The 57,671-nt window shown below is 73.1% G+C and carries 48 protein-coding genes and 1 pseudogene (1 of these 49 only partly in view); 26 read left to right on the forward strand and 23 right to left on the reverse strand.

All coding sequences use genetic code 11. From position 1 onward, the window contains the following. The 8 genes in view from ABT158_RS19730 to ABT158_RS19765 are tightly spaced (at most 13 nt apart) and all read right to left on the reverse strand, a layout consistent with a single transcriptional unit that may run on beyond the window. Window positions 1–13, reverse strand: partial view of a DUF7336 domain-containing protein gene (locus ABT158_RS19730; protein ID WP_352355213.1) — the 5' portion only. 269 nt of this gene lie to the left of the window's left edge; only the first 13 of its 282 coding nucleotides appear in the window; it begins with the start codon at window positions 11–13; its stop codon lies off the left edge, out of view. A 13-nt stretch (window positions 14–26) separates the two neighbouring features. Beyond that, window positions 27–1,256 carry a carboxylesterase family protein gene (locus ABT158_RS19735; RefSeq protein WP_352355215.1) on the reverse strand — a complete coding sequence of 410 codons (1,230 nt, stop codon included), beginning with the start codon at window positions 1,254–1,256 and terminating at the stop codon, window positions 27–29. Then, a complete protein-coding gene (locus tag ABT158_RS19740) occupies window positions 1,253–2,230 on the reverse strand; it encodes an amidohydrolase family protein (protein WP_352355308.1) in 978 nt (325 codons plus the stop codon). Before ABT158_RS19740 ends, ABT158_RS19735 begins: the two co-directional genes overlap by 4 nt. A gap of 2 nt (window positions 2,231–2,232) precedes the next feature. Continuing rightward, on the reverse strand, window positions 2,233–2,775 hold the full coding sequence (locus tag ABT158_RS19745; protein WP_352355217.1) for a 3-hydroxyanthranilate 3,4-dioxygenase: 543 nt from the start codon (window positions 2,773–2,775) through the stop codon (window positions 2,233–2,235). After that, the gene (locus tag ABT158_RS19750) at window positions 2,772–3,197 is read right to left on the reverse strand and encodes a RidA family protein (RefSeq protein ID WP_352355219.1); all 426 of its coding nucleotides are present in this window, start codon (window positions 3,195–3,197) and stop codon (window positions 2,772–2,774) included. Before ABT158_RS19750 ends, ABT158_RS19745 begins: the two co-directional genes overlap by 4 nt. Further along, window positions 3,194–3,940 (reverse strand): 2-keto-4-pentenoate hydratase, encoded by a 747-nt coding sequence (locus ABT158_RS19755; protein WP_352355220.1) that lies wholly within the window; start codon window positions 3,938–3,940, stop codon window positions 3,194–3,196. The genes ABT158_RS19750 and ABT158_RS19755 overlap by 4 nt, the downstream gene beginning before the upstream one ends. Next, window positions 3,937–4,734 carry a 2-keto-4-pentenoate hydratase gene (locus ABT158_RS19760; RefSeq protein WP_352355222.1) on the reverse strand — a complete coding sequence of 266 codons (798 nt, stop codon included), beginning with the start codon at window positions 4,732–4,734 and terminating at the stop codon, window positions 3,937–3,939. The genes ABT158_RS19755 and ABT158_RS19760 overlap by 4 nt, the downstream gene beginning before the upstream one ends. Before the next feature lie 8 nt (window positions 4,735–4,742). Next, window positions 4,743–6,176 (reverse strand): 2-hydroxymuconic semialdehyde dehydrogenase, encoded by a 1,434-nt coding sequence (locus tag ABT158_RS19765; RefSeq protein WP_352355224.1) that lies wholly within the window; start codon window positions 6,174–6,176, stop codon window positions 4,743–4,745. Between the two features lie 173 nt (window positions 6,177–6,349). Between ABT158_RS19765 and ABT158_RS19770 the strand changes: the two genes are divergently transcribed. The 3 genes from ABT158_RS19770 to ABT158_RS19780 are packed head-to-tail and all read left to right on the forward strand — an operon-like array spanning window position 6,350 to window position 9,324. After that, a complete protein-coding gene (locus tag ABT158_RS19770; RefSeq protein WP_352355226.1) occupies window positions 6,350–7,660 on the forward strand; it encodes an MFS transporter in 1,311 nt (436 codons plus the stop codon). 31 nt (window positions 7,661–7,691) lie between these two features. Continuing rightward, window positions 7,692–8,660 carry a LysR substrate-binding domain-containing protein gene (locus tag ABT158_RS19775; RefSeq protein WP_352355228.1) on the forward strand — a complete coding sequence of 323 codons (969 nt, stop codon included), beginning with the start codon at window positions 7,692–7,694 and terminating at the stop codon, window positions 8,658–8,660. A 4-nt stretch (window positions 8,661–8,664) separates the two neighbouring features. After that, window positions 8,665–9,324 (forward strand): GntR family transcriptional regulator, encoded by a 660-nt coding sequence (locus ABT158_RS19780; RefSeq protein ID WP_352355230.1) that lies wholly within the window; start codon window positions 8,665–8,667, stop codon window positions 9,322–9,324. Window positions 9,325–9,379: 55 nt separating this feature from the next. Here ABT158_RS19780 and ABT158_RS19785 read toward each other — a convergent pair whose 3' ends face one another. Continuing rightward, the gene (locus ABT158_RS19785) at window positions 9,380–10,573 is read right to left on the reverse strand and encodes an amidohydrolase (RefSeq protein ID WP_352355232.1); all 1,194 of its coding nucleotides are present in this window, start codon (window positions 10,571–10,573) and stop codon (window positions 9,380–9,382) included. 142 nt (window positions 10,574–10,715) lie between these two features. Between ABT158_RS19785 and ABT158_RS19790 the strand changes: the two genes are divergently transcribed. The 10 genes from ABT158_RS19790 to ABT158_RS19835 all read left to right on the forward strand — a co-directional run bounded on the left by ABT158_RS19790 (window position 10,716) and on the right by ABT158_RS19835 (window position 23,280). Further along, window positions 10,716–11,672, forward strand: a complete 957-nt coding sequence (locus ABT158_RS19790) for a helix-turn-helix transcriptional regulator (RefSeq protein WP_352355234.1) — start codon at window positions 10,716–10,718, stop codon at window positions 11,670–11,672. Between the two features lie 374 nt (window positions 11,673–12,046). Continuing rightward, entirely contained in the window at window positions 12,047–12,421 is a 375-nt protein-coding gene (locus ABT158_RS19795; protein WP_352355236.1) for an STAS domain-containing protein, read from the forward strand. A gap of 180 nt (window positions 12,422–12,601) precedes the next feature. Then, entirely contained in the window at window positions 12,602–16,867 is a 4,266-nt protein-coding gene (locus ABT158_RS19800; RefSeq protein ID WP_352355238.1) for a HAMP domain-containing protein, read from the forward strand. 25 nt (window positions 16,868–16,892) lie between these two features. Continuing rightward, entirely contained in the window at window positions 16,893–19,241 is a 2,349-nt protein-coding gene (locus ABT158_RS19805; RefSeq protein WP_352355240.1) for a SpoIIE family protein phosphatase, read from the forward strand. Window positions 19,242–19,355: 114 nt separating this feature from the next. Beyond that, the gene (locus ABT158_RS19810; RefSeq protein WP_352355242.1) at window positions 19,356–19,862 is read left to right on the forward strand and encodes an ATP-binding protein; all 507 of its coding nucleotides are present in this window, start codon (window positions 19,356–19,358) and stop codon (window positions 19,860–19,862) included. Window positions 19,863–19,876: 14 nt separating this feature from the next. Next, window positions 19,877–20,221, forward strand: a complete 345-nt coding sequence (locus ABT158_RS19815) for a YciI family protein (protein ID WP_352355310.1) — start codon at window positions 19,877–19,879, stop codon at window positions 20,219–20,221. Next, window positions 20,218–21,444 (forward strand): RNA polymerase sigma factor, encoded by a 1,227-nt coding sequence (locus tag ABT158_RS19820; RefSeq protein WP_352355244.1) that lies wholly within the window; start codon window positions 20,218–20,220, stop codon window positions 21,442–21,444. Before ABT158_RS19815 ends, ABT158_RS19820 begins: the two co-directional genes overlap by 4 nt. Window positions 21,445–21,475: 31 nt before the next feature. After that, entirely contained in the window at window positions 21,476–22,063 is a 588-nt protein-coding gene (locus ABT158_RS19825; RefSeq protein ID WP_352329958.1) for an ArsR/SmtB family transcription factor, read from the forward strand. A gap of 1 nt (window position 22,064) precedes the next feature. Continuing rightward, window positions 22,065–22,790, forward strand: coding sequence for an SRPBCC family protein (locus tag ABT158_RS19830; protein WP_352355247.1), 726 nt, complete (start codon window positions 22,065–22,067; stop codon window positions 22,788–22,790). Between the two features lie 7 nt (window positions 22,791–22,797). Then, window positions 22,798–23,280: a metallophosphoesterase family protein gene (locus ABT158_RS19835; RefSeq protein ID WP_352355249.1), complete on the forward strand. Its 483-nt coding sequence runs from the start codon at window positions 22,798–22,800 to the stop codon at window positions 23,278–23,280. Here ABT158_RS19835 and ABT158_RS19840 read toward each other — a convergent pair. The 6 genes and pseudogenes from ABT158_RS19840 to ABT158_RS19865 all read right to left on the reverse strand — a co-directional run. Beyond that, entirely contained in the window at window positions 23,273–25,366 is a 2,094-nt protein-coding gene (locus ABT158_RS19840) for a molybdopterin-dependent oxidoreductase (protein ID WP_352355251.1), read from the reverse strand. The two genes, ABT158_RS19835 and ABT158_RS19840, sit on opposite strands and share 8 nt — an antisense overlap. A 93-nt stretch (window positions 25,367–25,459) precedes the next feature. Further along, entirely contained in the window at window positions 25,460–26,755 is a 1,296-nt protein-coding gene (locus ABT158_RS19845; protein WP_352355312.1) for a M1 family metallopeptidase, read from the reverse strand. Beyond that, window positions 26,752–30,594 carry a Pls/PosA family non-ribosomal peptide synthetase gene (locus ABT158_RS19850; protein ID WP_352355253.1) on the reverse strand — a complete coding sequence of 1,281 codons (3,843 nt, stop codon included), beginning with the start codon at window positions 30,592–30,594 and terminating at the stop codon, window positions 26,752–26,754. Before ABT158_RS19850 ends, ABT158_RS19845 begins: the two co-directional genes overlap by 4 nt. Before the next feature lie 157 nt (window positions 30,595–30,751). After that, window positions 30,752–31,690 carry an adenosine deaminase gene (gene add / locus ABT158_RS19855; RefSeq protein WP_352355255.1) on the reverse strand — a complete coding sequence of 313 codons (939 nt, stop codon included), beginning with the start codon at window positions 31,688–31,690 and terminating at the stop codon, window positions 30,752–30,754. Window positions 31,691–31,701: 11 nt separating this feature from the next. After that, the gene (locus ABT158_RS19860) at window positions 31,702–32,460 is read right to left on the reverse strand and encodes a class I SAM-dependent methyltransferase (RefSeq protein ID WP_352355256.1); all 759 of its coding nucleotides are present in this window, start codon (window positions 32,458–32,460) and stop codon (window positions 31,702–31,704) included. A gap of 348 nt (window positions 32,461–32,808) precedes the next feature. Beyond that, a pseudogene (locus ABT158_RS19865) lies at window positions 32,809–33,711 on the reverse strand (RNA polymerase sigma factor); the annotation flags it as partial. Window positions 33,712–34,219: 508 nt separating this feature from the next. Between ABT158_RS19865 and ABT158_RS19870 the strand changes: the two are divergent. The 4 genes from ABT158_RS19870 (at window position 34,220) to ABT158_RS19885 (ending at window position 39,674) form a co-directional block, all read left to right on the forward strand. Then, window positions 34,220–34,651 carry a hypothetical protein gene (locus ABT158_RS19870; RefSeq protein ID WP_352355258.1) on the forward strand — a complete coding sequence of 144 codons (432 nt, stop codon included), beginning with the start codon at window positions 34,220–34,222 and terminating at the stop codon, window positions 34,649–34,651. A 242-nt stretch (window positions 34,652–34,893) separates the two neighbouring features. Further along, a complete protein-coding gene (locus tag ABT158_RS19875; protein WP_352355260.1) occupies window positions 34,894–37,548 on the forward strand; it encodes an AfsR/SARP family transcriptional regulator in 2,655 nt (884 codons plus the stop codon). Between the two features lie 259 nt (window positions 37,549–37,807). Continuing rightward, window positions 37,808–38,632, forward strand: a complete 825-nt coding sequence (locus ABT158_RS19880; RefSeq protein ID WP_352355262.1) for a hypothetical protein — start codon at window positions 37,808–37,810, stop codon at window positions 38,630–38,632. A gap of 49 nt (window positions 38,633–38,681) precedes the next feature. After that, window positions 38,682–39,674, forward strand: a complete 993-nt coding sequence (locus ABT158_RS19885; RefSeq protein ID WP_352355264.1) for a hypothetical protein — start codon at window positions 38,682–38,684, stop codon at window positions 39,672–39,674. Window positions 39,675–39,951: 277 nt separating this feature from the next. On the opposite strand, the gene ABT158_RS19890 is transcribed toward ABT158_RS19885, so the two are convergent. The 4 genes from ABT158_RS19890 to ABT158_RS19905 form a co-directional block, all read right to left on the reverse strand. Further along, window positions 39,952–40,899, reverse strand: coding sequence for a DUF4291 family protein (locus ABT158_RS19890; protein ID WP_352355266.1), 948 nt, complete (start codon window positions 40,897–40,899; stop codon window positions 39,952–39,954). Window positions 40,900–41,045: 146 nt separating this feature from the next. Next, on the reverse strand, window positions 41,046–41,387 hold the full coding sequence (locus tag ABT158_RS19895) for a hypothetical protein (RefSeq protein WP_352355268.1): 342 nt from the start codon (window positions 41,385–41,387) through the stop codon (window positions 41,046–41,048). Window positions 41,388–41,500: 113 nt separating this feature from the next. After that, complete coding sequence (locus ABT158_RS19900) at window positions 41,501–42,076, reverse strand: 3'-5' exonuclease (protein WP_352355270.1); 576 nt, start codon at window positions 42,074–42,076, stop codon at window positions 41,501–41,503. Window positions 42,077–42,149: 73 nt separating this feature from the next. Beyond that, complete coding sequence (locus ABT158_RS19905; RefSeq protein WP_352355271.1) at window positions 42,150–43,205, reverse strand: winged helix DNA-binding domain-containing protein; 1,056 nt, start codon at window positions 43,203–43,205, stop codon at window positions 42,150–42,152. A 9-nt stretch (window positions 43,206–43,214) separates the two neighbouring features. Here ABT158_RS19905 and ABT158_RS19910 point away from each other — a divergent pair, with 9 nt between their 5' ends. After that, window positions 43,215–44,393, forward strand: coding sequence for a cysteine desulfurase-like protein (locus ABT158_RS19910; protein ID WP_352355273.1), 1,179 nt, complete (start codon window positions 43,215–43,217; stop codon window positions 44,391–44,393). Window positions 44,394–44,436: 43 nt separating this feature from the next. Next, window positions 44,437–45,033: an NUDIX hydrolase gene (locus tag ABT158_RS19915; protein WP_352355275.1), complete on the forward strand. Its 597-nt coding sequence runs from the start codon at window positions 44,437–44,439 to the stop codon at window positions 45,031–45,033. Window positions 45,034–45,052: 19 nt separating this feature from the next. Here the strand turns inward: ABT158_RS19915 and ABT158_RS19920 are convergent, their stop codons facing one another. The 3 genes from ABT158_RS19920 to ABT158_RS19930 form a co-directional block, all read right to left on the reverse strand. After that, window positions 45,053–46,732: an acetolactate synthase large subunit gene (locus tag ABT158_RS19920; protein ID WP_352355277.1), complete on the reverse strand. Its 1,680-nt coding sequence runs from the start codon at window positions 46,730–46,732 to the stop codon at window positions 45,053–45,055. Window positions 46,733–46,848: 116 nt separating this feature from the next. Then, on the reverse strand, window positions 46,849–47,160 hold the full coding sequence (locus ABT158_RS19925; protein ID WP_352355279.1) for a hypothetical protein: 312 nt from the start codon (window positions 47,158–47,160) through the stop codon (window positions 46,849–46,851). Window positions 47,161–47,244: 84 nt separating this feature from the next. Continuing rightward, entirely contained in the window at window positions 47,245–49,215 is a 1,971-nt protein-coding gene (locus tag ABT158_RS19930) for a HelD family protein (protein ID WP_352355281.1), read from the reverse strand. 66 nt (window positions 49,216–49,281) lie between these two features. Between ABT158_RS19930 and ABT158_RS19935 the strand changes: the two genes are divergently transcribed. The 5 genes from ABT158_RS19935 to ABT158_RS19955 all read left to right on the forward strand — a co-directional run bounded on the left by ABT158_RS19935 (window position 49,282) and on the right by ABT158_RS19955 (window position 53,654). After that, on the forward strand, window positions 49,282–49,896 hold the full coding sequence (locus tag ABT158_RS19935) for a TetR family transcriptional regulator (RefSeq protein ID WP_352355283.1): 615 nt from the start codon (window positions 49,282–49,284) through the stop codon (window positions 49,894–49,896). 239 nt (window positions 49,897–50,135) lie between these two features. Beyond that, on the forward strand, window positions 50,136–50,813 hold the full coding sequence (locus ABT158_RS19940; RefSeq protein WP_352355285.1) for a lysophospholipid acyltransferase family protein: 678 nt from the start codon (window positions 50,136–50,138) through the stop codon (window positions 50,811–50,813). A 79-nt stretch (window positions 50,814–50,892) separates the two neighbouring features. After that, the gene (locus ABT158_RS19945; RefSeq protein WP_352355287.1) at window positions 50,893–52,467 is read left to right on the forward strand and encodes a penicillin-binding transpeptidase domain-containing protein; all 1,575 of its coding nucleotides are present in this window, start codon (window positions 50,893–50,895) and stop codon (window positions 52,465–52,467) included. Between the two features lie 78 nt (window positions 52,468–52,545). Then, window positions 52,546–53,190 (forward strand): GntR family transcriptional regulator, encoded by a 645-nt coding sequence (locus ABT158_RS19950; protein WP_352355289.1) that lies wholly within the window; start codon window positions 52,546–52,548, stop codon window positions 53,188–53,190. Then, window positions 53,187–53,654 (forward strand): OsmC family protein, encoded by a 468-nt coding sequence (locus ABT158_RS19955; RefSeq protein ID WP_352355291.1) that lies wholly within the window; start codon window positions 53,187–53,189, stop codon window positions 53,652–53,654. Before ABT158_RS19950 ends, ABT158_RS19955 begins: the two co-directional genes overlap by 4 nt. A 24-nt stretch (window positions 53,655–53,678) precedes the next feature. Here ABT158_RS19955 and ABT158_RS19960 read toward each other — a convergent pair whose 3' ends face one another. Beyond that, complete coding sequence (locus ABT158_RS19960; protein ID WP_352328164.1) at window positions 53,679–53,957, reverse strand: DUF3040 domain-containing protein; 279 nt, start codon at window positions 53,955–53,957, stop codon at window positions 53,679–53,681. Between the two features lie 134 nt (window positions 53,958–54,091). Here ABT158_RS19960 and ABT158_RS19965 point away from each other — a divergent pair, with 134 nt between their 5' ends. Continuing rightward, a complete protein-coding gene (locus ABT158_RS19965; protein ID WP_352355294.1) occupies window positions 54,092–55,129 on the forward strand; it encodes an Rv2578c family radical SAM protein in 1,038 nt (345 codons plus the stop codon). A 148-nt stretch (window positions 55,130–55,277) separates the two neighbouring features. Then, window positions 55,278–57,668, forward strand: a complete 2,391-nt coding sequence (locus ABT158_RS19970; RefSeq protein ID WP_352355296.1) for a GTP-binding protein — start codon at window positions 55,278–55,280, stop codon at window positions 57,666–57,668. Window positions 57,669–57,671 lie beyond the last annotated feature (3 nt).

A 57,671-nucleotide genomic window follows, 5' to 3' on the forward strand; every position in this document is an offset into this window, starting at 1 on the left:
GCGAAGCGGGCATTTCGAGACCTCCGTCAGTGAGCGGGCCGACCTCGGAGACGAGTCGTCGACGAGGTGATCCACGGGCCTGTGCCGTCGTGGCAGAAGTGGGCGAAGGTGGTGCTCATCGCGTGGGACAGGGCGTCCACCTGGGGGCCCGTGCCGGTCAGGGGTGTTCCGTGGGTGCCGAGGTAGAGGGGGACGTCCGCCAGGTGGCAGGCGCCCAGGGCGATGCCGGCGTGGCTCATGGGCGAGCGGTGCCCGCAGACGTGGTGCCCGGCGGGGCCGTGATGGGCGTCGGCGAGCTCCTGGGCGGGCCCGGCGAAGAGCTCGCCGGTGTCCAGGCCGTCCTGGCCGATCGCGGTGAACAGGCGGGTCTCCTCGGCCGTCGTCGTTATCAGCAGCGGGACGCGCGCGGCGGCCCCCGTCCGGACGGCCTCCACCGGGTGGACGGCCAGCAGCTCGCCGTCCACGACGGGCGCGGCGGGCAGCAGCCCCGCGGCCGGGGCGCAGGCGCGTACGGCGGCCTCCTCGGCAGCCAGCAGCCCGGCGAGCGGCACGGCGTACGGGTCGCCGTCCAGGGCGGCACGTGCCGCCGAGGTCCAGTCGGCGGCCTCGGCGGGCGTGCGGAACCCGTACGGGACGGGGCTCATCGCCGCAGCCCGGGCGAACAGGCCGGGCGCGCACGTCATCAGGGCCAGCACGCAGGTGCCGCCCGCCGAGTGCCCGGCCAGGGTGACGTTCGCCGGGTCGCCGCCGAAGGCCGCGATGTTGCCGCGCACCCACTCCAGGGCGGCGATCTGGTCGCGCAGCGCCAGGTTGGCCGGCACGCCGTCGCCGTGCCAGAAGCCCGGCAGGCCGAGCCGGTAGTTGACGGTCACCACGACCAGGCCGTGGTCGCGGGCGAGCGCGGTGCCGTCGTACATCGCCTGGGCGCCGGAGCCGAAGACGAACGCGCCGCCGTGCAGGAACACCAGCACCGGGCGGCGCCCCTCGGCGGAGGGCGTCCAGACGTTGAGGAACAGGCAGTCCTCGGCCGACGTGGCCGGGTCGATCTCCAGGCCCGGCACCCAGGCCATGCGGCCGGGCCGCTGCGGGGCGGGCGGGCCGGGGGTGCGGGCGTCCGCGACGCCCCGCCAGGGGCGCGCGGGCTCCGGCGCGGCCAGGCGGCGGGCGGGCGCGGCGTAGCGCACGCCCTTGAACGTGCTCACGCCGCCGGCCCGGACGCCGCGCAACGCCCCGAGCGGCGTCTCGGCGACCGTCATCCCCCGAGCCCCAGGAAGGCGGCGGCGTTGCCGCCCAGGACGGCGGCACGGCCCTGCTCGTCCAGCTCGGCGCAGGCGCGCACGACCGCGCCCGGCTCCTGCTCCCCCAGCGGGAACGGGAAGTCGGTGCCGAGCATGACGCGCTCGGCCCCCATCACCTCGACCAGCAGCCGCAGGGCGCGCGGGTCGAACACGGCGGAGTCCACGTAGAAGCGGTCGGTGTAGGCCGACGGCGGCCTGGGCGAGTGCTCGCGGACGATGTCGCGCTGGTGCCAGGCGTTGTCGGCCCGGCCCAGCAGGTAGGCGAAGCTGCCGCCGCCGTGGCAGAAGCACAGCCGCAGCGAGCCCGGCAGCCGCTCGAACGCCCCGGACAACATCAGCGACAGGATGCCGAGGTGGGTCTCGGCCGCCATGCCGACCAGCCACGGCAGCATGTGGCCGCGCATGCGGTCGGCGCCGAGCATGTCCCAGGGGTGGACGAGCACCGGCATGTCCTGCTCGGCGCAGTGCGCGAGGAAGGCGACGATGTCGGGGTCGTCCAGGTTGCGCGGGCCGACGTGGTTGCCGATGTGCACCCCGCGGTGACCGGCGGCCTTGGCCTCGGTGACGGTCTTCGCGGCCAGGGCGGCGTCCTGCAAGGGCACCTGGCACAGCGGCAGCAGCCGGTCGGGGGCCTGCGCGCAGTGGTCTAGCACGCGGTCGTTGACCATGGCGCACCAATCGGCGGCGCGGGCCGGGTCGGCCGCGTAGCCGAACAGCAGCGGGGTCGAGGAGACCGCCTGCACGGCCACCCCGGTGCGGTCCATGGCGGCCACGCGGGCGCCGGCGTCCCACAGCTCAGGCGTGACGGGGCGGTAGTCGTCCTCGCCGCTCATCATCATGCCGTCGCGCAGCCACGGCTCGCCGGCCCCGGCGAGCGTCCTGGCCTCCTCGCGGGAGATCCGCGGGAAGACGTGCGCGTGCACGTCGATCATGGTCACCGGACCACCGGCCGCAGATGGTCCGGCCAGTCCTTGCCGGGGTGCTCGGCGCCGCAGTGGGGGCAGGTGCGGTCGCCCTCGTGGAAGTCGCGGAAGACCGGCGGCAGGTCGTCCACGATCGACTGGAGCTGCACCTCGGCGCGGTGGACCAGGCGGTGGCAGTTGACGCAGTACCACTCGAAGGCGTCCAGCGCGCCCTGCGGGCGGGCGAACTCCACGACCAGGCCGATCGAGCCGGGCACCGGCCGCTGCGGCGAGTGCCGCACGTGCGGCGGCAGCAGGAAGACGTCGCCCTCGCCGATCTGCACGTCCACCGGCGGCTTGCCCTCCTCCTCCATGACCCGCAGCACCATGCCGCCCCGCAGCTGGTAGAAGAACTCCTCGATCGGGTCGTCGTGGAAGTCGGTGCGCTGGTTGGGGCCGCCCACGATCGTCACCATGAGGTCGGCGTCCTTCCAGATCTGCGCGTTGCCGACCGGCGGCTTGAGCAGGTCCTGGTGCTCGTCGATCCACTTGTTCAGGTTGAAGGGGGGGATCATGCCTGGCTCCTTTGCGGGACGAGGGCGATGCAGGAGATCTCGATCAGCAGGTGCGGGTGCGGGAGCTGGTGGACGGCGACCGTGGTGCGGGCGGGGCCGCTCTCGTCGAAGTACTCGCCGTAGACCTCGTTGTAGCCGCCGAAGTCGTTCATGCTGACCAGGTACGCGGTCACGTTCACGACGTCGTCCAGGCCGCCTCCGGCGGCGGCGAGCAGGTCGGCGATGTTCTCGATCACCGCCCTGGTCTGCTCGCGGATGTCGAGGCTGGTGGTGCCCAGCTCGTCCGCGCTCGCCCCGGCGAAGGAGCCGTCGGGGCGGCGGGAGCTGGTGCCCGACACGAACACGAAGTCGCCGGCCCGCTTGACGTGCGGGAACCGGCCGCGGGGCCGGGCCTTGCCCTCGACCAGCAGCGCGTCACTCATCGGGTGGTCACCTCCACGTGTCCGAGGCCGGCGGCGCCGACGCGTACGTGCGCCCCGGCGGGCAGCGGCACCGCCGCCGTGGCCGCGCCGGCCAGGACAATCCAGCCGGCCTCCATCTCGATCCCGGCGGCCCTGGTCAGCCGGGCGGCGGCGGTCAGCGCGCGCAGCGGGTGGCCGAGGATGGCCGCCGACGAGCCGCCGGCGACCTGGCGGCCGTCGATCTCCATGACCAGGCCGAGGTTGCCGATGTCGCCGGCGTCCCGCGGACGGCGCCAGGGGCCGACGCCGAAGCCGCTGGCCGAGGCGTTGTCGGCGATGACGTCGGGCAGGGTGAAGCTGAAGCCCTCGTAGCGGGAGTCGAGCACCTCGTACCCGACCGCGACGCCGCCGACGGCCGAGGCCACGTCGGCCGTGCCGCGCACCGGGCGGTCCAGCAGGAACGCGATCTCCGGCTCGATCCGCGGGTGGATCAGGCCGGAGGTGTCCAGCCGGGACTCCACCAGCATGGCGTCGGTGAGCAGGCCCCAGATGACGTCGTCCACGCCCATCTGGGCCATCTTGGCGCGGCTGGTGAAGCCCATCTTGACGCCGACGATCCGCTCGCCGCGGGCCAGCCGCCGCTCGATCAGGGCGCGCTGCACCTCGTAGGCGGCGGGCACGTCGAGGTCGGCCGTGTCGGTCAGGCGGGGGATGGCGCGGCCGGTCAGGGTGGCCTCGTCCAGGCGGTCGGCGAGCGCGTTCACCGCTCCTCCTTCTCGTCGTCGGCGGCGAAGGCGGCGCGGACGTCGCCCAGCCCGTCGATGCGGGCCTCCAGCACGTCGCCCGGACTCACCGGGACGACCGGGCCGAGCGCCCCGGTCAGCACGGTGTCGCCCGCCCGGAGCGGACGGCCGAGCGCGGCCAGCGTGTCGGCCAGCCAGACCGCGGCGTGCAGCGGGTGGCCCAGGCAGGCCGCGCCGACGCCGGTCGAGACCTGCTCGCCGCGCCGTTCGATGACCATCCCGGCCAGCCGCAGGTCCACGTCGCGCAGCGGGACCGGGCGGTTGCCGAGCACGTACAGGCCGGAGGAGGCGTTGTCGGCGACGGTGTCGGCCAGGGTGATGTCCCAGTCGCGGATGCGGCTGCCGACGACCTCGATCGCGGGCAGCGCGAACGCCGTCGCGGCGATCACGTCGGCGACCGTGTGGCGCTCGTGCGGCAGGTCGCGGTCGAGCACGAGCGCGACCTCGGCCTCGGCGCGCGGCTGGAGCACCGCGCCGGCCGGGATCTCCGCTCCGTCGGGCACCGCCATGTCGGCGAACAGCACGCCGAAGTCGGGCGAGCCGACGCCGAGCTGCCGCTGCACGGCCTCGCTGGTCAGCCCGACCTTCCGGCCGGTGATCCGCCTGCCCTCGCCGAGCCAGTGCTCGGTGAGCAGGCTCTGCACCGCGTAGGCCGCCTCCAGGCCGTCGACCAGGTCGCGGACCGGCTCGCACGGGCGGCCGGACGCGTACGCCTCCAGCAGCCGCGCGGCGGCGGCGCGATGGTTGTCTGTCACTTCTGTCCTCATATCTTGACGCACACGTTGACCGGCTCGGAGAAGAAGTCGAGCGAGTACTCGCCGCCCTCCCGCCCGATGCCGGAGGCCTTCACGCCGCCGAACGGGGTGCGCAGGTCGCGCAGGTTCCAGCAGTTGACCCAGACGATGCCGGCCTGGATCCGGGGTGCCACGCGGTGGGCGCGCGACAGGTCGGTGGTCCACACGGTGGCGGCCAGGCCGTACGGGCTGTCGTTGGCCAGCCGGACGGCCTCGTCCTCGTCGTCGAAGGGGGCGACGTGGCAGATGGGGCCGAAGACCTCCTCGCGCACGGTCCTGGCGTGCGGCGGCAGGCCGGTGATCACGGTGGGCTCGACGTGGAAGCCGCCGTCGCGGGCGTCGCCGAACTCCGGCACGCCTCCTCCGGCCAGCACCGTCGCGCCCTCCTCGACGGCGAGGCGGTAGTAGGACAGCACCTTGTCGCGGTGCTGGGCCGAGATCATCGGCCCGTAGCCGCGCAGGCCCCTGGCCCGCTCGGCCAGCGCCCGGGTGAACTCCTCGAAGATCGGGCGCTGGACGTAGACGCGCTCGGTGCACAGGCAGATCTGGCCGGAGTGGGTGAAGCTGGAGCGGATCGTGCCCTCGACGGCCTCCTCCAGGTCGGCGTCGGCGAAGACCAGGGCCGGGTTCTTGCCGCCGAGCTCGAAGGAGACCGGGGTGACGTGCGCGGCGGCGTTGCGCATGATGGCGCTGCCGGTGGCCGAGGCGCCGGTGAAGGCGATGGCGTCCACGCCGGGGTGCGCGGTCAGGTGCTCGCCGGCCGCCCCCGCGCCGTGGCCGTGGACCAGGTTGAACGCGCCGGCCGGCAGGCCCGCCGCGTCGATCACCTCGGCCAGCAGGGTGGCGGTGGAGGGGGTCTCCTCCGACGGCTTGGCCACGACGGCGTTGCCCGCGGCCAGGGCAGGCGCGACCTTCCAGGTGAGCAGCAGCAGCGGCAGGTTCCACGGCGAGATGACGGCGACCACGCCGAGCGGGCGGCGCACGGTGTAGTTGAGCGCCTGCCCGATGCCGCTCCAGGCCGGGACGCTGGTGTTGTAGGCCCGTTCGGGACGGCCGTAGGCGAGGTCGGCGTAGGCGCGGAAGTTGCCGGCGGCGCGCGGGATGTCCACCGTCGCGGCCAGCTCGCGCGGCTTGCCGGTGTCGGCGGCCTCGGCCTCGACGAACTCCTCGAACCTGGCCTCGATCCCGTCGGCGATCCGGCGCAGGTACGCGCACCGCTCCTCGGTGGAGGTGGCTCCCCAGGGGCCGTCGAGGGCGGCGCGGGCGGCCCGGACCGCCTCGTCGACGGTCTCGCGGGACGCCTCGGGGACGGCTCCGACGGTGCGGCCGTCGACGGGCGAGATGAGGGGGAAGTCCGTCCCCGCCGTCGTGAAGACGCCGTTGACGTAGTGCGCGGGCTTCATGGTCGACATTCTGCTGATCGCTCGACATAACAGTCCAATACCGAAATGTCGCCTGGCTATCCTTATTTCGTTATATGTCGGTTCTGCTATGCCTGCCGACCGAATCGGTATTCGTTCTGGCATACCACCAGCGTGCATCCTCTTCCGTACCCTCATTCGGAAGGCACAGAAAGATGGATACAGATCGCCGCCTGGCCGCCCGCCGCGTCTCGCGGGCCGCCTTCATCGGCACCGCCATCGAGTGGTACGACTTCTTCCTCTACGGCACCGCCGCGGCCCTCGTCTTCAACAAGCAGTTCTTCCCCGCCATGGACCCGGTCGCCGGCTCCATCGCCTCCTTCGGCACCATGACCGTGGGATTCCTGGCCCGCCCGCTCGGCGGCATCGTCTTCGGCCACTTCGGCGACCGGATCGGGCGGCGCAACACGCTCGTCGTCTCGCTGCTCATCATGGGGATCGGCACCACGCTGATCGGCGTGCTGCCGACGTACGACAGCCTGGGCGTGTGGGCGGCGGTGCTGCTCGTGGTGATGCGCATCGCCCAGGGCATCGGCCTGGGCGGCGAGCTCGGCGGCGCGGTGGTGCTGACGATGGAGCACGCGCCGAAGGGCCGGCGCGGCCTGTTCGGGGCGTTCCCCATGATGGGCACCCCGGCGGGCATGCTGTGCGCCAACGCCGTCTTCCTCGGCACGTCCTCGCTGCTGGGCGAGGAGAGCTTCATGGCCTGGGGCTGGCGGGTGCCGTTCCTGCTCAGCATCGTGCTGGTGGCGGTCGGCCTGTACCTGCGGCTGCGCATCGAGGAGAGCCCCGACTACGCCGACCTGGTCGAGCGGCGCAAGCCGGTCAAGCTGCCGATCGCGGTGGTGCTGCGCGACCACTGGCGCCAGGTGGTGCACACGATCGGCGTGATCATCGGCAACAGCGCGCTGGCCTACATCTTCATGGTCTACATCCTCGGCTACGGCGAGGCCGCGGCCGGCCTGTCGCGGACGTTCCTGCTGAGCTGCGTGATCGGCGGCGCCGCCGTGTGGCTGGTCACCGCGCCGCTGTGGGCCCACCTCGGCGACCGGCACGGCCTGCGTGCCGTCTTCACCTGGGGGTCGGTGGTGCTGCTGGCCGGCGCCCTGGCGATCCTGCCGGTCGTCAACACCGGCAACAAGCCGCTCATCGTGCTGTTCATGCTGGCGATGGGCGCGGTGCTGGCCATGACGCACGCGCCGCAGGGCACGCTGACCGCCAGCTTCTTCCCGGTCGCCATCCGGTACTCCGGCACGTCGGTGGCCTACCAGCTCGCCTCGCTGCTGGGCGGCGGCATCACGCCGCTGGTGGCCGCCTCGCTGTTCGCCTCGACCGGGACCTCGCTGTCGATCACCGTCTACCTGACCGTGGTGACGGTCATCAGCCTGGTCGCCGCCCTGGTGATCCCCCGCAACGACGCCGAGCGCCTGGGTGACCAGCCGGTTCCCGCCGACATAGCGAAATAGGGCAGGTACGCCCTGGTCATATGATGATTTCGTGATATCTCGTCCGCTGGACCTGCTGAGCGGCCGGCTCAAGCTGCGGCACCTCGTGCTCGTGACCACCATCGCCGAGCAGGGCGGCGTCCTGCGCGCCGCCGAGCACCTCCACCTGGCCCAGCCCGCCGTGACCCGGGGGCTGCGGGAGGTGGAGCAGATCCTCGGGGTGGAGCTGTTCACCCGCGGATCGCGCGGCGTCACCCCCACCCTCTTCGGCGAGGCGTTCATCGACCACGCCCGCGCCGTGCAGGCCGAGCTGCGCCGCGCGGGCGAGCGCATCGCCGGCCTGGCCGACGGCACGGCCGGCACGGTCACCGTCGGCACCCTCCTGGCCGCCACGAACGTGCTGCTCCCCCGCTCGATCGCGGCGCTCAAGGCCGAGCGTCCGGGCATCACCGTGATCGTCAAGGAGGGCACGTTCGACTCACTGGTCCCCCAGCTCACCGGCGGCGACCTCGACCTGATCCTCGGCCGGCTCAACCCGATCGAGGACCGCCCGGACCTGCGCCAGATCCCGCTCTACAACGAGCCCGTGCTGCTGGTCGCCCGCGCCGGGCACCCGGCGGCGCACGCCCGCGCGCTGGCCGGCCTGCTGGACTACCCGTGGATCCTGCCGCTGGAGCAGACCTCGCTGCGGCGGGAGCTGGAGCAGGTGTTCCACCGCAACGGGCTGCCGCTGCCGCCCGACCGCACCGAATGCAGCTCCATCCTGACGATCCGCTCCCTGCTGCTCGGCACGGACATGATCGCCGCGCTGCCCGCGCTCTTCGTCAGGACCGATCCCCAGCTCCTCGAACTCCAGGTGCCGCTGCCGTCGGTGCGCCGCTCGGTGGGCGCCACCCTGCCCGGGGCCCGCGCCCTGACGCCCGCGGGCAAGGTCATGCTCGCCCACCTCCAGCAGCAGGCGCGCCGCCTCGACACGGGGGACGCGGACAGCCCGTCCGGCCCGGCGCCGGTGGGAGACTGAGGGCATGGTGGCAGGAGCCGGGTTCGAGCCCGAGTCCGTACGCGTCATCCGGCGGCTGCGCGACGACATCCTCGACGGCGTCCGCCCGCCGGGCAGCAAGCTCGTCGAGCGCGACCTGGCCACCGAGCTCGGCGTGAGCCGGGTGCCGGTGCGCGACGCCCTGGCCACCCTGGCCGCCGAGGGGCTGGTGACGTTGCGGCCCCGCACCTGGGCCGTGGTGCGCGAGTTCACCGCCCGCGACGTCGCCGACCTGGTGGAGGTGCGTTCGGCGTTCGAGGCCGTCACCTTCCAGCTCGCCGCCCGGCGGCACGACGCGCAGGGCCTGCGGCGGCTGCGCGCCGACCTCGACGCGGAGCTGCGGGCGGCGCGCGCCGGCGACGCGATCCGCGCCCGGCGGGCCGCCGCCGACTTCCACGAGACGGCCACCGCCATCGCGGGCAACGACCTGCTGGTCGAGGTGGGGCAGGTCCTGCGCAGCCGGATGCGCTGGCTGCTCGGCCGGCACGACGACCTCCAGGTGGTCGCCGACGAGCACCGCGAGCTCTACGAGGCGATCGCCGCCCGCGACGTCACCCGCGTCGGCGAGCTGGTCGCCCGGCACGTGGCGACCAGCGGCCGGCTCATCGGCGAGCACGCCGACCGCCTGCGCTCCGGCGGCCCCTGACCCCGCGCGGGCGTCAGGCGAGCCCGCATGGGGTCAGGCGACACCAGCGTGGGTGTCAGGCGTCCAGGAGCACGTCGCCGTCGCGGGCGACCACCCGGCCGCCGGCGACCACGAGCGCCCGCGGCGGCACCCGCACGAGCGCGTCCGGCACGTTCTCGGCGTCCACGAGCACGACGTCGGCCCGCGCGCCCGCGACGAGGTCGTGCCGGTCGCGGTGCACGAACGGCGCCGCCTTGGTGGTGGCCAGCTCCACGGCGGCGGTGAGCTCGTCGTCGGAGCGCAGCCCGTGCAGCCGGGCGAAGCCGAGGGCGATGCGCAGCAGGTCGCCGTCGCCGAACGGCGACCACAGGTCCCTGATCCCGTCGGTGCCGAGGCCGAGGCCGATGCCGCGCTCGGCCATGCCCCGCCACGGGAGGGGCGCGGTGCGCACCGGCGCGACCGTCGCCCAGGAGATGCCCGCCGCGGCGAGGTCGTCGAGCAGGCCGCGCTGGCGGTCGGGGGCCAGGTCGCCGAGGGCGAAGCCGTGGGAGACGGTGACCTTGCTCTGCAGGCCGGTCCTGAGCGTGCGGTCGATGATCAGCTCGTACTGGAACGCGCCCAGTTCGCCGCCGTCGTGCAGGTGGATGTCCAGGCCGACGCCGCGGCGCTCGGCGATCTCGAACAGGCCGTCGAGCTGGGCGACCGGGTCCCGGTCGATGGTCGCGGGGTCGATGCCGCCGATGCTGGTGGCGCCCGCCCGCGCGGCCTGGTCGAGCAGGTCGAGCACGCCGGGCCGGCGGACGACGCCGTCCTGCGGGAAGGCCACGATCTCGACCTCGATCGCCCCGTCGAGCCGTGCCGCGGCCTCACGGACGGCCTCGATGCCGCGCAGCCCGACCCCGAGGTCGACGTCGACGTGGGTGCGGGTGGCCGTGGTGCCGTGCCGCAGGAACTCGCGCAGCACCGCCACCGTGCCGTCGACGCCCGGGATGCCGTACTTGTCGCGTTCGGCGCGCTCGTGCTCGATGCGGCCCTGCGTGGTCGCCACGCCGCCGTACGACACCCAGGGCCGGCCCCACCAGCTCTTGTCGACGTGAGCGTGGGCGTTGACGAATCCGGGCAGGGCCAGCAGGCCGCGGCCGTCGATGTGCTCGCCGGCGGGCGGGGTGGTCCCGGCCGGGAGCACGGCGGCGATCCGGGTACCGTCGATGGTCAGGTCCACGGGCGCGCCGCCCCAGGGGCGCACGTTGGAGATCGTCCAGGAAGTCACCCGAAAAATGGTATACCAAAAGCGGATCGTCCCTGGCAGAGGGCCCTGTGCCGTCGTCGGCCGGCCGTTGTCGTAGCCGTTTGGGAAAATCGGCAGGGGCCACGGCAGGCGCGGTCCCACCGACCGGAAAAGAGGTGGTCCGATGGGCCCAGAGGTCTTCGACAGCCGTGACATCGGCCAGACGGAGGAGTTCCTCAGCAAGGCATACGCGAAGATGCGCATCGGCTCCGACGTGAAGAACCCCCGCACCCAGATCTCCCGCCAGGTCATGGGCTCGGTCAGCATCGACCGGCTCAACCTCGAATACGCGATGAGCTACGACGTCAACCCGCTCGGCAAGGTGTGCCTGTGCGTGGTCGAGACCGGCACCATCGCCCAGCAGGTCGCCGGCGGGCCGGACGAGCTCTTCGGCCCCGGCGACACCGTGCTGTTCGCCCCGCACGACCTGCCCTACACCGGCGAGATCCGCCGCTCGCGCTACGACATCATCATGTTCGACCCCGCGCTGCTGCAGCAGGTGGCCGGCACGCTGCCCGGCCGCCGGGCCGAGCCGGTCCGGCTGGTCGGGCACCGCCCGGTCTCCGCCGTCGCCGGCCGCCATCTGCGGCGCACGCTCGCCTACCTGCGCGACGACGTCCTGGCCGCCCCCGAGCTGGCCGCCGAGCCGCTCGTCGTCTCCACCGCCGGGCAGCTCCTGGCCGCCAGCGTGCTCACCGCCCTGCCCACCGACGCCGCCGACGCCGTCCCCGGCTCCGCCCGTCCCGAGGCGTTGCGCCGGGCGACGGCCTTCATCGACGACCACGCCGACCTGCCCATCGGCATCGACGAGATCGCCACCGCCGCCCGGGTCAGCGCCCGCGCCCTCCAGTACGCCTTCCGCCGGCACCTCGGCACCACCCCGCTGGGCTACCTGCGCCAGGCCCGGCTGGCCCGCGCGCACGCCGAGCTGAAGGCCGGCGACCCCGACACCACGGTGACGGCCGTCGCCGCCCGCTGGGGCTTCTTCCACCCGGGGCGCTTCGCCCAGCTCCACCGGGCCGCCTTCGGCTGCTCGCCCGGCGACACCCTCCGCTCGGTGGCCGAGCCCCGCCACGACTGATCCATTGATGCCCGTTTCGTTCCGTGGACAGGTGTGAGCCGGATTCTTCGTCTGATGTGCTGACCCGCCACCGCCGAAGGCTCAAGGGTTGGAGGCGAGCACCGATCGCCGCGGCACGGAGGAGATGATCGCGATTGAGTCCCGGCCGTAGCGGCGACATGGCGCGTCCGCGGCGAGGGCGTAGCCGCAGGCCAGGCGATCGAGAGGCAGCACAGTCGGGGCGGCCGCGCCGTCCGGGCGACCGCGCCGGTCAGGTGACCCAGCCGATCCCGCCGCCGGCCTGTGATGCCTGACCTCCTTCGTCCGCCGTCACACCCGTCCGTCCTGCCTTCCGGCCGGACGGGCCTTCGTGCTGCCCGGCCTCCGGTGACGGCGTGACCCCTCTGAGCCTGAGCTGCCGCGACCTGCCCGGCGGCGTGCTGGTGACCGTGGTCGGCGAGCTCGACGCCTCCAACTCGACGCGGCTGGAGTCCGACACCGAGCGGCACCTGCGGCCCGGGGCGGGCATGGTGCTCGACCTGGGCGGGCTGAGCTTCATGGACAGCCGCGGCCTGCACGTGTTGTTACGCCTCAACGCCACGGTGCTCGAACACGGAGGCGTCCTGCGCCTGGCCGGCGTGCAGGAGCTGCCCGCGCGCGTCCTCCAGGTCACCGGCGTGTGGTCCTCGCTGACCGTCCACGCCGACGTGGACGACGCCGTGGCCGCGATGGGCGCGCAGCGCCCCGACGACCTCCGCGAGTCGTCGTGAGCGGCCCGCGCCGCACCTCGGCGTTCGGGGCTGAAGATCACGATTACCGGCTCTAGAATCCGGATGACCACCAACCACGACTGTTCCGTCGATGACCTCGATCATGGCCTCCTGATCAGGGATGTTCGCGAGGTCACCGGCAGGGCAGTCCCGACAACGTCGTAGGACAACGAGGGTGACATGAGCGAAGCGATGACCGGTGGCTCCCGTTCCGCGTCCGGGGGCGCCGAGGTCGGCGAGCTTCGGCTGCGTCAGCTGCTCGGCGGGCTGACGGCGGTCCGGGACGGCGATTTCCGCACCCGGCTGCCCGAGGACGCCGACGGGTTGCTGGGCGAGATCGCCTCGGTGTTCAACGGCATGGTCGACCAGCTGTCGTTGTTCACCTCCGAGGTGACCCGGGTGGCCCGCGAGGTGGGCACGGACGGGCGGCTGGGCGGTCAGGCCGATGTGCCGGCGGTGTCGGGCACGTGGAAGGACCTGACCGAGTCGGTGAACGCGATGGCGGGCAACCTGACCGACCAGGTGCGCAGCATCGCGCAGGTGACGACGGCGGTGGCGCGGGGCGACCTGTCGCAGAAGATCACCGTGCACGCGCGCGGGGAGATCCTGGAGCTGAAGAACACCGTCAACACGATGGTCGACCAGCTGTCGTCGTTCGCCGACGAGGTCACCCGGGTGGCCCGTGAGGTCGGCACCGAGGGCCAGCTCGGCGGTCAGGCCGAGGTCGAGGGGGTGGCGGGCACCTGGCGCGACCTGACCGACTCGGTGAACTTCATGGCGGGCAACCTGACCGACCAGGTGCGCAACATCTCGCAGGTGGCCACGGCGGTGGCGCGGGGTGACCTGTCCCAGCGCATCACGGTGTCGGCTCGCGGGGAGATCCTGGAGCTGAAGAACACCCTCAACACGATGGTCGACCAGCTGTCGTCGTTCGCCGACGAGGTCACCCGGGTGGCGCGCGAGGTGGGCACGGACGGGCGGCTGGGGGGCCAGGCCGACGTCAAGGGCGTGTCGGGCACGTGGAAGGCGTTGACGGAGTCGGTCAACGTGATGGCCGACAATCTGACGGCGCAGGTGCGCAGCATCGCCGAGGTGACCACGGCGGTGGCCAAGGGCGACCTGACGCAGAAGATCCGGGTCGACGCCCGGGGCGAGATCCTGGAGCTGAAGGAGACCATCAACACGATGGTCGACCAGCTGTCGGCCTTCGCCGACGAGGTGACCCGGGTGGCCCGCGAGGTGGGCACCGAGGGCAACCTGGGCGGCCAGGCCACGGTCCGGGGCGTGTCGGGCACCTGGAAGGACCTCACCGACAACGTCAACGTCATGGCGTCGAACCTGACGAGCCAGGTGCGCAGCATCGCCCAGGTGGCCACCGCCGTCGCCCGCGGCGACCTGTCGCAGAAGATCACCGTCGAGGCCAAGGGCGAGGTGGCGGCGCTCGCCCAGACGATCAACACCATGGTCGACACGCTGAGCGCGTTCGCCGACGAGGTCACCCGCGTGGCCCGCGAGGTCGGCACCGAGGGCCAGCTCGGCGGCCAGGCCCGCGTCCCGAACGTGGCCGGCACCTGGAAGGACCTCACCGACAACGTCAACTCGATGGCCGACAACCTGACCAACCAGGTGCGCAGCATCGCCCAGGTCACCACGGCGGTGGCCAGGGGCGACCTGACCAGGAAGATCGACGTCGACGCCCGCGGCGAGATCCTGGAGCTCAAGACCACCATCAACACGATGGTCGACCAGCTGTCCTCGTTCGCCGCCGAGGTCACCCGCGTGGCCCGCGAGGTCGGCAGCGAGGGACGGCTCGGCGGCCAGGCCGAGGTCGAGGGCGTCTCCGGCACCTGGAAGCGGCTGACGGAGAACGTCAACGAGCTGGCCGCCAACCTGACCCGGCAGGTGCGCGCCATCGCCGAGGTCACCAGCGCGGTCACCTCCGGCGACCTGACCCGCTCGATCACGGTCGACGCCGAGGGCGAGCTGGCCGACCTGAAGGACAACATCAACTCGATGGTCAAGTCGCTGCGCGAGACCACGACCGCCAACGAGCAGCAGGACTGGCTCAAGTCCAACCTCGCCCGCATGTCCGGGCTCATGCAGGGCCACCGCGACCTGGCGGCCGTCGCCGAACTGGTGATGAACGAGCTGGCCCCGCTGGTCAGCGCCCAGTACGGCGCGTTCTTCCTGGCCGAGGAGAACGAGCTCCAGCTCATCAGCGCCTACGGCTACCCGGCCGACCCCGGCAGGCCCACGAGGTTCCGGCTCGGGGAGGCGCTGGTCGGCCAGGCCGCCCGCAGCCGCCGGGTCATCGCCGTCGAGGACGTGCCCTCCGGCTCCGTCCGGATCTCGACCGGCCTCGGCACGATCGAGCCCGCCTCGGTGGTGGTGCTGCCGATCGTGGTCGAGGAGCAGGTGCTCGGCGTGATCGAGCTGGCCTCGGTGCAGGCGTTCACGCCGGTCCACCGGGCCTTCCTCGACCAGCTCATGGAGACGATCGGCGTCAACCTCAACACGATCGTGGCCAACGCCCGCACCGACGAGCTGCTGGCCGAGTCCCAGCGGCTCGCGGCCGAGCTGCAGGCCCGGTCGGAGGAGCTGCAGCAGCAGCAGGAGGAGCTGCAGCGCTCCAACGCCGAGCTGGAGGAGAAGGCCACGCTGCTGGCCCGCCAGAACCAGGACATCGAGACCAAGAACCTGGAGATCGAGCAGGCCAGGCAGGAGCTGGAGGACCGCGCCCACCAGCTCACGCTCGCCTCGACGTACAAGAGCGAGTTCCTGGCGAACATGAGCCACGAGCTGCGCACCCCGCTCAACTCGCTGCTCATCCTGGCCCAGCTGCTGGCCCAGAACCACACGCGCAACCTGACGCCCAAGCAGGTGGAGTACGCCGAGATCATCCACTCGGCCGGCTCCGACCTGCTCCAGCTGATCAACGACATCCTCGACCTGTCCAAGGTCGAGGCGGGCAAGATGGACATCAACCCGGAACGTGTGCCGTTGCGCCAGCTCCTGGACTACGTCGAGGCCACGTTCCGGCCGATGACGTCGCAGAAGAGCCTCGACTTCACGATCACCAACGCCCCCGGCGTCCCGGTGGAGGTCGTGACCGACGACTCGCGCCTGCGCCAGGTCCTGCGCAACCTGCTGTCGAACGCGGTCAAGTTCACCGAGACCGGCAGCGTCGAGCTGCGCATCGAACCGGCGGCCCAGGACGAGCTGCCCGCCTCGGTGCGCCAGCACGGCGCGGCCGTCGCCCTGCGGGTGGTCGACACCGGCATCGGCATCGCCGCCCAGCAGCTCGAAGCCATCTTCGGCGCGTTCCAGCAGGCCGACGGCACCACCAGCCGCAAGTACGGCGGCACCGGCCTCGGCCTGTCCATCAGCCGCGAGATCGCCCACCTGCTCGGCGGCGCGATCAACGCGCAGAGCACGCCGGGCCAGGGCAGCGTGTTCACCCTCTACCTGCCGATCGCCCGGCCGGACTTCATCGGGCTCTCCCCGAAGAAGGCCCTGGCCGACCCCTCGGTGATCGTCGAGGCCGCCCGCGTCACCACGCCCGAGCAGGAGGCGGCGGCGCCGGCCAGGTCCCACCAGCCGCAGCCGCGCCGGCTGCTGGTGATCGAGGAACGGCCGCAGGGCCTGCTCTCGCACGTGGCCGAGAGCGTGGTGACGGAGCTGGCGCCGAGCAAGGACGAGACGATCGAGATCGTCACGGCCGCCGGGGCGCAGGAGGCCGCGGCCACGCTCGCCGCCGACCCCTGCCACTGCATCGTGCTCGACCTCGACCTGCCCGACCAGAGCGCCTACCGCCTGCTGGAGGCCATGGACGGCGACCAGGCCCTGAACTCGGTGCCGGTCCTGGCCTACAACAACTGGCGGGCCAGCTCCCAGCAGGCGGTGCCGTTGCAGGCGCGCGAGGGCGGCCAGCCGCTGGAGCTGCTGTCCAGCCTCGACGAGCTGCGCGAGCGCATCGCCCTGCACCTGACCGCCGACCAGCCCGGCGACGTGCTGCCGCTGATCCGGGCCGGGAACGTCAACCAGCTCGCCGGGGCCGAGATCGACACCTCGCTGACGGGCCGGACGGTGCTGATCGTCGACGACGACGCCCGCAACCTGTTCGCGCTGACCAGCATGCTGGAGGTGCACGGCATCGACGTGCTGCACGCCGAGGACGGCCGCAAGGGCATCGACACGCTCGTCGCCCACCCGCAGATCGACCTGGTGCTGATGGACGTGATGATGCCCGAGATGGACGGCTACACCGCCACCGCCCGCATCCGCGCGATGGCCCAGTACGCCGACCTGCCCATCATCGCGGTCACGGCCAAGGCCATGCCGGGCGACCAGGAGAAGGCGCTGGCGGCCGGCGCGAGCGACTACGTGACCAAGCCCGTCGAGGCCGACCATCTGGTCGAACGCATCCGTCACTGGCTCGGCGCCTGACCCGTCCCCCTCAAGGAGCAACGCAGTGCACCACCCGCACGATCCGGCGGCCGCCGTGCCGCCGGAGCGTACCGAGCCGCCCAATCTCGGCCGCCTGGCCGCGACGGTCGACCGCCTGCACAACCAGATCCTGGAGGCCCAGCGGGCCGCCGAGGGCCGCGCCCTGGTCGAGGTGGCCAAGGGCGTGCTGGTCGAGCGCCTGCAGTGCAGCCTGGCCACCGCCGCCAGGCAGCTCGCCACCCTGGCCGACCAGGCGGGGGTGACGCAGCTCGAACTGGCCGCCGACATCATCAACCAGGCCGCCCACGACCGCATCAGCGAGGCCGCCCGCGACTTCCTGAGCTCGGCCCGCGCCGAGGAGTCGGCGGAGGTGGCGGTGCGGCTGCGCACCGCCGAGAACGGGGCGCTGACCGCCACCGACGCCCAGGCCGTGGCGCAGTCGCTGCTGGAGCAGGCCCTGTCCGCGCTCGGCGCGACGACGGTGGCCATCTGGGAGGCCGGGCCGGACGCGTCGCTCACCCTGGCCGGGTACGCGGGGCTGGCCGACGAGGAGGCCAGGCGCTGGCGTTACGTGCCGCCGGGCGTGGCCACGCCGGCCCGCCGCGCGCTGCTGGCCCGCGGCACGGTGTGGCTGGACGACCTGGCCGCCGTCGGCCTGCCCTCGATCGGGCAGCGCCAGACCCCCGGCGCGCGGGCGACCGCCCCGGCCGGGACGGGCGGCCGGATCCTGGGCGTGCTGGAGATCGGCTGGCCGCACGCGATGCCGCAGCCCGGCGCGCGGATCGTCAAGCAGATCGAGGTGCTGGCCGACCTGTGCGCCCACACCTTCGACACCACCGGCCAGGCCGTCCACGAGCCGCAGGTGCTGCCCGAGCTGATCGACCTGGCCGACGCGCTGCCGGACGCGGCGCTGGTGCTGCGCCCGCAGCTGGGCACCGAGGGCCGGCTGACCGACTTCCGTATCGTGCACGCCAACCCGCGCTTCCTCGACCCCGCCGGGCGGCCGCGCGGCGAGGTCGTCGGCAGCCTGTTCCTGGAGGCGTACCCGCTGGCGGCCGAGGAGGGCGCGCTGCTGGCCAGGATCGAGCACGTGCACGCCACGGGCGAGACCTTCAGGGCCGAGAAGATGACGATCACGGCCCTGGTGGACCAGATCCCGCTGCACACCGTCGCGGGCATCGCGATCATCCGGCTCGGCGACGGCGTGCTGCTCATCTGGCGGCTCCAGGACCAGGACGCCCAGCTCGCCAACCTGCTCCAGCACGCCCAGCGCCTGGGCCGCATCGGCGGCTTCGAGGAGAACCTGCTCACCGGCGAGATCGTCTGGAGCGCCCAGCTGCACGACCTGTACGGCATGTCCCCCGACGAGCCGCCCATCCCGCTGGAACGCCTGGCCACGCACGCCCACCCCGACGACGCCGTGGCCATCGGCCGGTTCGTCCGGGCCGTGCTGCACCACCGCCGTCCGGCCTCCACCGCCTACCGGCTGCAGCGGTCCGACGGCACCGTACGGCACATCAGGGTGGTCGCCGAGCCCGTCTTCGACGACAGCGGCCTGCTGCTGTCCATCCGGGGCGCCTACCAGGACATCTCCTCCCAGCACTGGACAGAGGTGGCGCTGGCCGCCACCCGCGACCAGCTCGCCCACACCGAGCAGCAGGCCGCCGAGCGCAACCGGCTGGCCCTGCAGCTCCAGCAGGCGATCATGCCGCCGAGCCGGGAGCCGCTGGAGGCGTTCGACCTGCAGATCGCCGTGCGCTACCGGCCGGCCGAGAAGGAACACCTGGTCGGCGGCGACTGGTACGACGCGGTCGTGCTGCCCACCAAGCAGATCCTGCTGTCGGTCGGCGACGTCGCCGGGCACGGCATCGAGGCGGCCACCGGCATGGTCGTGCTGCGCAACGCGCTGCGCGGCCTGGCCGCCACCGGCGCCGGGCCGGCCCAGCTGCTGACCTGGCTCAACCTGGTCGCCCACCACCTGACCGCGAACGTCACGGCCACCGCGATCTGCGGGCTGTTCGACCCCCGCACCCGCGTGCTGCGCTACGCCAGGGCCGGGCACCTGCCGCCCATCCTGGTCCGCGACGGCCAGGCCAGGGAGCTCGACCTGACCAAGGGCCTGCTGCTCGGGGCGGTCGCCGAGGCCGAGTACGAGGAGACGCACGTGCAGCTGGCCTCCGACGACATCCTGCTCATGTACACCGACGGCCTGATCGAGCGGCGGGACGTCAACCTGCACGAGTCCCAGCAGCGGCTCCTGGACCTCGCCCGGCACCCCGCGGCCACCCTGGAGCAGCGCCTCGACCACCTCCTGACGCACAGCAACGCCGACACCGACGACGACACGTGCATCATCGGCGCCCGCCTCCAGTAGCCGTCCGCGCCGCGGCCGGGCGGCACGGGCGTTTGCCGGGCCTGCGTCTGGTAAGCAACCAGATCCGGGTCCCCCGCCACGCCACACCCAGGCAGGACTGATCAGACCATGGGCATGGAACCGGAGCTACGCTGTCCCATCAGCACCGATCTCGACGCCATCCGCCGCCTGGTGCGCGACCACGCCGGCCGCGGCGGGCTGTCCGGTGAGCGCCTGGACAACTTCGTGCTGGCGGTCAACGAGGCGGTCACCAACGTCCTCGACCACGGCGGCGGCACCGGCACCGTGCTGGCCCGCACCGACTCCGGCGGCGTCACGGTGGAGATCGCGGACGAGGCCGGCCGGCTCAGCGCCGCCCACCTGGCCGCGGCCGAGCACGGCCGCGCCCACTCGGCGGGGTTCGGCTTCGGCCTGTGGCTGATCCAGCACCTGTGCGACCGCGTCGAGCTCGACCAGAGCCCGCTGGGCTCCCGGTTACGCCTGCACATGAGCGTGCGGACCGCCGCCGACCGGCCGCCCGGCACCCTCGTCCCGCAGGGCTGCGACCCGGCCGAGGCCGCCCTGCCACCGGCCGATCCGGGGCTGCAGGGCCCGGCCGGATTTCCCGGAACCCTAGGATGAGGCAGGTGAAATACATGCTGCTCATCTACAGCAACCCCGCCGCCCAGCAGGCCGTCGCCGACGGGTTCGACCAGGTCATGGCCGAGGTCGACGCGCTCATGGCCGAGCTGGAGGCCAACGGGGAGCTGGCCGGGGGCCAGGCGCTGGGCGACCCCGCCTCCTCCAGGACCGTGAAGGTGCGCGACGGCGTGCCCGCCGTCACCGACGGCCCCTTCCTGGAGGCCAAGGAGTACCTGGCGGGTTATCTGATCGTCGACTGCGCGAGCGTCGAGCGGGCCACCGAGATCGCCGCGCGCTGGCCGGACGCGCGTCTGTGCGCCATGGAGGTGCGGCCCGTCATCGACGAGGTGGCGGAGTGATCGAAGGGCTGCTGCGCGAGCTGGCGCCGCAGGTGCTCGGCGTGCTCGTCCGCCGTTACGAGCAGTTCGACGCCTGCGAGGACGCCGTCCAGGAGGCCCTGCTCGACGCCGCCGTGCAGTGGCCCGGCCAGGGCGTGCCGGACAACCCGCGAGCCTGGCTGATCACGGTCGCCTCCCGCCGGGTCATCGACCACTTCCGCAGCGAGAGCGCGCGCCGGCGGCGGGAGGAGAGCGCGGCGGTCGCCGTCCCGGCCGACGAGTTCGTCGAGCCGGCGCCGGGCGAGGAGCGCACGCCGTCCGGCGACGACACGCTGACGTTGCTGTTCCTGTGCTGCCACCCGTCACTCTCGGAGCCCTCGCAGCTCGCGCTCACGCTGCGGGCCGTGGGCGGCCTGACCACGGCGCAGATCGCGGCGGCGTTCCTGGTGCCGGAGGCGACGATGGCCCAGCGCATCAGCCGGGCCAAGCAGCGCATCAGGTCCACGGGGGTGCCGTTCGGGCCGCCGCCGGAGCCGGAGCGGGCCGAGCGGCTGCGCGTGGTGCTGCACGTGCTCTACCTGATCTTCAACGAGGGTTACACCGCCACCTCCGGGCCCGACCTCCAGCGGCCCGAGCTGACCGGCGAGGCGATCCGGCTGGCCCGGCTCGTCCACCGGCTGCTGCCCGGCGACGGCGAGGTCGCCGGGCTGCTGGCGCTCATGCTGCTGACCGAGGCGCGGCGGGCGGCGCGCACCGGGCCGGGCGGCTCGCTGGTGCCGCTGGCCGAGCAGGACCGCTCGTCGTGGGACCGGCGGCTGATCGAGGAGGGCGTCGAGCTGGTCAGCAAGGCGCTGGCCACCAGCGCGCTGGGCCCGTACCAGTTGCAGGCGGCGATCGCGGCCGTGCACGACGAGGCGCCCACCGCCGCCGAGACCGACTGGCCGCAGATCCTGGCGCTCTACGGCGTGCTGGCCGGGCTGGAGGACAACCCGGTGGTCCGGCTCAACCAGGCCGTGGCCGCCGCCATGGTGCACGGCCCGCGGGCCGGGCTCGACCTGCTCGACGGCCTGGCCGCCGACGACCGGCTGGCGGGCCACCACCGGCTGGCCGCGGTCCGCGCCCACCTGCTGGAGATGGAGGGCGACGCGGAGGGGGCGGCGCTGGCCTTCCGCGACGCGGCCCGGCGGACGCTCAGTCTTCCTGAGCAGCGCTATCTGGAGGGAAAGGCCGCCAGGTTGGCTTGACAACGTTTTTTTTCGGTGCGATCGTTCAAGCATGCATGAAGTGGCAGTGATCGAAGACGCGGCGGCCGCCGAGGCGTCGCTCGACCCGATGCGGTCGAAGTTGCTGGCGGAGCTGGTCGAGCCGGGCTCTGCCACGTCCCTGGCCGCCAAGGTGGGCCTGGCCAGGCAGAAGGTCAACTACCACCTGCGCACCCTCGAACGCCACGGGCTGGTCGAGCTGGTCGAGGAGCGCAGGAAGGGCAACGTCACCGAGCGCGTCATGCAGGCCGCGGCCGCCTCCTTCGTGATCTCCCCCACGGCTCTGGCCGCCGTGCAGCCCGATCCCGCCCGGTCCCCCGACCGGCTGTCGGCGCGCTGGCTGCTGGCCCTTGCGGCGCAGCTCGTCCGCGACGTCGGCACGCTGATCACCGGCGCGGCCAAGGCGCAGAAGAAGGTGGCCACGTTCGCCATCGACGGCGAGGTGCGCTTCGCCTCGGCCGCCGACCGGGCCGCGTTCGCCGAGGAGCTGACGCAATGCGTGACGTCGCTGGTCAGCAAATATCATGACGAGTCCGCGGAGGGCGGCCGGGATCATCGTCTGATCGTCGCCGTGCACCCGTCCGTGAAGAAGGGTTCCTGAGGTGGGGCACGAGTTCGAGATCCCCCTCGAGTCCATGGTCGAGGCGACGCCCGAGCAGGTGTGGGAGGCCATCACCACCGGGCCGGGCATCGACTCGTGGTTCATGGGCCACAACGAGGTCGAGGGCGGCGCGATCCGCACCGCCTTCGCCGGGGCCGAGCTGCCCGAGTCCAGGGTGACCGCCGAAGACCCGCTCAAGCGTTTCGCCCACTCCGGCGTCCCGGGCCCCGACGGCCGGTTCGTGGCCTACGAGTTCCTGCTGGAGGGCCGTGGCCAGGGCAGCACCCTGCTCCGCATGGTCACCAGTGGCTTCCTGCCCGGCGACGACTGGGAGCAGGAGTACGAGGCGATGTCCACGGGCCTGGCCCTGTTCTTCGCGACGCTGACGGAGTACCTCGGCCACTTCGCCGGGCGTACCGCGACCCCGCTCACCGAGTCGGGGCCGCCGGTGAGCGACTGGCCGCGCGCCTGGCGGGCCCTGTACGCCGCCCTCGGCGGCCGCCCCGAGCCCGGCGACACGGTCCGGCTCGCGCCGCCCGGCCTGCCCCCGGTCCAGGGCGTGGTCTACGTCCGCAACGCCCAGGCCGTCGGCGTCCGCACCCCCGACGCCCTCTACCGGTTCGTCCAGGGCATGGGCGGCGGCATGCTCGCCATGCACCTGCTGTTCGGCGACCCCGCGGGGCAGGCTCCGGCCTGGCGCGCCTGGCTGGAGGATCTGCGGGCATGACGTCCGGATGAACGTGGTGGCACTGTCCGACACCCACGCGCCCCGGCGGTGGCGCGCCTGCCCGCCCCGGGTGGCCGAGCACCTGCGCGGGGCGGACGTCATCCTGCACGCCGGCGACGTCTGCGTGCGCTCGGTGCTCGACGAGCTGGCCGCCTACGCCCCGGTGCACGTGGTGAAGGGCAACAACGACGGCCCCGACGTGGTGGCGCCGGAGACGCTGGAGCTGACCCTGGAGGGCCTGCGGATCGGGATGATCCACGACAGCGGGCCCGCCAAGGGCCGCCTGGCCCGCCTGCGCCGCCGCTTCCCCGGGGCCGCCCTGGTGGTCTTCGGCCACTCGCACATCCCGCTCGACGAGTCGGGCGAAGGGCTGCGCATCTTCAACCCGGGCTCCCCCACCGACCGCCGCCGCCAGCCGCACGGCACGATCGGGCTGCTGACCGTCGAGGACGGCGTCCTGACCCGCGCGGAGATCGTGCCCGTCACCTGAGCGGCTCGACGGTGACGGGCACGCCGTTGAGCGCCGCCGTGCCGGTGAGCTCGTCCAGCAGGCAGGGGTCGGTGAGGTCGTTGGCGCTGGCGCCTCCCAGCGTGGCCGCGACCGACAGCAGCACGCCCGGCCGGTCGTGGCCGTAGCCGTGGGGCAGGCTGACCACGCCGGGCATGACGTCCTCGCTCGCGCTGACCTCCACCGTCACCTCGCCGCTGCGGGAGCGCACCAGGACCGGCGCGCCGTCGGTGAGCCCGCGGGCGCGCAGGTCGCCGGGGTGCATGAGCAGGTGGTGCCGGGGGCGGCCCTTGGCCAGCCGGGCGGAGTTGTGCAGCCAGGAGTTGTCGTCGCGCAGGTGCCGGCGGCCGATCAGCAGCAGCCCGGCGGGGGCGGGGGCCAGCAGCTCGGCGCGGGCGCGGGCGAGCCCGTCGAGCAGGACGGGCGGCGCGGCCTGGACGCGGCGGCCCGGCGTGCGCAGCCGGCCCGGCAGGCTCGGCTTGAGCGGCCCCAGGTCCAGCCCGTGCGGGTGACGGCGCAGCCGCGCCACGCTCAGCCGGTACGGCCCCGCCCGCAGCCCGAGGTCCACGATCCGCTCCGGCGAGAGCCGCAGCATGAGCCGGTCGGACAGCGACCCGGCCCGGACCAGGCGGCGGTATCGCCGGGCCAGCTCGCGAAGGATCTCCCAGTCGTGCCGGGCGCCGGGCGTCCTGGGCAGCACGGCCGGGGTGTAGCGGGCGTGGTCGCGGACCGCGACCAGGTTGAAGACGAGGTCGTAGTGGTCGCGTTCGAGCAGGTCGGTGGGCGGCAGGATGACGTCGGCGTGCCGGGTGGTCTCGTTGACGTAGAAGTCGAGGCTGACCATGAAGTCGAGTCCGGAAAGGGCCCGCGACAGCTCGTGCCCGCCGGGGGCCGAGCGCACCGGGTTGCCGGCGATGGTCACCAGCGCCCGCACCTGCCCCGCGCCGGGCGTGTGGATCTCCTCGGCGAGCGCCGCGGCGGGCAGCTCGCCGCCGAACTCCGGCAGGCCGCGCACCCGGCTGCGCCACCTGCCCTCGTGGCCGGGGTCGATCAGGCGGTTGCGCACCGGGTCGACGGCCGGCCTGCTCAGCAGCGTGCCGCCGGGCCGGTCGAGGTTGCCGGTGACCAGGTTCAGCAGCTGGATCCCCCACTGGCACAGGGTGCCGAACCGCTGGGTGGACACGCCGATCCGGCCGTAGGCGGCGGCGCCGGGGGCGGCGGCGAACTCGGCCGCGATCCGGGTGATCACCTCGGCCGGCACGCCGGTGACGGCCGCGGCCCGCTCCGGCGTGAACGCCTCCAGCGCCGGGGCCAGCCGGTCGAGCCCGTCCACGTAGGGCGCGGGACGGGCGGCGCCGCCGGTGACGATCAGGCCGACCATGGCCAGGATGAGCGCGGCGTCGGTGCCGGGTCGGACGAAGTGGTGCTCGTCGGCGAGCCGGGCGGTCTCCGTGCGGCGCGGGTCGAACAGCACCATCCGGCCGCCGCGGGCGCGCAGGTCGCGGATGCGCCGGACGACGCCGGGCGCGCTCATCACGCTGCCGTTGGAGACGGCCGGGTTGGCGCCGAAGGCCAGGAAGTAGGCGGTGCGGTCGATGTCGGGCACGGGGAGCAGCCACTGGCTGCCGTACAGGTGGCGTGCGACGTACTGGTGCGGGAGCTGGTCGAGGGAGGCGGCGGAGTAGCGGTTGCGGGTGCCCAGCAGGCGGGCGAACGGCGGCGCGTGCGTCAGCGCGCCCAGGCTGTGGACCACCGGGTTGCCGAGGTAGACGGCCACGGCGTCGGGGCCGTGCACGATGCGCGTCCCGGCCAGCCGGGCGGCGACCCGGTCGAACGCGTCCGCCCAGGAGACCTCGCGCCAGCCGTCCGGGGTGCGGACCACGGGACGGCGCAGCCGGTCGGGGTCCTCGCGCACGTCCTGCAGGGCCACCGCCTTGGGGCACAGGTGCCCGGCCGACAGCGGGTCGTCCTCGTCGCCGCGGATGCCGGTGATCCGGTCGCCGTCCAGGTCGACGCGCAGGCCGCACATGGCCTCGCACAGGTTGCAGGTCGCGAGCCGGGTCACCATGCGACCAGGCTATGAGCGGACGCGCCGCTCCCCGAGCCGCCACCCCGGCGACCGTCCGACCAGGTCGGCGCGGGGTGCGCGGCTCGGGGCCGGTCAGGCGCCGCGGTCGCGGGTCAGGGCGCCGCCCGCCATCGGCGGCAGGGGCCGGTCGTGCAGCCACGCGGTCAGCAGCGCGCCGGCCGGGACGTGCCGCTCGGCGTGCGCGGCGAACTCCCGGGTGGTGACGCTGCCGTACCGGCGGCTGTCGGCCCAGGAGCGCAGGAGCGTGAAGAACGCCTGGTCGCCGGCCGCCCGGCGCAGGGCGTGCAGGGTCAGCGCGCCGCGTTTGTAGACGCGGTCGTCGAACAGCGCGGCCGGGCCGGGGTCGGCCAGCGTGAAGTCCTGCGGCAGCGCGGCGAGCCTGCGGTGCCAGCGCAGCGCGTGCTCGTCCGCGGGCGGGCCGCCCGAGCGCTCCGACCACAGCCACTCCGCGTACGTGGCGAACCCCTCCTGCAGCCAGATGTCGGCCCAGCCCGCCACGGTGAGGCTGTTGCCGAACCACTGGTGGGCCAGCTCGTGCGCGACCAGCCGCTCGCAGCCGCGCGCGCCGTCGACGTGGTTCCTGCCGAAGATCGACATGCCCTGCGCCTCGACCGGGATGTCCAGGTCGTCGTCGGCCACGACGACGGTGTAGCCGCGGAACGGGTAGGGCCCGAACAGCTCGCCGAACAGCGCCATCATCTCGCCCTGGCGGCCGAAGTCGTGCCGGGCGCGGGCGGCCAGCCGCGCGGGGTGGGCCAGGCGCGTGCCGCCCGCCTCCGACAGCTGGTAGCGCCCGATCTGCACGCTGGCCAGGTACGTCGCCATCGGCTCGGCCTGCTCGTAGACCCACGTCGTGGTCCCGGACGCCCGCCGCCGGGCGGTGAGCACGCCGTTGGCGATCACCTGGTACGCCGGCGCCGTCGTCACCGAGATCCGGTAGGACGCCTTGTCGTCCGGCCGGTCGTTGCACGGGAACCAGGAGGGCGCGCCGATCGGCTGACCGGCCACCAGCGCGCCGTCGGTCAGCTCCTCCCAGCCGAGCCCGCCCCACGGGCTGCGCACCGGGACGGGCGTGCCCGCGTACCGCACCTCGACGACGGCCCGCTGCCCGGCGGACGGCGGGCCGGGCAGGGGGATGCGCAGCTTGCCCTGGCCGTGCGTGTGGCGGACGGCCCGGCCGTCCACCGTGACGCCCTGGACGCGGAAGTGGCCGAGGTCGAGGCCGAGGTCGGCGAGCGGCTCGGCGGCGCGGACCGTCAGCCGGGCGGTGCCGTCGAGCCGGTTGGCCGCGACCCGGTAGTGCAGCGCCAGGTCGTAGTGCTCGACCGCGTACCGGTGGTCGCCGTGCCCGGGGAAGTACGCCGTCATCGCCACGCCGAGACGGGGTTGCCGAACCACCGGCTGCCGCCGGGCAGCGCCTCGCCGCGCATGACCAGGGACGCCGGCCCGACCGTCGTGCCCGCGCCCACCCGCGCGGCGGGCAGGACGACGCCGTGCGGGCCGAGCGTCGCGCCGGCCTCCAGCGTCACCGTGTCGATGCTCATGACCCGGTCGTGGAACAGGTGCGTCTGCAGCACGCAGCCCCGGTTGACGCACGCGCCGTCGCCGAGCGTCACCAGATCCGCCTCCGGCAGCCAGTACGTCTCGCAGGTGACCCCACGTCCGATGCGTGCCCCGAGGGAGCGCAGCCACACGCTCAGCGGGGCGGTGCCCAGCCACGGCTGGGCGAACCAGGGCGCGGCCAGTACCTCGACGAAGTTGTCCGCCAGCTCGTTGCGCCACACGAACGAGCTCCACAGCGGCCTGTTCCCGGCCTTGATCCGGCCGACCAGCGCCCATTTGGCGGCCGTCGCGACCGCCGCGGCGAGCACCCCGGCGGCCAGCACGACCAGCCCGCCCAGCGCGGCGGCCACGGCGAAGCCGTAACCGGCGGCCAGCCACTCGAACGCGGCCACCGCCAGCACGGCCAGCGCGACCACGCCCATCGCGGGCACCACCCGGCACACCTCGACCAGCGCCCGCGCCGCCCGGTACCGCGCGGGCGGGTCGTAGGTCCTGCTGCGGTCGGCCTCCTCGGCCGTGCGGCGCAGCTCCATGGGCGGCATGCCCACGTACGAGGAGCCCGACTTGGCCTTCTTGGGCGTCGCCGACAGCACGCCGACCAGGCCGTCCTTGGGCACCTTGCGGCCGGGGGCGGTCATCCCGGAGTTGCCGAGGAAGGCGCGCTTGCCGATCCGCGCCGAGGCCAGGCGCATCCAGCCGCCGTCCAGCTCGTACGGGGCCACCATGGTGTCGTCGGCCAGGAAGGCGCCGTCGCCGACGGAGGTCATCGTGGGCAGCGCGAGCACCGTGGACAGCTCGGCGCCGCGGCCCACCTTCATGCCGAGCGCCCGCAGCCAGACGGGCGTCAGGACGCTGGCGTACAGCGGGAACAGCCACACCCGGGCCGAGGCCATCAGCCGGCCGGTCACCCACGCCTGCCAGGCCGGACGGCTGTGCACCGGGTGGTGACCGGGGTGCAGCCCGAGGCCGAGCAGCCGCACGCCGGCCAGCGTGACCAGCGCGAACGCGGCCATGCCGGCGACCGTGGCCACCGGCACGGCGGGCAGGGCGGCGGCCAGCGCGCCGCCGAGCGTGGCCTCGTCCCCCGCGAAGGCGGCCAGGACGGCGAGCGCGACACCGGCCGCGGCCACCGGGAGCAGGCTGAGCACGATCGCGCTCACCCCGTACAGCGCGACCCACGGGCGGGAGCGGGCGGCGCGCTCCGCCGGCCGGGAACGGCGCGGCTTGCCCTGGCGGAAGGCCGGGACGCCGGCCCAGCGCTCGCCCGACGGGACCGTCCCGGCCACCGCGGAACCGGGGGCGACCTGCGCGTTCTTGCCGACACGCGCGCCGGGCAGCAGGGTCGAGCGGGAGCCGACCGTGGCGCCCGTGCCGATGCGGATCTCGCCGACGCGCAGCAGGTCGCCGTCGTACCAGTGGCCGGCGAGATCGACCTCCTGCTCGACGGAGGCGCCCCGGCCGAGCTTGAGCAGGCCGGTGATCGGCGGGGGCGAGTGCAGGTCGGCGTCCGGGCCGACGGTGGCGCCGAGCAGCCGGGCGTACCAGGCCATCCACGGCGCGCCGGCCAGGTCGGGCACGCCGAGCCGTTCGGCGAACCGCTCGGCGAACCACAACCGCAGGTGCACGCCGCCGCCGCGCGGGTGGGCGCCGGGGCGCACGCCGCGCAGCAGCAGCCGGGCGACCGCCGCCGACAGGCCCATGCGTCCCATGGGGGTGACGAACGCCAGCGCGCCGAGCGTCACCCACCACCACGACAGCCGCGGCGCCCACGGCGGGGCGAGCACGTTGCCGAGCGCGGCCAGCGGCACGACCCAGCGCAGCGCGCCCACGGTGAGCAGCGGGATCATCAGCGCGGTCTGCGCCAGCGCGGCGCGTCCCGGCATGGGGGCGGCCGCGGCGTGCGCGGGGGCCTGCGTCCCGCCCCTGGCGGCCAGCAGCTCGGCCAGCCCGGCGAGGGTCGGACGGGCGTAGACGTCGCCGACGGCCACGTCGGGGTGGGTGGCCCGGAGCACGGAGACCAGGCGGGCGGCGGCCAGGCTGGTGCCGCCGTCGGCGAAGAAGTCCGACCCGGGCCCTTCCGGGCGCACGCCGAGGATCTCGGTCCACTGCGCGGCCAGCAGCGCCTCGGCCGGGGTCAGGCCGGGGTCCGCGGCGGCCGGGCCGTCCAGCGGCCACGGGAGCGCGTCCCGGTCGATCTTGCCGGAGGTTCTGGTGGGCAGGGCGTCCACGGGGGCCAGGCGGGGCACGAGCGCGGCGGGCAGGGAGCCGGCCAGCAGCTCGCGGGCCCGTCCGGCGTCGAAGCCGGGCCCGGTGACGACGTAGCCGACGAGCACCTGGTGGCCGCCGCCCGCGGTGCGGACGGCCGCGGCCGCGCCGGTGATGCCGGGCAGCGCGTTCAGTGCGGCGTCCACCTCGCCGAGCTCGATCCGGCGTCCGCCCAGTTTCACCTGGTCGTCGGCGCGGCCGGCGAAGACGAGACCCTCGGGCTCGGCGCGGACGAGGTCGCCGCTGCGGTAGGCGCGCTCCCAGCCCAGGGACGGCAGCGGCGCGTACTTCTCGGCGTCCTTGGCCGGGTCGAGGTAGCGGGCCAGGCCCACGCCGCCGATGATCAGCTCGCCGGTCCCGCCCATGGCGACCGGCTCGCCCGCGCCGTCCACGACCGCCAGGTCCCAGCCGTCCAGGGGCAGGCCGATGCGTACGGGCCCCTCCCCCGTCAGGCGGGCGGCCGAGGCCACCACGGTCGCCTCGGTGGGCCCGTAGGTGTTCCAGACCTCCCGGCCGGGCACGGCCAGCCGTTCGGCGAGCTCGGGCGGGCAGGCCTCGCCGCCGAAGATGAGCAGCCGGATGCCGTCGAGGTGCGCGGCGGGCCAGAGCGCCGCCAGCGTCGGCACGGTCGAGACGGCGGTGACGCCCTGCCCGGCCAGCCAGGGGGCCAGGTCCATGCCGGTGCGCACGAGCGCTCTGGGCGCGGGCACCAGGCAGGCGCCGTGCCGCCAGGCCAGCCACATCTCCTCGCAGGAGGCGTCGAAGGCCACCGACAGCCCGGCCAGCACCCGGTCACCCGGACCGAGCGGCCGGTCCTGCAGGAAGAGCCCGGCCTCGGCGTCGGCGAACGCGGCGGCCGACCGGTGCGTCACCGCCACGCCCTTGGGCCTGCCGGTGGAGCCGGAGGTGAAGATGATCCAGGCGTCGTCGTCCGGGGTGGGCCGCTCGGGCGTGGCCGCCCGGCGGACCCGGGTGGCCGGGCCGCCGTAGAGCACGGCGTCCACGGCGGCCTCGGCGAAGACGAGTTCGGCGCGTTCGTCCGGGTCGTCGGCGTCCACGGGGACGTAGGCGGCGCCGGCCGCGAGCACGGCGAGGATGGAGACGTACAGCTCGGCGGTGCCGGAGGCGATGCGCACGCCCACCCGGGAACCGCGCCCGACGCCGGCCGCGGCCAGCTCGGCGGCGACCCGGCCGACCTCGGCGCGCAGCGACCGGTAGTCCAGGCACACGGCGCCGTCGTCCAGCGCGGGCGCGCCGGGGTGACGGCGGGTGGTCTCGTCGAGGATGTCGATCAGGGTGCGGGGCGGCGCGGCCAGCACGCCCGCCGGGTAGACCGCCGACGCGGTCCTGAGTCCTAAGTCTGCCGAGTCGGTGCGCAAACGCTGCTCCTTCGGTCGGGCGGTCGGCCCCGGCCCGTCAAGGCCGCGGGCTGCCACTGGCGTGGCGTTCGCGCCACCTCCGTTCGCAACGGTCGCCGATTCGCCCACTATTCCACGATGTGACGGAGATCGCCGTGCCCGGTGGGGGCCTGGCCGGTCAGCGGAGCCAGGCGTCGACGGCGGCCAGCAGGTCCGCCTTGAGGGCGTCCGGGGCGAAGGAGGCCCTGATCGAGGCGCGGGCCAGCTCGGCCAGGACGTCGTCGCCGTACCCGAAGACCTCGCGCAGCCGCAGGTACTCCTCGGCCAGCGCCGTCTCGCCGTCGGTGTTGACCGTGACCGCGAGCCCCGCCTCGCGCAGGCGCGGCAGCGGGTGCTCGGCCAGCGACGGCACCAGCCCGAGCAGGACGTTCGACGTGGGGCAGACCTCCAGCGGGACGCCGCGCTCGCGCACCTCGGCCACCAGCGCCGGGTCGTCCAGCACCCGGATGCCGTGGCCGAGCCGCTCGGTGCGGCCGAGGTCCAGCGCCTCGCGGATGCTCGCCGGCCCGGCCGCCTCGCCCGCGTGGTGCACCAGGTGCAGGCCCGCGTCGCCGGCCGCGGCGAACACCTCGGCGAAGGGGGCCAGCGGATGGGCCTCGTCGCCCGCGAGCCCGAGGCCGATCACCTCGTCGTAGCGGGTGGCCAGCTCGTACGTCCGCCACAGCCGTTCCAGGGGCCGCCGCCTGGAGTGGTCGAGCAGCACCCGGGCCTCGATGCCGTACCGCCTGCCCTCGGCCAGGCCGTCGAGCACCGCCTCCAGCGGCATCTCCGGGGCGCCCAGCCGTTCCCCGTGGGCGGCGGCGGTGAAGGTGACCTCGACGTAGCGGGTGCCCTGGGCGGCCTCGTCCGCGCAGAACTCCAGGGCGACGCGCCGGAAGTGCTCGGGGGTGCGCAGCAGGCCGCGCACCTTGGCCCGCTGGTCGGCGAACTCGCGGAAGCCGGCGAACGGGCCCTCGGGCTCGGGCGGGCCGCCCAGCTCGCGCACGGTCGCGGGCCGTACGGTGCTCTCCAGATGGACGTGCAGGTGGGCCTTGGGCAGCAGGCGGAGGTCTCTCACGCTCCGGGAGGTTATCGCCGGGTGATGCGGATTTTCGACTGCTTATGTGGGCCCTGCTCCCAGTCGTCCATGAACGTCGCTTTCAGCCCGTACTGGCGGGCCAGTTCGACCAGCGTCTCGGTGCGGTAGTAGAAGTCCTCGCGCAGGACGTGGTGCTCCTCGCCCTCGGTCCGGTCGAAGGTGAAGTCGAACCAGCCGTCCGGTTTCATGACCCGGCCCACGTTGGCGAAGCACTCCTCGATGACCTCGATCGGCGAGTGCGAGAAGACGCTGTGGGCGTGGACGACGTCGAAGTACTCGTCCGGCAGGAAGGCCAGCCGCAGGTCGCGCACCGGCGCCAGGTACGGCAGCTTGTCCTGCAGGGCGTGCTTCTCGATCGTGTCCTGGGCGGCCAGCAGGATGTCGGGCGAGATGTCGATGCCGTAGTAGTTGCCGGTGAACAGGTAGCCGATGAACAGGCGGCCGGCGCGCAGGTTCCCGCAGCCGATCTCCAGCATCCGGCAGTCGGGCTTGAGCCCGTGCTCCACCAGGTAGTCGAACTGCATGCGTCCCAGGGCGAGCCAGCGCCGGTGCCGGTGCGACCCCACGGCGCCCTCGGGGTCGCGGGCCGTGTCGGACCTCATGACGGCGCGGTAGTAGGTGACGTGGTCGTGGGTGCGGAGCCGGAACCAGGTGTCGCGGGCCAGCCGGCGCAGGTGGGGGGCGATCCTGTGGGGGTGCCGGAACGCGTAGGCGGCCTGGTGGACGAGGCTCGTACGGGAGCGTTTCACGTTGGGCAGAGTAGGTCCGGCCCACCCGGCCCGCTCCGGGCTCCACACACTCCAGAGCGCCCTTTTACCCGCCCTTTCCCACCCCTGGACCGCTCTTCCTCGTGGGCGACGGGCGCGTCGCCGTGGCAGGCGGCGCGCGGCACGCGGGTGCTCGGGTGGCCGTCGCCGGGGTGGACGGAGGTCGTGCCTGTCGCTGGTCGCGCCGGCGTCTGCGGCGGCTGGTTCGGTCGACGAGGCGGTGACGCTCCACGTCCACACGGCGAGCCCTGCTCGGCGTGTCGCGTGCGGCCGTTCCCGGGCGTGAACGATCGGCTCAGGCGGCGTGCTGCCGCTCCCGGGACCGGGCGGTCAGCTCAGGTAGTCGCGCAGCGCCATGGCCCGGGAGGGGTGACGCAGCTTGGACATGGTCTTGGCCTCGATCTGCCGGATGCGCTCACGGGTGACGCCGTAGACGCGGCCGATCTCGTCGAGGGTGCGCGGCTTGCCGTCGGCCAGGCCGTAGCGCATCGTGATCACGCCCGCCTCACGCTCGGAGAGCTGGTCGAGCAGGCTGTGCAACTGCTGCTGCAGCAGCGTGAACGAGACCGCGTCGGCCGGGGAGACGGCTTCGGTGTCCTCGATCAGGTCGCCGAACTCGCTGTCGCCCTCCTCGCCGAGCGGCGTGCTCAGCGAGATCGGCTCCCGGCCGTAGCCCTGCACCTCCGACACCCGCTCGACGTCGAGATCGGTCTCGGCGGCGATCTCCTCGGGGGTCGGCTCGCGGCCCAGGTCGGACTGCAGGCGGCGCTGCACGCGGGCCACCTTGTTGATCAGCTCGACCATGTGCACGGGGATGCGGATCGTCCGGGCCTGGTCGGCCATGGCACGGGTGATGGCCTGCTTGATCCACCAGGTGGCGTAGGTGGAGAACTTGTAGCCGAGCCGGTAGTCGAACTTCTCGATCGTCCGGATCAGGCCGAGGTTCCCCTCCTGGATCAGGTCGAGGAAGAGCATGCCGCGGCCGGTGTAACGCTTGGCGATGGAGACGACGAGCCGGAGGTTGGCCTCCAGCATGCGGCGCTTGGCACGAAGGCCGTCGTCGGCGATCCACTCCAGGTCGGCACGCAGCTCGGAGGGCAGGCCGGGCTCGCTGTCGAGCCGTTCCCTGGCGAACAGGCCGGCCTCGATGCGCTTGGCCAGCTCGATCTCCTGCTCGGCGGTGAGCAGCGGGACGCGCCCGATCTCCTTCAGATAGGTCTTGACCGAGTCGGCGCCGACGGCCGTGCCACCGTCGGCGATGGTGTCGTCCAGTTCGAGAACCTCTGCTGCTTGGGACAAAATTCTCTCCTCGCTCGCGTTGGGTGGACGCTCAGTGACTGAGCCGGCCTGCGGGCAGGGCCGGCGGGGAAACGTAGCGGGCCGATAGGCGTCGGGACCTTCAGGGCATGAGGGAACGGAAGAAGCGGGGCCTGGCAGGGCCGTCTCTGACCAGGCTACCCAACACTTCCTCGAACGTGGCTTCGACGAACACCCGATCACCGCTGACCCGCCGCCTCCATCCACCCCCTGACCAGCCCCCCGACCCGGTCACCTCGCCCCCACCCCCGCCGGCCGACGGCACGCCAGAAGACGCCCGCCCCTGTTTCATGGCGACGGCCCCAACAGGCAACCAACCCGCACCAAACAGGCCCCTTTTAGCTTGACGGCAGGCAACCGCGAAAGCGCTTGGCGGGCCGTTTCACCGCCTTGGCTTGCGCAGGCGAGACAACGAGGAGATTTCATGCTGAGAAAGTTCGTCCCGGCCGCTGTCGCTGCCGTCTCTCTGGCCGGGCTGGCGTTCGCGTCGCCAGCGGGCGCGGAAACCCTTTCCTCTTACAAGGCGTACGGCTGCGCGTCCGGAGACTTCTGCGTGTATTCGACAGAGGTCATCTCCGAGGCGACGAAGATCAGCATCGGCCGGGGCGAGAACTGGGGGCCGGTCAGCGTGGGCAGCAGCCCGTACAAGGGCGTCCGGTCCTTCTTCAACAACGGCAAGATCGACACCTACGACCACGTCTGGGTCTCGTACTACTACGGGGACGGGACCAAGGCGAGCAAGTGCATTCACCGCGCCGAGGACGGCGACCTCTCGGCGGGACACGAGTGGCCCGATCGCCGAATGCCCGTGACCGTCGTCCAGATCCAGTGGAAGAAGGAGAACTGCGCCGATTAGTGCGCACCGCCGATGATCTGGCGGACCGACCTCCCGGGCTGTGCGCCCGGGAGCGGATGACTCCGGGATCCAATTAGCAGCGCCGAGAACCCCGCCCCTTGAACCTGCGATTGAGGGGCGGGGGTTTCGGGGCGGGCATGCGCGGCGAGAAGCACCATGGCCGGACGGACCGGCCGCCCGCCTCTGACCAGCCTCGTCAAGACGGTATGACTTATCGGCTCGGCAACCCCATAATCAGCTCAGTGGAAATCGGGGTGCTCGGGGCAGTAACGGTCGACGGCGCGACAATTCCGGCAGGCAAGCAACTGACCCTCTTGGCGGTGCTGGTGTGCCACGCCAACCGGCCGGTGTCGGGCGACGTCCTGGCGCAGGCGGCATGGCCGTCCGCGGCGCCTTCGCCCAGCACCTTCCGCTGGCACCTGCACCGGCTGCGCGCCACGGTCGGAGACAGGCTGGTGCGCCGCGGCGACGGCCACATGCTGCGCGTCGCCGATGACGAGCTGGACGCGGTCCGGTTCACGCGATGGGTCCAGCGCGCCGCCGCCGAGCCGGCCGAGCGCGCCTTGGACCTCCTGGATCAGGCCCTGGCCCTGTGGCGAGGCGCGCCGTACGGCGGGCTGGACGACATGGAGGACATCAGGGTCGAGGCCGCCGCGCTGCAGGAGGCGCGGCTGGGGGCGATCGAGGCACGGGCGAAGGCTCTGATGTCGTTGGGGCGTTTCGCCGAATGCGCCAGTGACATGGCCACCGCGGTGGCCGGACAACCGCTGCGTGAATCGTTCGTGGAGCTGTGGCTGCGTGCCCTGGCCGCCGCCGGGCGTCCCGCTGAGGCGCTCCGGCTGTACGGGCGGACCCGCGCCAGGCTGGTGGAGGAACTCGGCGTCGAGCCGAGTGGCCCGCTGCGTCGCCTCCACGAGGAACTGCTCCGCCACGAGCCGGCCCCCCGGCTGCTGCCCCCCGACGTGTACGCCTTCACCGGCCGTACGCAGGAGCTGGGCGTGCTGGATCGGCTCCTGCACGGCCCGGCGGACGTGGCCGTCATCAGCGGAGTCGGCGGCGTCGGCAAATCCGGGTTGGCGCTGCACTGGGCCCATCGTTCCCGCGACCATTTCCCCGATGGGCAGCTCTATGCCGACCTCGGGCAGCACACCGCGGCCGACGTGTTGCCCCGCTTCCTCGCCGTACTCGGGGTCATCCTCGTCCCCGAGGACCACGACGCCCGCATCGCGCTGTACCGCCAGGTCCTGGCCGAGCGCCGGATGCTCATCGTCCTCGACAACGCCTCCGGGTCCGTGGACGTGGAGCCGCTGCTGCCCGGGACGGCGGGCTGCGTGACGGTGGTCACCGGGCGCAGCAGGTTCGAGAGGCTGGTCACCGCCTGCGGGGCGTCGCTGATCCAGCTCGACGTGCTGCCTCCCGCCGACGCCGCGCTGCTGCTGAGCCGCATCGCCCGCATCGAGCCGGGGCACGCCGTCCCGCTGGTCGAGCTGTGCGCCAGGCTGCCGCTCGCCCTTCGCGTGGCCGGCGCCCGGCTGGTGACCCGGCCTGGCTGGACCCCGGAGACCTTGGCCGCCAGGCTCACCGAGGAGCGGCGGCTGGATGAGCTGCGTGCGGGAGAGCTGGACGTGCGCGCCAGTCTGGAGGCCGGCTATCAGGAGCTGCCCGACGCCGAGCGGGTCCTGTTCGAGCGGCTCGGTCTGCTGCCGGCGCCCACCTTCACCGCCTGGATGGCCGCCGCCCTGCTGACGGTGCCTGTCAGCACAGGCGGGGACCTGCTGGAACGGCTGGCCGAACGGCAACTGCTCCAGCCTGAGGGCTTCGACGTCGCCGGCCAGGAGCGCTATCGCTTCCACGATCTGATCCGGCTGCTGGCCCGCGAGCGCGCCGGTACCGGGCCGGCGCAGGACAGTGTTCGTGACCGCTTCCTGTCCTGCCTGCTGGCGCTGGTCAAGGACGCCTGTGAGCGGGAATACGCGGGCGGGTTCCGGCTGCTGGACAGCGGCGCCCCGCATTGGCGGCCGCGGGGTCGGGTGCTGCCCGACGAGCCGATGAGGTGGATGGCGGCCGAGCGTGAGACCCTGCTCGCCGGCATTCATCACGCCGCCGAACACGGACACGCCGCCATGTGCTGGGACCTGGCGCTGGCCGGCGTTCGCCTGTTCGAGATCCACGGCCAGTTCGTGGACTGGGAGCAGACCTCGCGGCTGGCCTTACGGGTCTGCCGCGACCACGACGAGCTGCGGGGCGCGGGGGCGATGCTCGCCTCGCTGTCCGCGGTCGAGGGATTCCAGTACCGGCGCGAGAAGTCTCTCGCCCTGGCCAAGGAGGCGCTGCCGTTGCTGGACGAGAGCTCCGTCCAAGCGCTGACGCTGGCCAACCTCAGCGCCGCCGAGCAGAGCCTGGGGGACGCGAAGTCCGCTCTGGCGCACATCACCCAAGCCGTGACCATCGCCGCCAGGCTGGGTGACACCCTCAGCGAGGCCGTTCTGCTCGCGCGCCTGGCCCTGCTCGAAGGGGGCGCCCCGCGTCCGATGCTGGACAAGGCCATGAAGCTCGCGGCGGGCAACACGCGCGTCTCCTCGCTGATCGCGATGTCCGACCTGCTCGCTTCGGTGAGAGCCGGTCGCCACGCCTATGCGGAGACGCTGTCGATCAGGATCCTCGATGACGTCCGCCGCTATGGCGATCGGGTGATGGAACGCGAGGCACTGTGCCTGCGCGCCGACAGCCTCATCGCTCTGCGGCGCCCGGCCGAAGCGGCCGCCTGCCTGCGCCGCGCCCACGAGTTGGCCGTGATCCAGAACGTGCCGCTGGAGGTCCGGCGGATCACGGCCGTCCTCGAGACGCGGTGCCTGCCCACGGCCGAGAGCCCGGCCAGGCACGCGCCCCGGATGTGACGGCCGGAGCCGCACCCCCGGTTGCGTCGTCCGAAACGGCCTGTCCGGCTCGGTCACGCGCCACCCGTCCAACACAGCGACCCCACCCAGCGCCACGACGGCGCTGCCCAGGCCGGCGGTCAGACGTCGAAGCGGCATCTTGTTGATCACAGCTTGCCTCTCGCGGCTCGATGAGGAGGCACGCCCCAGTAGGCATGGTAGGCACAAGATTGTTGCGCCCTCCCACCATCTCCAGAGGAACGTGATGAAGCGGACTGTCATGGGTGTCATCCTGATCGCGGGCCTGGCACAGCTCGTCGCCGTCCCCGCCCAGGCGGAGTCCGCGAACGACCCGGTAGAAGTGCTCCGAGCCACATTGACCCGCGGTAAGGGCGTGAACATCGTGTCCACCGCGAAGGCGTACCACGGTCGCGGCGCGTCCTACACCCTGGCCATGGACGGCACGGTCGGGTTCGGGCCGGAAGGCGAGATCGCCTCTGACACGTCCCAGCGCGTGCGGTTCAGCAAGACGGTGATGAGCGGTCTGAGGAAACTCGGCATGGCCGAGGACGCCGCCGCTGAAGAGCTGCCCCTGAGGGTGATCTCGTCAGGCAGCGACGACTACGTCTCCGGCCCCCGATTCGCCGACGTACTGCCGCAGGGCACGAGCTGGGTGCGCTATCCGCACACCGATCTGCCGGCCAGCAACCCGCTGCTGGAGGTGCTGGAGCCCGCCACGCTCAAGGCGCTGCTGGCCCACCGCACGTCCTGGCGGGGCGGGGTGGTGAAGGGCATGATCAAGGCCGACAAGCTGGTCAAGGTGTCGCGTTCTTTCGCCTCGCGCTTTCGCGGCTACTCCTGGAGCGAGCCCGTCAGCACCATCTCCTACACCATCCGCCTGAGCACGGCTGGACTGGTGGAGCGAGTCACGGCCAAGGGGGTCATGCACCACTGGAAGGGGTCCGTGCTCCGGCTCACGGCGGACACCCGCTACTCCACCTGGGGACGGCAGGTCACCGTTGCGCTGCCTCTGCAGAGCGAGGTGCTCGATCAGGAGCAGCTCGAAGGCAAGGTGCCCTACGTGGTGCCTGGTGCCTGGAACTAGCCGCTTACCGCTGTTGCGACACCATGATCACGTGCGGTATTGATCACGGATGTCCTTGATACGGGTGATCACGGCCACGGCCGAGCTGCTCGACAAGACCTCGCGGATGCGTCCGGGCCTGTCGTGGGACGATCCCGCGCTGGAGCAGGCGCTGCGCCAGGTCCGGGCCGAACGGCTGGAGCCCGGCCTGGAGCTGGTCCGCCAGGCGCGCGACGACCACGAGGTGCGTGCGCTGCGCGTCGAGCAACTGGGGATCGCCGCCCGTACGCACACCGAGGCGCTGCTCCGGCTGGCCGGCGACGACCCCGACGCGTTGCTCTGGCTCGGCGCCGCCCGGATCGCGCAGGCATGGGCGATCCGCGGCGGCTCCTACGCCGCGTACGTGGGCGACCAGCGCTTCGCCCGCTTCCACGAGGTGCTCGCGGACGCCGCCGTCCCGCTGCGGCAGGCCGCCGAGGCCCGTCCGGACGATCCCGTTCCGTGGGAGCGGCTGCAGTGGCACGCGCTCGGCGCGCAGGCCGACCGGCAGGAGCTCGACCGCCTCTGGTCGGAGCTGACCGCCCGCGCTCCGCACCTGTACCTGGGCCACTACACCCGCGTCCAGGTGCTGTGCGGCAAGTGGTACGGCTCCGACGGCGAGGTGCTGGCCTTCGCCCGCCACGCGGCGGACGCGGCGCCGCCGGGCGACCCGGTGACGGCCGCGCTGGCGCTGGCCCACTTCGAAGTCGCGTGGGGCCGGATCGGCGAGTCGGAGCGTACGGCGCGGGAGGTCCTCCAAGGCTACTTCGGCGACCCTGAGGTGGCCGGCCCGCTGGTGGCGGCGGCCGACAAGTGGCGCGCGGGCGCCCGGCCGCATCCGCGGGCGCTGGACGCCGCGCACCTGTTCGGCGCGGCGCTCTACCACGGCGGCCACCTCACCGGCGCGCAGCGCCTGCTGGAGGGCGCGGGCAGGCGCATGCCGGAGAACCAGCCGTGGGCGGTCGGCAGCCTGCTGCCGGGCCGCCACTACGCCCGCGTGCGCCGGGATCTCGGCCTCTCCTGACCCGGCCCTGCGCGCCGGACCTCGTCCGCACGCCGGACGTCGGCAGGACGAGCGTGGGCGCGCGGTCGAGGTCAGCTCGCGATGCGCCGGTCCACGCGCAGCCGCCTCGCGCAGTCGTCCAGCATGGACCGCGACCGCGATCACACGTTCCGCGGCAGGTTGCCGAGGACGTCGTCCATCAGGTCGCCCGGCGTCTCGTGCACCGGTTCCGGGCCGGCGCCTGTGGCATCCCATGCGCTCTTGGCACGGTTCGTCCAGCTCTCTTGGCAGTGGGGCGTCATCCACCCGGGGAGAGGAGGCGTTCCAGTGTTGGCGGCAGGGGATACGCCCGCTCGGCGGGGAACAGCCGCTGGGCCTTGGTGGCGTGCCCGGTTTGTGCCAATGCCGTGGCCTTGCGGACCAGCGGGGTGAGGTCGGTGAGGCTGACGATCCAGTCGTCGGTGAAGGTGCGGATCAGGGTGCGGCCGATGCCGACCTGGATGCTGTAGTGGTTCAGCGCCGCTCCGCGCAACGAACGTTCCGGGTCCCACTGGACATGGACGGCTGCCTGGCTCACAGCTGCCGGATCCGCTGTCGTGAGCACGGCCTGGGACAGGGCCTCCTCCCAGCCCCGCCGGGTCATCCGCACTGCGAGAACGCGTTCCTGACCGGGTTTGCGCGCCCAGTTGCTGCGATGCATGAGCCACAGGAACGAGGGCTTGATCCAGGTCATCCGGTGGAACGAGAACGGCGCGACGAAGCGGCCCGCTCGCAGCGCCGCGTCGGCTATGGCAGGTGCGTACGCCTGGTAGACCACGATCGTGTCAGCGTCGTAGTCCGCGCGAATCTGGTACTGGGGTGCCATGCGCTGCACCCTGCCATCCGGCGCACTCACCTCGCGAAGCCTTTTTGCCTCCGGTCGCAGCGACTCGATCCAGGACGCGAAGTCCGCGGCCACGACGTCGAAGTACGCAGGCTCCAGATCGCCCAGATCGGAGGAGAACACGGCGGAGTCCGGGTCGTCGGCACGCAGGAGAAATCCGCGGCCACCGCTGTCATCGCCGACGAGAAGAAATCCCGGCGCATACCGCGCGACCTCGTAAGTGGCGTTGCGTTCACCGATGTCCCCCGCTGAGTACACCACGACACCGGACTCCGTGTGCAGGCCGTCCCGCGCACTCCACAGTGCCACCAGCGCAGCTGGAAGGCGCGTCGCCGCCGCCGGTCTCGAAACCGCCTCCGCCACCCTGCTTCCCTCCCGACAGACTCCGGCCCCAACATGATCACCGACGCGCCTGAGAGAAGACCGGCCAAGCCCCCACCCGCCACGAGGCGACCGCGCCGGTCGCCGTCATAAACGAGCGGCTGTGACCGGCACTCTCACGACAAGCCCTACCGGTCGGCTGATCGTGGCGAACCGAAGCCGGGGACGAATCTCGCCTTCCAGCGTTTCTGTTCTTCGAGCCAGTGCACGTAGCGCGGTGAGGCGTTACGCAGGTCGATGCTGAGGGGGTAGGGGTCGTGCTCGTCCAGGAGCAGCATGCGGAGGAATTCGACCATGCCACAGGGGAAGAGGGTGAAGTCCTGGCGGGTGTGCCGGCCGCAGACCAGGACAGGCCACCGGTCGGGGTCGGGGTCGGTGGTCAGCCAGCACAGGATGTCGGGGCCCGACGTGATGCCCCAGGCGAGGATGTGGTTCGGGTCGATGTCGAGGCCGTCTTGACCGCCCAGCATCTCCCAGGTGTCACGGGCGTTTCTCCGTCTCCTCCTCGAAGGTCCCGGGATCCCCTTCGACGACGTGGCCGGGGAGTCTACGAGGCCACACCGGCACAACACCGCCCCAGCCTCTAGAGGGCCGGCCACGCCCCGCGGTCCAACAGGTCGAGGACGAGTGCCGCGATGTTCCATGCGTCGTCCTCGCCGCGGTGGTGGCGTCCCTCCAGCGGCAGTCCGGCGATCTGCAGCGCGTGATCCATGCCGGGTTTCCTGCGCAGCCCGTACGCCGCCGCGAACACGGCCTTGGCGTTGGTGTGGGTGCGTTCCGCCGGATGGCCGAACGGGTAGGCCACCCCGTCGGCCCGACTCTGCCGAGCGAACTGCCGGCGGTCGTACTCGCCCCAGCTCGCCCAGGGACGCTCCCCGGCGTCGTACTCCCCGGCGAGGATCCGGCATGCCTCGGCGAAGGTGACGCCCTGGTCCACCTCGGCTTGCGTCAGGCCGGTCAGTTCCGTGCAGAAGTCACTCACCGCCGATCGGGCAGGGCGGACCAGGATGCGGTGCCGGGACACCCGGCGCCGTGCCGGCACGTCCACGACGGTGAGGCCGATCTCGATGATCTCGTTGACGGAGCCGGGCGGCGGCTGCCCGTCCCAGCAGGTGGCTTCCACGTCGATGACGTTCAACAGGGCGGATTCGTGGCGCATGGGCCGAGGGTAGGGATGCGCCCCCGGCTCCGGCATCCCGATTTCGCACGATCGTTCGTCGGGCGGGAGGCGGTCAGGTGGGTGGGGTGTGTTCGAGGGTGTGGGTGGTCGCGTCGGGTTCGGCGAAGGCGAGGAGCGCGAGCCCTTCCTCCTCCAGGACGTCCAGAGGCGTCGGGGCGGCGAAGGGGCTGATGAGGAGCTTGGCCTTCTTGCCGGACCGCTTGATCTGCCAGGTCCCCGCCGCGAACCCGTCCACCAGGTACGTGGCCTTGATCCGCAGGTTCTTGGTCGCGACCAGCGGCCTGAACTCGTCCGCCAGCACCCGCCTACGGTCGGCGTGCCCCAGGACGAGGTTGTCGAAGTCGGGCAGGAAGCGCACCGGCGCGGGCACGTCGCCGCCCGGCCGCGGCGCGCCGGGCAGGTCGAACAGTTCGCGTCCCGTCTCGTCGGCCAGCCTGTCCAGCTCCATCCCCTTCATGACGGCCCGCATCCCGCCCAGTCCCGACCAGGTCTGGACGTCGGCGGGCGTGGCCGGGCCGAACGCGGCGAGGTACCGCTCGACCAGGCGTTCCACGCTGGGCGCCGGGTCCGGTTCGACGCCGGGCAGCCCGAAGGCGGACTCGCGCGGGAAGCTCCACCGGTCCTGCGTGGGCACCATGACCAGCGGCGTCATCATGCGCACGGCGTAGCCGAGCACCCGCTCGTCCGCGCCGGGGAACTCCTTCAGCAGCAGGGGCCGCAGCTCGTTGAAGGTGAGCGGCCCGTCGGCGAGCAGCCGGTCGGCGACCACGGCGACGGCCTCGAAGTCGACGCCCTCGAACCGGCGCGCCGCGGCGGCCAGCATGGGACGCAACAGCGGCCGGAAGGACGCGTAGTCCGCCGCCGTCACCAGGTGCAGCGTGGCCCGCATCATCGTCGCCCGCACCAGGCCGCCGGCGTGCAGCGAGTCGTGCAGGTCGTCGCGCCGGAACCCGGCCAGCCGCGTCCACACCCCCAGGTAGGGCGGCCGCGGCTCCTGCGCCTGCAGCCCGGCCAGCCGGTGCACGATGTCGGCCGGGCGGCCCTCGTGCCGGGCGAGGAGGTGCTGCCGGGCCAAGGTGGCGCGGTTGAGGTCTCTGAGGGTGAGCATCTACTTATCATGCCTTTCCCCCTGGAGTCCGTACGTTCCTCCTATCCTGCGCTTTCCGATGGTTTCGCCTACCTTGACGGCGCGGCCGGCACCCAGACGCCCCAGCCGGTGATCGACGCCATCTCCGCCGCCTACCGGGCCGGGCTCGGCAACGTCGGCGGGGCCTTTCCCGCCAGCCGCCGGGCGGACGAGATCGTCGCCGCCTGCCGTGCCGCCGTCGCGGACCTGGTCGGCGGTCATCCCGACGGCGTGATCCTCGGCCCGAACATGACGACGCTGACGTACCGGCTGGCCAGGGCGCTGACCGGGCCCGGCGACGAGGTGGTGGTCTCCAGGCTGGACCACGACGCGAACGTGCGCCCCTGGACCCAGACGGGCGCCGCCGTCCGCTGGGCCGAGGTGGACGCGGTGACCGGCGAGCTCCCGGTCGACCAGTACGCCGACCTGATCGGCGAGCGGACCAAGGTCGTCGCGGTGACGGCGGCGAGCAACATCCTCGGCACCCGTCCCGACGTGGCCGCCATCGCCGAGCTGGCCCACCGCGCGGGCGCCCTGCTGTACGTGGACGGCGTGCACGCCACCCCGCACGGCCCGGTGGACATGCGGGCGCTGGGCGCCGACTTCTACGCCACCAGCGCCTACAAGTGGTCGGGGCCGCACGTGGGGGCCGTCGTCGCCGACCCGGCGCTGCTGGAGACGGTCCGCCCGGCCAAGTTGCGGCCCTCCCCCGACACCGTGCCGGAGAGGTTCGAGACGGGCACGTCCGCGTTCGCCGACCTGGCCGGGGTCACGGCGGCCGTGGACCATCTGGCCGCCATGGTCCCCGGCGCCGGCACCCGCCGCGAACGTCTCCTCGCCTCGATGGCCGCCGCCGAGGAGCACGAGCTGGAGCTGTTCGCCGCCCTGATCTCCGGCCTGGAGACGATGCCGCACGTCACCCTGCTCGGCAAGCCCGCCAGGCGCACCGCGACCGCCTACTTCACCGTCGCCGGGCACACCCCGCGCCAGGTCGCCGAGCATCTGGCCGGGCTGGGGGTGAACGTCTGGAACGGCCACAACTACGCCTGGGAGCTGACCGGCGCACTCGGCGTGCGCGACTCGGGCGGCGCCGTCCGCGCGGGCCTGGTCCACTACAACAACCGCTCGGACGTCGACCGCCTCCTGGAGGGAGTGGCCGCCCTCTCCTGACGGGCCGTCGGCCCGTACGGGCAGGGCGTGAGATCCTGAGGGGATGCTGCCCCCGATCGACGTGCTGCGCGAGCAGGTCACCGCTCGGCTCGCCGCCTTCGACCGCCGGGACGTGCCGCCCGTCCCGGGGGTGCGCCGGGCGGCCGTGACGGTGTGCGTGCTGGAGGACGCCGGGCGCGTCCCGTACACGGTGCTGATCCGCAGGGCGGCGCGGGGGCGCAACGCGGGGCAGTGGGCGCTGCCGGGCGGGCGGCTCGACGACGGCGAGCTGCCGGTGGAGGCGGCGCTGCGCGAGCTGGCCGAGGAGGTCGGGGTGACCGGCGTGGCGGTGGCCGGGCTGCTCGACGACTTCGTCGCCGACTCCGGGTTCGTGATCACTCCGGTGGTGGCGTTCGGGGGCCGTCAGGAGCCGGTGGGCGACGCCCATGAGGTGGCCTCGGTGCACGCGGTGCCGCTGGAGCGCTTCCTCGCGCCCGGCGTGCCGCGCTGGCAGGGCGAGCTGCTGCAGATGCCGCTCGGGCCGGACATCGTGATCCACGCGCCGACCGGGGCGATCCTGTGGCAGTTCGCCGAGGTGGCGCTGCGCGGGCGCGAACAGCGGGTGTTCGACGTCGCGCAGCCCCACTGGACGAGAACCTGACCCACCTGGGAACGGCTGGTCAGAAGGGGCCGGTGAGTTCGCCGAGCTTGCCGGTCAGCTCCAGGTTGGCCGCGTAGTCGACGGGCACCGCGATCACCGACACCGTCTCGTCGGCCAGCGCCTTGCGCAGCGTGGGCAGCAGCTCCCCGGCGCTGGTGATCCGGTAGCCGCGGGCGCCGAAGCTCTCGGCGTAGGCGACGAAGTCGGGGTTGCCGAAGCGGATGCCCGAGTGGCGGCCGAGCTCCAGGTCCATCTTCCACTCGATCAGCCCGTACGCGTCGTCGACCCACACCAGGACCGTGATCGGGATGCGCTCGCGGACGGCCGTCTCCAGCTCCTGGGAGTTCATCAGGAACGCCCCGTCGCCGGTGGCGGCCAGCACCTTGCGCTCGGGGAAGGCCAGCTTGGCGGCCAGCGCCCCGGGCACCGAGAACCCCATCGAGGACAGCCCGTTGGAGACCAGCATCGTGTTGGGCTCGTACGTCGGGTACATGCGGGCCATCCACATCTTCACCGCGCCGGTGTCGGCCAGCACGATGTCCTCGCGGCCCATGGCCTGCCTGATGTCGGCGACCACGCGCCGCGGCGACAGCGGGAAGCCGTCCTCCGAGCGGCCCTGCTCCAGTTCCTCGCGCATCAGGCGGCGGATCTTCTCGCCGGTGCCGTTGAGCTCGAAGCGGCGCGGGACGGCGTCGGCGAGCGCGTCCAGCGACCGGGAGATGTCGCCGTGCACCCCGACGGCCACCGGGTAGTGGTCGTCGACCTCGGCGGGGAACCGGTGGAGGTGGATGATCTCCTTGTCGCGGTTCGGGTTGATCTTGACGGGGTCGAACTCCTGCAGCTCGTAGCCGACGCTGATCAGCACGTCGGCCTCGTCGAAGCCGAAGTTGACGTAGTCGTGCCGCATGAAGCCGACCGCGCCCAGCGCGTGCGGGTGGTCGTCGGGGAAGACGCCCTTGCCGTTGAACGTGGTGGCCACCGGCAGCCCGAGCCGCTCGGAGAAGCGCACCAGCGCGGCGGCCGCCCCGGCCCGGCCGGCGCCGTGCCCGGCCAGCACGATCGGCCGGCGCGCGCGGGCCAGCACGTCGGCGGCGCGGGCGATCTGCGCGGCCGAGGGGTCTTGGGGGCGTACGACGTTGACCGGCAGCGGCCCGAGGTCGGCCGGCACGGGGGCCGACTCGACGTCTTCGGGGATGGCCAGGTAGACGGCGCCGGGCCGCTCGGTCTGGGCGGTCTTGAACGCTTTTCGGATCATCTCCGGCAGGGCCAGGGCCGTGGGGGCGAGGTCGGCCCACTTGGTGATCGGCCGGAACAGCGACACCAGGTCGACCACCTGGTGCGACTCCTTGTAGATGCGGTCGAGGCCGACCTGGGCGGTGATCGCCACGACGGGGGTGCTGTTGGTGGTGGCGTCGGCCACGCCGAGCTGCAGGTTGATCGCGCCGGGGCCGAGCGTGGCCGAGGCCACCCCCGCCTTGCCGGTGAGCCTGCCGTAGATCTCGGCCATGAACGCCGCGCCCTGCTCGTGCCGGACGAGGACGTAACGGATGGAGGAGTCGTTGAGCGCGTCGACGAAGTGGATGTTCTCCTCGCCGGGGATGCCGAAGACGTACTCGACGCCTTCCGCCTCCAGGGCTCGCACGATGAGATGGGCCGCGTCCGCCTGCGGGGACACCTGCGGGGACACCTGCGGGGACATGGTTAACGCCTTCTTCCATGAGCGACTGCGTCCCTGACAGCACCCGGGAGGCGCGCTTCATTCCGGGACGCGGCCCTGTGCCCGCGCGACGGCGGAGCTCACGCGGGCACAGCGGGTCAGGAGCCCAGCGCGCGCGTGGCCAGCGCGCCGAGGACCATGCCGACGACCATGCAGGCCGCGGCGGCGATGGCGGCCCACTTGCCCAGGGACTCGCCGCGGGTGTGGCCGACGATGCCCAGCACGATGCCGGCCAGGCCGAACAGGATCGGGATGAACAGGATGGCCACCGCGGCGCTGACGAACCCGATGATCGACAGGATCTGGGCGCCCTGCCGCTGCGGCGGCCGGGTGTAGGGCGGCGGCTGCGGCCGGCGCCCTTCACGTGTGTGCTCGTCGTCGCCCGGGGGCGGGTCTTGCGAAGCGGTCATTCTCCGGCTCCCTCGTGAAGTGAATCACATCACACACCAGAGCCGTGGGCCTGTCGAGCCGCCGAGTCCCGACATCTGCCCATTTCAGAAGGGTTTTGACGGGCGGGAAAACTGAGGGGGAAGGGGTTCGGCGTGGACGACGTCGAGCCGGGAGACCGCGCGGGTGACGGCGACGTACAGGCGGTTGAGTCCGCGCGGCTCGGCCGCGACGACGGCGGCCGGCTCGGCGAGCACCACGTGGTCGTACTCCAGGCCCTTGCACATCGAGGCGGGCATGACGCTCAGCCGCTCGCCGAGGTCCAGCCCCTCGTTCCAGAGCGCGCAGGTGATCGCCTCGACGTGGGCGTCGGCCGCGATCACCCCGATCGACCCCTCGAACCCGCCCGCCTCCCGTACGGCCGCCACGACCCCCTTCTCCAGCTCGGCCGTCGCGATGACGCGCAGCCTGCCGTCGGAGCGGTGGGAGCGGGTGGGGGGCACGTCGGCGTCGAGCGCGGCCAGCAGCGTGTTGGCCAGCTCCACGACCACGCCGGGCACGCGGAAGCCGGTGGTCAGCTCGACGATCCGGCCGCCGGGGCTGCCGAGCAGCTCCAGGTGCTCCGGCCACGACCTGGCCGCCCACGGCGTGGTGCCCTGGGCCAGGTCGCCGAGCACGGTGAGCGAGCCGTGCTCGCTGCGCCTGGCCACGGCGCGGCACTGCATGGGCGACAGGTCCTGGGCCTCGTCCACGATGACGTGGCCGTAGCCGCGGGGGCGTTCGAGCAGGCAGGCCAGCTCGTCCAGCAGCACCAGGTCGGCCTCGGTCCACTTGGCGCTCTTGGCGCCGCGCGGCGGGCCGGGCCAGGCGAGCGCGGCGCGTTCGGCGTCGGTCAGCAGGCCCTCGGGCGGGGCGCTGAGGACCTCGTGCAGCACGTCCTCGGGGCGGACGGCGGGCCAGGTCGCGTCGAGCGCCGGGGCGAGCGCCCGGCCGATCCGGCGTTCCCAGGCGGCGTTGCACGTCCGGCCGCGGGCCTCGGCCTGCCGCCGCATCGCCGCCACCGTCCTGGCCCTGACGCGCTCGCGGCCGATCCCGTACGGGAGCGCGGCCCGTCTGGCGTCCTCCACGATGCGGCGCAGCTCGTCCTCGCCGACCCGCCAGCGGTAGGAGTCGTCGGCCACCACGGCGGGCTCGGCGGGCCTGCGGATGCGGCCGTACAGCGCGCGGCGCAGCACCTCGGCCATCCGGACGTCGTGCTTGACCGCCGCGGCCGCCGCGGAGTCGACGGCCCGTACGGGGTAGGCGCCGAGCAGCCCTTCCAGGGTGGTCTGCTCGACGTCCACCTCGCCGAGCGCGGGCAGCACGGCCGCGATGTAGCCGAGGAAGGTCCGGTTCGGGCCGAGCACCAGGACGCCGGAGCGTTCGAGGCGCCGGCGGTGCGCGTACAGCAGGTAGGCGGCCCGGTGCAGGCCGACGGCGGTCTTGCCGGTGCCGGGCGCGCCCTGGACGCAGATGGTGGTGTCGAGGTCGGCGCGGACGAGGTCGTCCTGCTCGGGCTGGATGGTGGCGACGATGTCGCGCATCGGGCCGACGCGGGGGCGTTCGATCTCGGCGGCCAGGAGCGCGCCGCCGCCCTCCTCCCCCGCGCCGAGCCGCTCGTCCTCGTAGCCGGTCAGTGTGCTGCCCGACCAGCCGAAACGGCGGCGCACCTCGACGCCCTGGGGGTCGCGGGCGCCGGCGCGGTAGAAGGCGCGCGCCACGGGCGCGCGCCAGTCGATCACCACCGGCGGCCCGCCGTGCTCGCCGGCGATGTGCCGCCGGCCGATGTGGTACGCCCGCCCGCGGTGCTCGGCCGAGTCCTGGCCGAAGTCGAGCCGGCCGAAGAACGGCGGCCCGTCGGGCTCCTCGCTCAGCTCCTTGGCCAGGCTCTTGAGATGGCGGCCGAGCCGCTCGGCGCTGTAGCGGTCGCCGGCGACGGTCTCGCCGACGATCACGTTCTCCCGCGCGCCCTCCAGCATCCTGCGCAGCCCCGCCCTGCACCGTTCGACGTGACGCCGTTCGTCGTCGAGCGTTCCCATGCCCACCCCCAAAGCGTTAACTCGGTTAAGACATTGACCAGGTTAACACTTTGATAGAGTGCGGTCATGACGGGACTGCGGGAGCTGCAGCGGCAGCGGGTGCACGAGGCCATCTCGACGGCGGCGATCGCGCTCTTCCTGGAACGCGGCTTCGACGAGGTGCCGGTGACCGAGATCGCGGCGGCGGCCGGGGTGTCCAAGCCGACACTGTTCAAGTACTTCCCGACCAAGGAGGACCTCGTCCTGCACCGGTTCGCCGACCACAAGGGCGAGGCGGCCCGCGTGGTGCGCGGCCGGGCGCCCGGCGAGCACCCGGTCGCGGCGCTGCGCCGCCACCACCTCGACGGCCTGGCCGCCCACGACCCGGTCACCGGGCTCAACGACCATCCCGAGGTGCTGGCCTTCCACCGCATGGTGTTCGACACGCCCAGCCTGGCCGTCCGCCTGTTCCACCACATGGCCCAGGACGAGGCCGAGCTGGCCGAGGCCCTGGCCGAGAGCATGGACGAGCTGACCGCCGCGCTGCTGGCGGCCCAGGCGCTGGCCGTGCAGCGGGTGCTGGCCCGCCGCACCTGGGCGTGGCTCGCCGGGGGCCGCCCCCTGGCCGAGGCCGAGGCCGAGGCGGTGCGCGCCGCCGAACACGCCTACGCGCTGCTCATGGACGGCCCCGCCCGCCCCTGAGCTCCGGCGCGCAGGTCACGCGCGCCCCATCCGGCGGGCACGATTACCTCCAACGCCAGAGGCTGTGCTTAACTCGGAAATGCCGATGTGGCTGTGTCCCCCGGGCCGCAAATTACCGCCTTCACGGAATACCGTTCGGCTGGAACCGTGTTGTGCACCTCGCCGAGGAGGCGACCACCACATCGGCCTTAAAGCTTTCCGGGCGCCCGGCTGCCTTAGGGTGGCAAGGTTGACTGCCCATGATCCAGGAGAGCCCGTTGCTGTACGAAGTGGTCAAGTTCGCCGCCGCGCCGCTCGCTCACGCGATGTGCCGGCCGCACATCACCGGCGCCGCGAACGTACCGAGGGTAGGCCCGGCCATCCTGGCGGCCAACCACCTCTCCGTGCTCGACTCCTTCCTGCTGCCCGCGCTGCTCCCCCGGCGCGTCACGTTCACCGCCAAGAACGAGTACTTCGACGGCAACCCCGTCTCCGGCTTCTTCATGCGCCTGGGCGGCAGCCTGCCGATCGACCGCGAGAGCGCCCACGCCGCCCAGGCCATGCTCGACGCCGCCGCCGAGCTGCTGGAGCGCGGCGAGCTGTTCGGCATCCACCCCGAGGGCACCCGCTCCCCCGACGGCCGCCTCTACCGCGGCAAGGTCGGCGTGGCCTGGCTGGCGCTCAAGACGGGCGCGCCCGTGCTGCCGGTGGCGCTCAAGGGCACCGAGAAGGTGCTGCCGGTCGGGGCCAAGGTGCCCAGGCCGGCCAAGATCGGCATCTCCATCGGCCGGCCCATGCGTTTCGAGGGCGACCACACCAAGGCGCGCGACCGGCGCCGGGTCACCGACGAGGTCATGGAGGCCGTCCAGAAGCTGTCCGGGCAGGAGTACGTGCCCGCGTACGCCTCCAGCTTCAAGGCCGCCAATGGAACCACGTGACCGGTCACCGCTAGGCTCTGACACCTGACGTCGAGGACCGGGGGGCTGACCAGTGGCGCGGGGCCGTACCATCGCGATCGTGTCGGTGTCCGCCGTGCTCGTGGCGGGGGCCGCGGGCGGGGGCGCCTACTACCTGCTGCGCACCAAGGGCACGCCGGGCGAGACGGCGCAGCGCTTCGCCGCCGCCTGGCAGGCCGGCGACAAGACCGCCATGACCGCCGAGCTGGCCACCCAGCAGCAGCTCACCGCCTACGACCAGCAGCGCGCCGCGCTCGGCGTCGAGTCGGCCACGGTCAAGCTGGGGCGGGTCGTCGAGGGCGACGGCCGGGCCAAGGTCCCCTACACCGCGACCCTGGCGCTGAAGAACATCGGCTCCTGGTCCTACGACGGGCAGCTCGACCTCGTGGTGGCCGACCGCACGTGGAAGGTCGACTGGCGGCCCGCCACGCTGCACCCGCAGCTGACCCCGGGGGCGGCCTTCGCCGTCAAGACGAGCTGGCCGCAGCGCGCGAAGATCACCGACGCCGACGGCGGCCGCATCGACACCGGCACGTCCGGCGGCTCGGTGCAGCAGCTCGTCGGCTACCTCGACAAGGCCACCAAGAAGGACGTCGCCAAGCTCGGCACCTCCTACAAGGTGGGGCAGGCGATCGGGCGCGGCGGCCTGCAGGAGACGTTCCAGAAGCGGCTGGCCGGCACCCCCACCACGCAGATCCAGCTCGGCGGCAAGACCCTGGGCACCATCGAGGGCACCGACGGCAAGCCCGTCGAGACCTCGCTCGACCCGCGGGCGCAGGCGGCGGCCGTCACCGCGGTCAAAGACGTCCCCAAGCCCACCTCCATGGTCGCCATCCGGCCCTCCACGGGCGAGATCCTGGCCGTGGTCAACAACCAGGGCGGCTTCAACCGGGCCCTCGACGGCCGCTACCCGCCCGGCTCCACGTTCAAGGCGGTCACCGCGATCGGCCTGCTGGCGGCCGGCCTGTCGCCCGGCGACAAGGTCACCTGCCCGATGTACGCCACCGTGGGCGGGCTGAAGATCCGCAACTCGGAGAAGGAGGAGTTCGGCTCGCTGTCGTTCCTCGACTCCTTCGCCCACTCGTGCAACACCACCTTCGCGCCGCTGGCCGAACAGCGGCTCGGCGCCGACAAGCTGCTCAGGACGGCGGAAGGCGTCGGCTTCAACCAGCCGCTCAACATCGGCGTGCCGGCCACGAAGGCCAGCTTCCCGCGGGCCCAGTCCGACGCCGAGCTGGCCGCCGAGTCCTTCGGCCAGGCCAGGATCACCGCGAGCCCGCTGTCGATGGCCTCGGTCGCCGCGGCCATCGCCGACGGCACGTGGCGGCCGCCCACGCTGGTGCCCTCGCTCAAGCAGAAGGCCGGCGAGCAGGCGCTGCCCAAGGGGGTCAAGGAGCAGCTGCACAGCATGATGGCGGCCGTGGTCTCCAAGGGCACCGCCAGGGGCAGCGGCCTGCCCGCCGGCACCCACGGCAAGACCGGCACGGCCGAGTTCGGCACCGGCGACAAGCTCGAAACCCACGCCTGGTTCATGGGGTTCAAGGGCGACGTGGCCTTCGCGGTGGTCGTCGAGGCGGGCGGCACGGGCGGCAAGGTCGCGGCCCCGGTGGCGGCGACCTTCCTCAAGGGCCTCTGACCTCTCCTCAAGGACAGCTCCTCACAAGACAGTCGCACGCATTGCATGCAATGTATGCAAAGCGTTAGAGTCGCGCCCGTGCAGAGCGATGTGGCCTGGAGCCGGGTGCGGGAGCTGATCCTCGACGGGACCTACCCGCCGGGGGCGCGGCTGACCGAGACGGAGGTCGCGGCGAGCCTGGAGATGAGCCGCACCCCCGTGCGCGAGGCGCTGCGGGCGCTGACCGCCGACGGGCTGGTGCGCCCGGCCGGGCGCGGGGTCGTCGTCGTGGCCCTGGAGGCGTCCGCACTGGAGGACGCCTACCAGGTGCGGGCGGCCCTGGAGGCGCTCACGGCCGAGCTGGCCGCCACCCGCCAGAGCGAGGGCCGCATCGCCCCCGCCGACCTGGCCTCGCTGCGGCAGGTCGCCGACGCCACGGCGGCCGCCACCGCGCAGGGCCGGCTCGGCGAGGCCGTCGGGCTCAACCGCCGCTTCCACCGGCGGATCGCCGAGCTGGCGGCCAACGCCGTCGCGCTGCACACCCTGGAGCGCGTGTGGGACCAGATCCAGGTGTCCACGTTGCGCTCGCTGGCGCCGCCGTCCCGCCCTGCGCACGTCTCCGGCCAGCACGAACAGCTTCTCGCCGCGATCACCGAGGCCCGGCCGCAGGACGCCGCGGCCATCGCCCGCGCGCACGTCCTCGACACACGCGCCGTCACTCACCGCAAGGACGAAACCGCATGACCCGCCACCACACGTACACCACCACCGTGACCTGGACCGGCAACCGGGGCACCGGCACCAGCGGCTACCGCGACTACGACCGCGACCACGACCTGTCCGCCGAGGGCCGGCAGGTCATCGCGGGCAGCTCCGACCCCGCCTTCCGCGGCGACCCCGCCCGGTGGAACCCCGAGCAGCTGCTGGTCGGCTCGCTCTCCCAGTGCCACATGTTGTGGTATCTGCACCTGTGCGCCGAGGCGGGCGTGGTGGTCACCGCGTACGCCGACCACGCGGCGGGCACCATGGCCGAGAGCGGCGCCGGCGGCCACTTCACCGAGGTCGTGCTCCGCCCCGAGGTGACCGTGGCCGCGCCGGAGATGGCCGAGACCGCCGCCCGCCTGCACGAGGACGCCCACAGGGCGTGCTTCATCGCCGCCTCGGTCAACTTCCCGGTACGCCACGAGCCGACCGTCCGCACGGCCTGAAGCAGGCGGACGATTCGGGAGAGGTCAGCGCGAGGCGGCCAGGGCCACGGCGGTGGCGGCCTCGTGCTGGAGCACCATGATCAGCAGGGTGGCCACCAGCGTCGCGATGAGCACCCAGCTGATCACGATGATGACCGTCGACCGGCGTGGCCGCCTGTGGCCCGGCTGCCCCTTCGCCCGCGCCTCGCTGCGACGCGCCCGCTCGTTGAACGATTCGAGCCGGGCGACGAGCCGCGGATCGTCGTCGACGAGGTGCTGCTCGATCTGGGCCAGCATTCGCTCCTCGTCCTGCGACCAGGCCATAGACGCACCTCCGGAACGCAAGCACTGTGGCGTGTTCCTCCCCAACCATGAAGATCATTAGCCTTGACGTGACCCCCTAATTACCGCCTCTTTTCGGTTTGCGATCACGCTCGAACTTTTGTTCTAATCATGGGATGCGCTGGGACAACCTGCGCCTGGCCGGGCCTGGTCAGGCCGATCCTGCCGTGCCGCTGTTCGCCCGCGGCGCGGTCACCCGTACGTTCGACACGCCCGAGTTCAGGGGGATGACCTTCTACGAGGTCCAGGCCCGGTCCGTCATCAACCGGGTGCCGGGGGCCAGCCGGGTGCCGTTCGAGTACACGATCAACCCCTACCGCGGATGCGGGCATCGCTGCGTCTACTGCTTCGCCCGCAAGACGCACGAATACCTCGACCTCGACGCCGGGGCCGACTTCGACTCGAAGATCGTCGTCAAGGTCAACGCGGCCGAGCTGGCCCGCAAGGAGCTGGCCGCGGCCCGCTGGGGCGGCCACCACGTGGCCATGGGCACCAACGTCGACTGCTACCAGCGCGCCGAGGGCCGCTACCGGCTCATGCGGGGCATCCTGGCCGCGCTGCGCGACGCCGCGAACCCGTTCTCGGTGCTCACCAAGGGCACGCTGATCCTGCGCGACCTCGATCTGCTCACCGAGGCGGCCGAGGTCACCGACGTCAGCACGAGCGTGTCGGTCGGCTTCGTGGACGAGGCGGTGTGGCGCGGGGTCGAGCCCGGCACGCCCAACCCGCGCCGGCGGCTGGAGGCGTGCGCCACGCTCAACGACAACGGCGTGGCGTGCGGGGTGCTGATGGCGCCGATCCTGCCGTACCTGACCGACTCCCCCGCCCAGCTCGAACGCACGGTCAAGGAGATCGCCGAGGCCGGCGCGACCCACATCGCCCCGATCGTCCTGCATTTGCGGCCGGGGGCGCGCGAGTGGTGGCTGAGCTGGCTCGGGCGCGAGCACCCGCGCCTGGTGCCGCGCTATCTGGAGCTGTACGGCCGCGGCGCCTACGCCCCCGCCTCCTACCAGGACCGCGTCGTCGCCCAGGTCAAGGAGCTGGCCCGCCGCCACGGGGTCGGCAGAGCGACGCCTGCCATGGCCCGCCGCGTGCCGCCCCGCCGAACGCCCGTCGCGCCCGCCGCAGAGCCGGAGCAGCTTCGCCTGTTGTGACCCGGTTTAATCGGTGGTCCGCCGGCCCGCCCCGGTGACAGGATGACCGGGCACCAGCCGGACGACGTTCAGGAGCATGAGATGCGGCGCCGCCCAGAGATCTTCCAGCGCCCCATTGGCACGAGAGTTCTCGAGGGCTCCACCACTCATGCACATCCTCAACATCGGCATCCTCGCGCACGTAGACGCGGGCAAGACCAGCCTCACTGAGCGGCTGCTGTTCGAGACCGGGGTCATCGCGCGCCTCGGCAGCGTCGACGACGGCAGCACGCAGACCGACAGCGGCGAGATCGAACGCCGCCGCGGCATCACCATCCGCTCGGCGGTGGCCTCGTTCACCATGGGCGACCTGCGGGTCAACCTGGTGGACACGCCGGGCCACGCCGACTTCGTGGCCGAGGTCGAACGCGCGCTCGGCGTGCTCGACGGCGCCGTCCTGGTGTTGTCGGCCGTGGAGGGCGTACAGCCGCACACGCGGGTCCTGATGAAGACGCTGCGGCGGTTGCGGCTGCCCACGGTGATCTTCGTGAACAAGATCGACCGGATGGGGGCGCGGGAGGCGGGGGTGCTCGCCGAGATCCGGCGGTGGTTGTCGCCGCGGGTGGTCCCGCTCAACACGGTGAGCGGCATCGGCGGCCCGTCCGCCACCACCCACCCCTTCACCTTCGCCCCGCCCCCTTTCACCTTCGCCCCACCCCCCTTCGGCACCGCCCCGAGCGCCTTGCCCCCTCACCCCCTCGCCTTCACTCCCCCGCCTCCGGGCTCCGCTCCCCGCGATCCGGCTCCCTCTGGTCCCATCTCCTCCGGTCCCCCGTCCTCGGGGGCCGCTGCCGGCGACCCGGCCTCCGCCGCCGGACCCCTCACCGTTTCTTCCTCGACTTCCGGGGCGGCCTCCGGCGAACCGGCCGTCGCCACGCGCTCCCCCGTCTCTGGGGGTGCTCCCCGCCCAGGGGTGGCGGGCGGGGGCTCGGAGGAGGTGGTGCGGGCCGCTGGGCCCGTCGAGGTGGAGCCCGCCAGGACGGAGGCCACCGCGAGGCCCGCGGTGGAGGACGGTGCGGGGGGCAACGGGAGGGGCAGCGCAGGGGCCGACCCAGGCGACACCCAGCCCGACTTGAGGGCCGACAACGGGGCCGGCGCAGAGGACGGCGTGGAGGCTGCTGAGGTGGCGGCGGCTGAGGTACTGGCTGAGGGGGATGACGGGCTGTTGGAGTTGCTCGTCGATGACGTGGTTCCGGGGGCGGGGCGGGTACGGGAGGCGCTTGCGGCGCAGTGCGCGGCGGGCGATGCCCATCCGGTGTTGTTCGGGTCGGCGATCACCGGCCAGGGGGTGGCCGAGCTGCTCGGGGCGGTCCGGCTGCTGCCCGCGGTTCCCCAGCCGCCGGTCGGTGCGGATGGAAGCATCGACCGCACGACGGCGACGGCGACGGCCGCGACGGCTGCGGTGTTCGCGGTGGAGCGGGGGCGGGGTGGGGAGAAGGTCGCGTATCTGCGGATGTGGGGCGGGCAGCTGCGGGCGCGGGAGCGGGTGACGTTTCTGCGGCGGGAGCCGGGTGGGGGCGTCCACGCGTTCGAGGGGCGGCCGAGCGGGGTGGCCGTCGTCGGGTCCGGGGCGCGGGTGGCGGTGGCGGGCGACATCGCCACGGTCCGGGGCGTGCCCGAGATCCGGGTCGGCGACCGGCTGGGCGAGCCAGGCCCGGCGGGGCAGGCCCACTTCACGCCGCCCAGCCTGGAGACCGTCGTACGCCCCCGGGTCCCCGGCCAGGAGCCGCGCCTGCACGCCGCGCTGGTCGCGCTGGCCGAGCAGGACCCCCTGATCGGCACCCGTACGCTGCCCGGCGGCCGGACGTCGGTCCTGCTGTACGGCGAGGTCCAGAAGGAGGTCATCGGCGAGACCCTGGCCAGGGACTTCGGCGTGGAGGCGGAGTTCGAGCCGAGCCGTCCGGTGCACTTCGAGCGTCCGGCGGGCACCGGCGCGGCCAGGGAGGAGATGCGCCAGGCCGGGGACGCGTTCATGGCGACCGTGGGCCTGCGGGTCGAGCCGGCCGCGCCGGGTTCGGGCGTGCTCTACCGGCTGGAGGTCGATCTGGGCTCGCTGCCGCTGGCCTTCCACCGGGCGATCGAGGAGAGCGTGCGCCACGGCCTGGGGGCGGGGCCGCGCGGGTGGCCGGTCACCGACGTGCTGGTCACGCTGACGGCGACGGGTTACGCCTCCCCGGTCACGACCGCCGGCGACTTCCGCGGGCAGGCGCGGGTCGTGCTGGCCGAGGCGCTGCGCAGGGCCGGGACCAGGGTGTACGAGCCGTGTCACCGCTTCGAGGCGGAGGTGCCCGCCGACGCCTTCGCCGCCGTGTCGTCCCGCCTGGCCGGACTGGGCGCGGTCCTGGACGGCACGAGCAGGCGGGACGGGACGTGGGTGCTCGAAGGGGAGATCCCGGCGGCGGCCGTGCACGAGGCCGAGCGGCGGCTGCCGGGCCTGTCGCGCGGCGAGGGGATGTGGTGGTCACGTCCGTCCGGAGATCGCCCGATTCATACCCGATAGGCG

It is taken from the genome of Nonomuraea sp. NPDC001636 (genome assembly GCF_040298265.1).
Classification (GTDB): domain Bacteria; phylum Actinomycetota; class Actinomycetes; order Streptosporangiales; family Streptosporangiaceae; genus Nonomuraea.

Coding starts and splice junctions, on each gene's coding strand:
- ABT158_RS19735 (WP_352355215.1), bottom strand. CDS start 1,256: ATGACGGTCGCCGAGACGCCGCTCGGGGCGTTGCGCGGCGTCCGGGCC.
- ABT158_RS19740 (WP_352355308.1), bottom strand. CDS start 2,230: ATGATCGACGTGCACGCGCACGTCTTCCCGCGGATCTCCCGCGAGGAG.
- ABT158_RS19745 (WP_352355217.1), bottom strand. CDS start 2,775: ATGATCCCCCCCTTCAACCTGAACAAGTGGATCGACGAGCACCAGGAC.
- ABT158_RS19750 (WP_352355219.1), bottom strand. CDS start 3,197: ATGAGTGACGCGCTGCTGGTCGAGGGCAAGGCCCGGCCCCGCGGCCGG.
- ABT158_RS19765 (WP_352355224.1), bottom strand. CDS start 6,176: ATGAAGCCCGCGCACTACGTCAACGGCGTCTTCACGACGGCGGGGACG.
- ABT158_RS19770 (WP_352355226.1), top strand. CDS start 6,350: ATGGATACAGATCGCCGCCTGGCCGCCCGCCGCGTCTCGCGGGCCGCC.
- ABT158_RS19780 (WP_352355230.1), top strand. CDS start 8,665: ATGGTGGCAGGAGCCGGGTTCGAGCCCGAGTCCGTACGCGTCATCCGG.
- ABT158_RS19790 (WP_352355234.1), top strand. CDS start 10,716: ATGGGCCCAGAGGTCTTCGACAGCCGTGACATCGGCCAGACGGAGGAG.
- ABT158_RS19800 (WP_352355238.1), top strand. CDS start 12,602: ATGAGCGAAGCGATGACCGGTGGCTCCCGTTCCGCGTCCGGGGGCGCC.
- ABT158_RS19810 (WP_352355242.1), top strand. CDS start 19,356: ATGGAACCGGAGCTACGCTGTCCCATCAGCACCGATCTCGACGCCATC.
- ABT158_RS19815 (WP_352355310.1), top strand. CDS start 19,877: ATGCTGCTCATCTACAGCAACCCCGCCGCCCAGCAGGCCGTCGCCGAC.
- ABT158_RS19825 (WP_352329958.1), top strand. CDS start 21,476: ATGCATGAAGTGGCAGTGATCGAAGACGCGGCGGCCGCCGAGGCGTCG.
- ABT158_RS19835 (WP_352355249.1), top strand. CDS start 22,798: ATGAACGTGGTGGCACTGTCCGACACCCACGCGCCCCGGCGGTGGCGC.
- ABT158_RS19840 (WP_352355251.1), bottom strand. CDS start 25,366: ATGGTGACCCGGCTCGCGACCTGCAACCTGTGCGAGGCCATGTGCGGC.
- ABT158_RS19845 (WP_352355312.1), bottom strand. CDS start 26,755: ATGACGGCGTACTTCCCCGGGCACGGCGACCACCGGTACGCGGTCGAG.
- ABT158_RS19870 (WP_352355258.1), top strand. CDS start 34,220: ATGCTGAGAAAGTTCGTCCCGGCCGCTGTCGCTGCCGTCTCTCTGGCC.
- ABT158_RS19880 (WP_352355262.1), top strand. CDS start 37,808: ATGGGTGTCATCCTGATCGCGGGCCTGGCACAGCTCGTCGCCGTCCCC.
- ABT158_RS19885 (WP_352355264.1), top strand. CDS start 38,682: ATGTCCTTGATACGGGTGATCACGGCCACGGCCGAGCTGCTCGACAAG.
- ABT158_RS19895 (WP_352355268.1), bottom strand. CDS start 41,387: ATGCTGGGCGGTCAAGACGGCCTCGACATCGACCCGAACCACATCCTC.
- ABT158_RS19900 (WP_352355270.1), bottom strand. CDS start 42,076: ATGCGCCACGAATCCGCCCTGTTGAACGTCATCGACGTGGAAGCCACC.
- ABT158_RS19905 (WP_352355271.1), bottom strand. CDS start 43,205: ATGCTCACCCTCAGAGACCTCAACCGCGCCACCTTGGCCCGGCAGCAC.
- ABT158_RS19910 (WP_352355273.1), top strand. CDS start 43,215: ATGCCTTTCCCCCTGGAGTCCGTACGTTCCTCCTATCCTGCGCTTTCC.
- ABT158_RS19915 (WP_352355275.1), top strand. CDS start 44,437: ATGCTGCCCCCGATCGACGTGCTGCGCGAGCAGGTCACCGCTCGGCTC.
- ABT158_RS19920 (WP_352355277.1), bottom strand. CDS start 46,732: ATGTCCCCGCAGGTGTCCCCGCAGGTGTCCCCGCAGGCGGACGCGGCC.
- ABT158_RS19925 (WP_352355279.1), bottom strand. CDS start 47,160: ATGACCGCTTCGCAAGACCCGCCCCCGGGCGACGACGAGCACACACGT.
- ABT158_RS19930 (WP_352355281.1), bottom strand. CDS start 49,215: ATGGGAACGCTCGACGACGAACGGCGTCACGTCGAACGGTGCAGGGCG.
- ABT158_RS19935 (WP_352355283.1), top strand. CDS start 49,282: ATGACGGGACTGCGGGAGCTGCAGCGGCAGCGGGTGCACGAGGCCATC.
- ABT158_RS19940 (WP_352355285.1), top strand. CDS start 50,136: ATGATCCAGGAGAGCCCGTTGCTGTACGAAGTGGTCAAGTTCGCCGCC.
- ABT158_RS19955 (WP_352355291.1), top strand. CDS start 53,187: ATGACCCGCCACCACACGTACACCACCACCGTGACCTGGACCGGCAAC.
- ABT158_RS19960 (WP_352328164.1), bottom strand. CDS start 53,957: ATGGCCTGGTCGCAGGACGAGGAGCGAATGCTGGCCCAGATCGAGCAG.
- ABT158_RS19965 (WP_352355294.1), top strand. CDS start 54,092: ATGCGCTGGGACAACCTGCGCCTGGCCGGGCCTGGTCAGGCCGATCCT.
- ABT158_RS19970 (WP_352355296.1), top strand. CDS start 55,278: ATGCACATCCTCAACATCGGCATCCTCGCGCACGTAGACGCGGGCAAG.